Genomic DNA, 51,012 nt, shown 5'->3' on the forward strand with positions numbered 1-51,012 from the left:
GCATGCGTTATAAACCAACGTGGCAATGTCTTTAAAATCTTTATCGGTACATAAAAATTCTTTCATTGTTATACCTTCCCTTGTAAAACTGGCTTGCTGGCATCTTAACTAGCAAGCCAATAGTGGCTAAAACTCTTCCCACTCATCTGCTGAGTCTATAAAGTTTTCGCCTTTGGGCTGGGTATTTTTTAAATAACCGCTGGGTTGACGCGCTGGGGCTTCAGAACGTTCAAAATGTGCATTGGGCAATGTATTCATACCTTGCTGCCCGAGCGAGAAAAAGTGCAGTAATTGGCGCATCTCATTGGCTTGCTCAGCCATGGACTCACCGGCAGCTGAGGCTTCTTCTACAAGTGCCGCATTTTGTTGCGTCATTTCATCCATTTGCGCAACGGCTTTATTAACTTGCTCAATGCCAGCGCTTTGCTCTTCAGAGGCCTCGGTTATATCCGAAATCATTTGCGTAACACGTTGTACGCTTGAAACAATTTCTCTAAGCGTTTCGCCCGACTCATTAACCAGCACAGTACCGTCGGTGACTTTTGCTACGCTGTCTCTAATGAGCTCTTTAATTTCTTTGGCCGCTCCTGCTGAGCGCTGCGCTAAGTTGCGCACCTCGCCAGCAACCACAGCAAAACCTCTGCCTTGCTCACCCGCTCTAGCTGCCTCTACAGCCGCGTTAAGCGCCAGTAAATTAGTTTGAAAGGCAATTTCGTCAATAACACCTATAATGTCAGCAATTTTTTTACTCGATTCGTTAATAGCCGACATACTCGTTACTGCTCTATTAACCACTTCTCCGCCTTGAATTGCTTTGTCGCAGGTTTCTTCGGCCAAATCGTTAGCAACTTTTGCGTTATCTGCATTTTGCCTTACGGTACTGGTCATCTCTTCCATACTCGATGCAGTCTCTTCAAGCGATGAAGCTTGCTCCTCGGTACGCTGACTTAAATCTGCATTACCTTGTGAAATCTCCTCTGCACCACTGGCAACAAGTGTGGCTGAGGAGTTTATGCGATTTATAACATCAGTGAGTTTATCTGCCGTGGTATTAGCATCTTGCTTGAGCTTATCAAACGAGCCTTGGTACTCTTTCTCTATGCGCTTTGACAGATCGCCATTGGCCATTGCATCAAGCATTAGAGCGGTATCGCTAACGGCATCATCCACAATTTCCACTAAGCTATTTAAACCCTGCGCCAAGCGTAAGAAAAAGCCTTCTTTACCTGTTTCATCTACACGCGTATCTAAATCGCCTTTACCAGCATTACTCACTAACTGCGCAATTTCCTTTTCTATGGCGACTTCACTTGTTCTATCTTCCCACTCAACTACCGTCCCTATACGTTCTTGCTCTGGTGTGAAAATAGGGTTTGCCACTAACCCAAAGGTTCGTCCGCCTACTTTTATTTCAGCGCGATATGTTGTTGTAAGCTTAGCTAATAAGTTTTGCTGGTGGGCCGGGTTTTTGTGGAATATATCTATATTTTGCTTAATTAAATTAGTGCTATCGAAGTTTGGCAGCTCTTTTTTCAAATCATCTTCAGCAATACTCATCATCGATTTAACCGCGTTGTTCATATAAACAATCACATTTGAGGCATCGGCTATCATGGTGTTTGTTGCTACGGTATCAAGCGCCTGTTTTACTCTTAAGTTTTCTTGAGCTTCAGCGCGCTCTTGCTCTGCTTTTGCTACGCTATCGGTAATATCTTCCCATTCAACAATGGTGCCTAAGTGTTTACCTTCATGATTTATCCACGGTGTGGCAATCAAACTAAAAATAAGCCCTGCTAAACGTAACTCAGTTTTGTAAGGTTGCTTTAAGTTTTTTAATAGCTCGCGTTGATGAGCTGGGTGCTTATGAAAATCATCTACACAGGTGCCGATTAAATTATCGACAGAAAAACTAGGTAGCACACTTTGCAAGGCCGTTTCACGTGCTTTGAGCATTGACTTAACTTGATCGTTTACAAATACAATATTGAGATCTTTATCGGCAATCATTACATTGGCTTGGCAAACGGTTAACGCACTTGCTAAGTCCGCAGCCTTTTTAGACTCACGCTCTAGCTGTTTTTGCGCGGTGATATCACTTGCGTATTTAATAACTTTATAAGGCTTGCCATTTAAATCGTATATAGGGTTATAAGAGGCTTGAATCCATATTTCTTGCCCTTGTTTACCTATTCGCATGTACTCGCCCGAGTCGTACTCTCCACGCCCAAGCTTTTCCCAAAACTGTTTATACTCGTTTGTTTTAGCGTATTCTGGGTCCACAAATAATTTATGGTGTTGGCCTTTTATCTCGCTAAGTTGATAGCCTAAACCGTTTAAAAAATTGTCATTGGCAGTAATAATTGTGCCATCAAGATTAAACTCTATCACCGCCTGCGATTTACTAATTGCCTCAAGCTGACCTTGTGCTTCAGCGGCCTGTTTTTTTTGCTCGGTAACATCTGTGGCAAATTTAATTACTTTTAGCACTTGCCCTTGGCTATCAATAATCGGGTTATAGGTCGCTTGAATCCATACCTCACGACCTCCATTTGCAAGGCGTTTAAACTCGTCAGAAATGAACTCACCGCCGCGTAAACGTTGCCAAAAATTTTTATACTCGCTGCTTTGTGCTTCGTCTGGTTCAACAAACATAGAGTGGTGCTGGCCTTGCACTTCTTCTAAGCGATATCCCATTGCATTTAAAAAGTTTGAATTGGCGGTAATTATTCTGCCACTCGGTTCAAACTCAATAACTGCTAATGATTTATTTAATGCATTAACGATTAAGTCATTACTTGATTCTGATTGCTTCGGATTACTAAACCATCCCATGCCCATCACCACCTTTATGTTTGTTTTTGTTGCTACATAGCACTGCGGCTATATATCCATTGTTCTTTGTAAGTCAATTAACGAGACCATTTTTTCACCTACGTTTACCAGCCCTGCCACATACTCACAATTACTCGAATCAGACAGGCTAGGGACGGGCTTGGCGTCTTGCTCTGCAATGCTGTAAACATCAGAAACCGCATCTACTGCGATGCCCATTACTTTTGAATCATTTTCAAAAGTAACTTTTACAACAATAACAACCGTTAAAGGCCCATATTCAGTACTTGGCAAACCAAAACGTAAGCGCAAATCTATTATTGGCACTATGGTGCCGCGAAGGTTTATCACTCCTTTAACAAAATCAGGAGCATTGGGCAGTACGGTAATTTCTTCCCAGCTTCTGATTTCTTGCACGGTTAATATATCTACACCGTACTCTTCATCAGCCATAATAAAGGTTAGAAATTGCTTAACGCCTTGCTGTTGCTCTAAATCAATTTTGTTATTTAACTCGCTTTGTGCGCTAATCATGAAGCCTCCAGGGGTGTTTTAGAGTCTATGATTAGCTCTTGGCTACCTGGTTTTTTAAGTCCTGATAGTTTTATTAAGCCACTAATATCAACAATTAACGAGACACGCCCGTCGCCTAAAATAGTTGCTCCAGACACGCCATCCACTTTTTGATAATTCGCCTCTAAACTTTTTATTACTACCTGCTGCTGTGAAAGTAAGTCATCAACCAGCAAGCCCACTTTTTGGTTGTCGGTTTCAACAACCACCAGCAAGGTTTTGTCTAATGACTCTATGGCGTTTTGATGATTAAAAATTTGATACAAGCGTAAAATAGGGATGTATTGGTCACGCAGTCTTAGTACATCTAAGTCTCTACCCACTCGGCTTACTTTAGTGATATCAATCTGTAGCGATTCAACAATTGAAATGAGCGGAATAATATAAGTATGCTGCGCAACCTTAACTAATTGACCATCTAAAATGGCAAGCGTAAGAGGTAGCCTTATTGTAAAAGTAGAGCCAACGCCAGGTGCTGATGAAACCTCAACGGAACCATTTAAAGATTGAATATTGCGCTTAACAACATCCATTCCTACACCACGCCCAGATAAGTCGCTAACCGCATCGGCGGTAGAAAAACCGGGCATAAAAATAAGCTCATTGATTTCGTCATCGGTTAAATTACAGTCAGCGGTAATTAGCTCATTAGCAATGGCTTTTTCTTTTATTTTTTGCGTATTTAAGCCTTGTCCATCGTCCATTATTTCTATTACGATATTACCGCCTTGGTGAAAGGCATTTAAGGTCACGGTGCCCACGGGGTCTTTACCTGCGGCAACCCGCTGTTCAATTGTTTCAAGGCCATGATCGAGCGAATTTCTGACAAGATGCACCATGGGGTCGGATATTTTTTCCATTACCGTTTTATCAAGCTCGGTTTGTTCCCCTAATAATTTCAACTCCACCTGTTTATTTAGTTTTTGGGCAATGTCGCGCACTAGTCGCGGAAACCGGCTAAATACAAAGTTAATCGGTAACATACGAATGCGCATCACATTTTCTTGCAGGTCTCGGGTATTGTGTGCCAGCTGCGCAAGGCCTTCTTGTAACGACGTAATGGTCGATTCGCTAATTTCTTGCTCGCTCAACTGATTTAACATGGCTTGTGTTATCACCAGTTCCCCAACCATGTTTATTAATGAGTCTACTTTGTCTATTCCTACTCTTATGGAGGTAGACTCCGGTGCTGATGTTGGCTTTTTATCGGCTGTGGGTTTGCTTTTAGGCTTATCGGGTGCTTTTTTGGCATCGCTAATAGGCTGTGTTTGAGCTGTGCTGTGGTTGCTCTTTTCGTCCGTGTTTGCGGTGTGAGAAGTGTCTTCATCAAATAACCCGCCACAGAGCTCTATTTTTATATCGGCATCATCCTCTACCCATTCAAATACCTCTTTAATGGCGGCTTCTTTTTCGCTGGTATTTAAAAAAAAGCGCCAGTGCAAGTAGCACTCGTCACTGCTTAAATCTTTAATATCTGGGATATCGTCTAAAAATGCCTGCGTTTCAAGCTCGCCGAGTTCAGCTAATTCGCTGATCATGAATAAAGGCTCATTGCCTGTTTTAAAAAGGTGATGATGCGGTTTAAAATCAATTTGAAAAGTATTTACCTCAGCAGCAGTCTTTACTTCGCTTGCCTCGGTTGGGGGTGATTCGGCTTGCATTTCGAGTACAATTTCAAACTGTTTTTTTAAGGTCGTAGCGTGTGATAAATCAGGCTCTTGCTCAGCTTGCAGCTCACCAAGTAACCCACGCAAGCAATCAACAGCTTTAAGCAATAAATTAACATGTTCGGTGGTTAGCTCGCGCTCGCCTTGGCGTATTTGATCGAGTAAGGTCTCAAGCACATGAGTAAACTCAGCGACAGAGTTAAAGCCAAAGGTGCCACTGCCCCCTTTAATTGAGTGCGCAGCTCTAAAAATAGTATTTATTGTTTCTAAGTCTTCTTCGCCGGGCTCTAAATTTAATAGCTCGGCCTCCATTGTATCTAGGCCTTCAAAACTTTCTTCAAAGAACACTTCAAAAAATTGACTTAAATCTATACTCACGCCGCACTCCTCAGTTAACGAATTACTTTTTTAAGCACCGCTAGTAACTGATCCGGGTTGAATGGCTTTACAATCCAGCCTGTTGCGCCAGCTGCTTTGCCTTCTACTTTTTTATCTAATCCTGACTCGGTAGTTAACATTAGCAGCGGCGTAAATTTGTAATCAGGAAGACCTCTGAGTTCTCTGATAAGCGTAATGCCATCCATAATGGGCATATTTACATCTGAAATGACCGCATCAAAACTTTGCTGCTTGGCAATCGCAAGAGCCTCGCTGCCATCTTTTGCTTCGGTAACATCAAAACCTGCGGTTTTAAGCGTAAAGCTCACCATTTGACGCATTGACGCAGAATCATCAACCGCTAAAATTTTCTTCATATAAACCTCTACCCTTTACTATCAAGTATTAAATATTGACTTAAGCCAAGTTGATTAATGGCGTTTTGAAGTGCATCACTGTTGCCTACCCATACAATTTTGTGATGTATGGTAAGAAGGTGTTTTTGCAAAGCACACAAAAGTTGAATTGACGCGGTATCGGCTGAAATAACCTCACTGACATCTAAACAAATATCGTTGTTGCTATTGAGTTCTTGTAATAAATCTTGGTGAAGAGTCTCTACATGCATAATTGCAAGTTCGCTTGGAAGTTTTAGCATTTTTTCAGGGCTTTCCCTGTCAATTCAATTCATAACAAAAGCTTAGCCTTAGTTATTAAAATTGCCATAAAAGGCTCAAAAAAATTAATAAAACTTTTAAAAGTGGCGCTAAAAAGCAAAAAAGGAGCCTAAGCTCCTTTTAAAATTCGTGAAAAGTGTAAAACTAGTTTTTATAGTAATCCGCTATTTGCTTAAATTCGCTAATAAGTTGAGTGGTATTAATAAGAGGTACATTGCCTTGTTGGAACTCAGGCTTAAATATGGCTCTTACCGCTCCATTTGCATCAACTAAAGCCACCGAAGCACTATGATCGACCGCATACTCTGATTCTTGTGAGTCACTAATGGCATAAATTAGTCCAAGCTCTCTCACCACTGGGAATAAGTTTTTGTGCTCACCTGATACAGCTAAAAAATCAGGGTTAAAATAATCAATATAGGCCTTTCGTTTTACCGCTGTATCGCGCTGGGGGTCTACCGACATAAACCAAATTTGCAGTGGGTATTCGTTATGTAACTTTTTATACACACTATTTAGCTTCGCAAGCGTTAATGGGCAAATATCTGGGCAGCTGGTATAACCTAAAAATACTAAGTTCCACTGCCCCATAAATTGCGCCTTGGTGACTAACTCACCGTTTTGGTCATTAAGCGTAAAATCTGAAAGAGGCTTTGCTTGCTCATACACTAAAGCTTGCACATCGGGTGCACTATTTTGCTCTGAGCAAGCAACAAGTAAAAACGAAAAAATTACAACTAAGCTAATCCGTAACTGCTTCATAAGGGGAGCCATTTATCTATAAATAAGATCACGAAGAGTACCATTAAATGCACAATTGAAAAGCGAAATAAGTCCATGGCATTACTATTATCAGGGGCTAGCTTTAGCTTAACCGCTTTATATAAAAAGAGTGCATTGAGTACACATGCGCCAACCAAATAAATACCGCCCGACATACCAATTAAATACGGTAACACGCATACAAGCGCCAGTAATATGGTATAAGCCACAACACACGTTTTGCAAAAATCGATACCATGAGTCACTGGCAACATAGGAATTTTAGCGCGTTCGTAATCGCTTTTGCGTGCTATTGCCAGTGCCCAAAAATGCGGTGGGGTCCACGTAAATATAATCATTACAAGTAACCATGGTGCGGCTGCCATTTGATTTGTTTCAGAAACCCAACCCAATAAAGGCGGCATTGCGCCAGCTAAACCACCAATCACAATGTTTTGCGGTGTGGCACGCTTTAAAAAAGAGGTGTAAATAAAAGCATATCCCACTAACGCAAACAACGTAAGTACGGCCGTTAGGGTGTTGGCCCAAAGCATTAGCATTATAAAACCGGCAAACCCTATCACACCTGCAAAGCTTAACGCATGGGTTTTACTAAGCCTGCCTTTGGCTACAGGGCGGTGGCGTGTTCGCGCCATTTTTGTATCTATTTCGCTATCAACAACATGGTTTATTACCGCCGCAGCGCCAGAGAGCAACCCAATACCTAATAAACTAATAAACTGTACTGTAATGCCTCGCCCTACATCAGGCGCCAGTGCCAAGCCAACCCAGGCAGTAAGTACCAACATAGCCACTACTTTAAACTTGCTAATAGCTAAGTAATCTTGCAGTAAATTATAAGCACGTTGAATAAAAGGGTGTGCGCTAATAACTTGTAGTTCTTTTTTGTCTAGTGTGAGTGCCATTATTATTCCCCTTTAAGTGCGTGCTTTTAGGTAGTAACACAACCTAACCATAGTCAATAACAAGATAGCTGCCATTAAATTGTGTGCCAGCGCCACTCCTAGCGGAAAATGCCAATGCACCACCGCAAGCCCCAAACTAATTTGGCACAGTAGCGCAACGAGCACGCTGACAGTACAGTGTTTTATTTTTGCAGATTGCGCCTGACTGTATATACGCCACATAATTAGTGCCAACACAACACATGTAACTAGCGCCCAAATTCTGTGTAATAGGTGAATAGACATACGCGCCTGTTGCGATAGCACTCCGTACTCATAGTTACTGTGCTCAAGCGGCAGCTGAAACACACTACTGAGTGAAAATGGCTGCGCATAACTACACAGCGGTAAGCCATTACAGTGCGGCGCTGCATAATTTGCTGCAAGCCAACCACCTAATGCAATTTGTATAACCAATACAGCCAATGCAACTAAGCTCAATGAAAAGTAGCGTTTAGCGCTACTATCTCCGCCCTCTATGGGTTTACTGGTTAAACGCAGGTATAAAAGAGTGATTAGCGATAAAATACTAAACCCTCCCAGTAAATGCCCCATTACAATGAGCGGTTGCAAGTTCATTGTAACGGTCCACATACCCAGCGCTGCCTGAAATATAACTAACAACAATAATGCTAGCGGTAACTTAACCGGCGTGTTTGAGTTATGGCGCTTTACAAAAGCCAACACAAATAGCGCTAAAATAAGTAATCCCAGCGCACCTGCAAAGTAACGGTGGATCATTTCTTTCCACGCTTTGGCGGTTTCAAACATCATATCTGGGTAACTTTGGGTAGCCAGTGCGATATCGGCTTCATGCTTTGGTACAGTTAAAAAGCCATAGCAACCTGGCCAGTCTGGACAACCAAGACCTGCGTCACTCAAACGTGTATAAGCGCCTAGCCCTACCACTAATAACGCAAGCAACCCCGTTGCAAGTACCCAGTGTTTATAATTTTTATACATAGGAATCTCCCATTAACAATGCGCTATTAGTTAGCTTGAACGAGAATAATTAAGTAGTTTTTTTAAATCTTTTAATAACCCTTTTTGTACTAAACGGTTTTCTTGAGGCTGCTCTTTAAACGGATACTCAAGCACCACTAACCCCCTATGATCAATTAAATATAAGCTAGCGGGCTGTAAATTTTGTTGCGCGTTAAAGGTTTTCCAAGGCATGTTCTTAACATTAGGCGCCCCCATTACAGCCATATCAACCTTGCCTTGGTTTTTTCCTAAGGCGATATATAAGTTATCAAGCGCATTGAGCTGCTCATTACACGATGCACTACATTTATTGGAGTAATTAAGTGCAATTGTCCATTGCTTAGGGTTATGTTGCTGCCAGTTTTCAAGCTTTACTTCGTGCTGTAAAAAATCGCCATTATTGGTAATAGCGCTTGGCAACCAGTCTAGTTTTAGCGCACCGTATGCGAGTACGAGTGGTACAGCGCAACATACAACAAATAAAACTAAGGGATTATTTTTCATTGTTAGTCCTCTTTTTACTGGCAAAAATGGCCACCACCACACAAGCTAAGGCTATTAAAAACCATTGCACTGCATACGCTTGGTGCTTTTGCGGACTCATCACCACCGCTGTATAATGCGGTATTGCTAGCGCATCTCCAGTACCTTGACGATAAGCCATAAAGTTAAATAACGATTGATTACTTTGCTTACTTAGCTTTTGTAAATCTATTGATTGAATTCGTTTTTGAAAGTCTTGTTTTGTCGAATTGGTTTGTAAGTTAAAGCTCGCTAAGTTTTGCTCTTTTATTTGCGCTTTAAACGTAAGAGTACTTTTAGGAAGTTGGATGTTCGGTAATTCGCTGCGTGAAATAGGCGCTTTTACCCACCCTAAATTAACGAGTAAAACGCCACTTGCTTGGCTTGGCTTAAATAAAACCAATAAATCGTAACCCACTTGCCCTTGGTAAACTTGGTTATCTAAAAGCCAGTATTGCTGATTTATTATTTTTCCGACAAGCTCAACCTCTACACCTGTTTTATTCCACTTTGAAGGCATGGCCTGTAATTGCTGCCAGCTCATTACGCCTTGGGTTTGCATGTTAGCTATAGCTGTTAACTGTTGCTGCTTTTGCTCAGCCCTTGCTAATTGCCAGTACCCTAAACGTACACATACCAGCACCACAGCTACCACAACGCAAAGTGCGATAAATGAGCTAAGCTTTTGTTTACGCCTTAAAATTAACTGCATAAAGGGTCAACCCAGTGATTATTAAAATTATTATTGTGCTGCTGTTACTATTTATACTTTTCAACTTGTTTAGAGCGCTATTTATTATGGTGACCGATAAATCTGGCAATCGGCCTATGTCGCATTTTTTAGGCCGTCGCGTACTGTTCTCTGTGGTGGTTTTGGTGATGGTGATAGCCGCTGTAAAACTTGGTTTTATAAAGGCTAACCACTCACCACTGACCGTTACAACACATACACAAAAACAAATAAACACAGCCACACCACATCAACAAAATGCCAATACCAAGCCGCTGCTTGAAACGCAAAATGTTTATCTTTCGTAAAATGGCCTTTTAAAATACGCATAAATACAACAAACAAAATAATGGCGCCAAGGGTCACATGCATGCCATGAAAACCTGTCAGCAAAAAGAATGTGTTCCCGTAAATGCCTGCATCTAGTGTTAAGTTTAATTCGTTGTAGGCATAAATATATTCTTCCACCTGCAATGCTAAAAAGCACACACCCAATAAAATGGTTGCCCCCAACATCACTTTTAGCGGTTTACGTTTATTGTTCTCAATGGCTACGTGAGCAAAATGCAAAGTAACCGAAGACGCTAATAAAATAAGCGTATTAATAAGGGGTAAGCCTTGCCACCCCATAGCTTGCGTGGTTTCACCTGCTGGTGTGGTTAGTAGTGGCCATACGGCCTCAAAGGTAGGCCAAAGCACTTCGTTGGTCATCGCATTATTCCCAGCGCCGCCAAGCCAAGGCACCGACAGTATGCGGGCGTAAAATAATGCGCCAAAAAAGGCCATAAAAAACATAACTTCAGAGAATATAAACCAGCTCATTCCTTGTCGAAATGAGCGGTCCATTTGCGCTGAATACAAGCCCTGATCAGACTCGCTAATTACATTTTTAAACCAACTAAAAATCATATACAGCAGCACTGCAGTGCCTGCATATAGCAGGTACACACCGCTGCCCCCTTCACTTTCTAAATTCATAACTGTTAACGCCGCACCCACTGCAATAAAAAATAACGCCACCGCGCCCACTATGGGCCAAGGGCTTTGCTCGGGTACGTAGTAGTTTTCATAATCTTGATTCATGTTACTTGCTCCTAGTTTTACACTAGACATGCAGGCTAGTTATTACTTGCTACTAGCTGCTCACTAATATCAAATACGGTGTACGATAAAGTTAGCTCTTCTACATCGCTCGGCAATGCGGTATCAACATAAAAAAGCAGCTTAAACTCAAGTTCTTCACCCGCTTTTAGAGGTTGTTGATCAAAGCAAAAGCACGCTATTTTATGTAAGTACTTAGCCGCCTTTCCAGGCGACACAGAAGGCACCGCTTGCATTACTTTATCGATATCACTGGTGTTTTTTGCGCTAAACATTACCTCACGCATAGCACCCGGTTTCACATCAACACTGTATTCTTTTGATTTAACAATAAAGGGCGCACCACTTTGCGCATGGGTTGTAAAGCTCACACCTATTTCTCGGTTTTCAGTGATTTGTGTACTTTGCTTAGCTTGCTCAAGCGACGGCTTGCCATTAAGCCCGGTTATGTCGCAAAACACGTCATATAAGGGCACTAAGGCAAATGCAAAAGCAAACATACCTATACAAATAAGAATTAGGCGCTTTAATAGCGGTGCATGTGTCATTATTTAATTTCCGGCGGTGTAGAAAAAGTATGATACGGCGCAGGAGAGTCTACTTCCCACTCTAAACCTTCAGCACCATCCCATACTTTTGCAGGGACTTTATCGCCCCCTCGGGCACATTTAATTACCACAGCCACAAAGAGTAACTGCGATAAACCAAAGGCAAACCCACCTACACTAATAATTGCGTTAAAGTCAGCAAACTGCAGAGCGTAATCGGGAATGCGGCGAGGCATACCTGCCAGCCCAACAAAATGCATAGGGAAAAACAGCACATTAACGCTTACCAGCGATAACCAAAAATGCCACTTAGCCAAGGCAATGTTGTACATATTGCCCGTCCATTTAGGCAGCCAATAATAAGCCCCTGCCATAATAGAAAATATTGCCCCCGTAACTAACACGTAATGAAAGTGCGCCACCACAAAGTAAGTATCGTGATACTGAAAATCAGCTGGTGTTATAGCCAACATCAACCCCGAAAAGCCCCCTAAGGTAAATAGCACAATAAATGCAATACTAAATAACATGGGTACTTCAAAACTTATTGAACCTCGCCACATAGTGGCCACCCAGTTAAAAACTTTTACCCCTGTAGGTACCGATATAAGCATGGTCGCGTACATGAAAAATAGCTCGCCAGCAACGGGCATACCGGTCGTAAACATATGATGCGCCCACACTATAAAGCTCAGTAATGCGATAGAAGAAGTGGCGTATACCATGGAGGCATAACCAAATAGTTTTTTACGAGAGAACGTAGGCACGATGGTCGAAATAATACCAAAGGCGGGTAAAATCATGATGTACACTTCGGGATGGCCAAAAAACCAAAATATGTGCTGAAACATCACCGGATCGCCGCCACCTGCTGCATCAAAAAAGCTGGTTCCAAAGTATTTATCGGTCAGCACCATAGTGACCGCTCCGGCCAATACAGGCATAACAGCAATTAATAAAAATGCGGTTATTAGCCATGTCCAAACAAATAATGGTAGTTTCATCCATGTCATGCCTGGGGCACGTAAGTTAACAATGGTCACAATCACGTTTATTGCGCCCATAATTGAGCTAATCCCCATAATGTGCACTGCAAACACAAACATTGCGGTGTTATCGTTACTGTACGTTGTAGAAAGCGGCGCATAGAACGTCCAGCCAAATGCGGGGCCGCCTCCAGGCATTAATAACGATGCCAATAAAATTAAAAAAGCGAAGGGTAAAATCCAAAAGCTCCAATTGTTCATTCTGGGCAGTGCCATGTCTGGCGCACCAATCATGAGCGGTACCATCCAGTTAGCAAGCCCCGTAAAGGCTGGCATTACAGCACCAAACACCATAATTAAGCCGTGTACTGTGGTCATTTGGTTAAAAAAGTGAGGATCTACCAATTGTAATCCTGGCTGAAATAACTCAGCCCGAATAACCATAGCCATTGCACCACCAATTAAAAACATCGTCAGCGAAAAAATTAAGTACATGCTGCCAATATCTTTATGGTTTGTTGTATATAACCAGCGTTTAAAACCTTTGGCTGGATGGTGGCCGTGGTGAGCGTTATTGGCGTGTGGTTGTTCTACTATGCTACTCATTAGTTCGCCTCCCCATCAGCATCAAGTGCTGCCTGAATTTCACTAGGTTGGATAACATCACCCGTATCGTTACCCCACGCATTGCGTTTGAAGGTAATTACTGCCGCAAGTTGCTTTATAGATAACTGCTTTGCAAATGCCTGCATTGCAGTGCCAGGACGGCCATGAATTACAATATCTATATGATCTTTTATATCACCAAGCACAATGGGGCTACCTTTAAGCGCTGGAAACACACCCGGTAACCCCATACCTGTTGGCTGATGACACGCAGCGCAACTTGCCATATACACTTGCTCGCCTAGCGTCATTAACTCTTCTTTAGGAATCGTTTTCTCAAGTAGGGCTGCATCGGCTAATGCCGCTTTCTGCTTAGCTTGCTTAGCATCTGCAAGCCACGCGTTAAAATCCTCTTGCGACTTAGCTTCAACTACCACGGGCATAAAACCATGATCTTTACCGCATAGTTCGGCGCATTGGCCACGGTAAATACCCTCTTCGTTGATGTTGGTCCACGTTTCATTAATAAACCCTGGGTTGGCATCTTTTTTAACGGCAAAATCAGGTACCCACCAAGAGTGAATAACATCATCAGAGGTCATTAAAAAACGCACCTTTTGATTAATTGGCAGTACTAAAGGTTTATCAACCTCAAGTAAGTAATTGGGGTTTTTATTAGCAAGGTTGGCTATTTCGTCTTGAGGGGTAGACAAAATAGAATAAAACTCCACGTCTTCGCCCATATATTCATAATGCCACTTCCACTGTGACCCAGTGATCTTAATGGTTAAGTCGGCCTTACTGGCATCTTCCATTGCAATCAAGGTTTTAGTGGCAGGGATTGCCATGGCAATTAAAATAACAAACGGAATGGCAGTCCAAAGAATTTCTACTTTGGTACTTTCATGAAATTGGGCAGGAACTGCCCCTTTAGATTTACGGTGATGAATTAGTGCCCAAAACATAATTGCGAACACTATCACCCCAATCACACAACATATTAAAAATATTGTCATGTGTAGCTGATATACATTATTACTTATATCGGTTACGCCCTTGCGCATATTGTATTGGCTATTAGCCAGCACTTGCTGCGGGAACATAATCAATACAAGCCACAAGGCAGAGGTCAGTTTACCCATGTGACGGCTCCTTTGATGCTATTGCGAATGCAAAGCGAAGAGGCATACGGCTTAAACGCCAATTCGTTATTTTTATTATTTAACCAACCTAATTTGTTTTGATTGGTATAGCTGCGCCAACAAAGAATGTGTATTTGTGTGTTCTCAAAACCAAAAAGCTGTGAGTTATTGTTAGCCCAGCACATTAATGATTAGCTAAAAAACGTACAACAAGCAAGTTTCAGTATAAAAAACAAACAAGTTGTATTTTAAAATAAGCTTTAATTACGCCAGCTTAAACACAAGTTAGTTGCTAAATAGCGAGTAAAACTAGGGGGTGCATCATATAAAAGAGGAGTTAAGTGCGAGTGCAAAAAAGTTTACAGGCTAAATAATTTTAGGGCGCTTTGAGGTAGCGGAAGGTCTTTCTTAAAACAAAAATGCACACTTAAAAGTGCGCATTTATAAAAAGTTACTTAAAAATAGTTAAAAATTACATCCAGTCGGCATTTCTTATTACGCCAACAGCTAAACCTTCAATATTAAAAGATTCGTTTTCAAGGTCTACCTCTATAGGCGTAAACTCTTCGTTTTCGGCGTGTAATAATACTTTTCGGCCTGCTTTTTCGAGGCGCTTTACGGTTACGTCTTCATCTACCCGCGCAACCACAACTTGGCCGTTTTCAGCTGTTTGGGTACGGTGTACAGCAAGTAAGTCGCCGTCCATAATGCCTATATCTTTCATACTCATACCGTTAACACGCAGTAAAAAGTCAGCGGCAGGTTTAAACATAAGTGGGTCTATTTTGCAGTGGCTCTCAACATGTTCTTGCGCCAAAATAGGCGAACCCGCTGCAACTCGACCTATTAATGGCAGACCGAGTTGCTCTGGCGCTTCTTCTTCAACCAATTGAATACCACGGCTTGCGCCTGGCTTCATTTTAATAACACCTTTTTTGGCAAGCGCTTTTAAGTGCTCTTCTGCGGCATTGGCACTTTTAAAACCTAGTGTTTGCGCAATTTCGGCACGTGTAGGAGGCATACCAGTGTCTTTAATAAAAACTTTTATTAGTTCGAGTATTTGAGCTTGGCGTTTAGTTAATGGTCGCATACAACTGGTTTTCCATACAGTACATTTAACTGTGAGTATATACAGTTAAATAAAAATCGCAAATTTAAATTGCGCTTTAAAATAGCTAAACACACCGCACTTGGATATATTTTAGGTAATTACAGACGTTCAGTATTTAAAATGCTATAAATTTGCTTTCAGCATAAAGGAGTAATTATGAGTATTTGGCATCAACCCATCACATTAGCGCTTTGCAAACAGTTAGATGAGGGAATAAACGGCCAAGGCACGCTAATGAAAACAATGGGTATAGAAATAACCGAAATAGGCGATGATTACCTAGTAGCTACCATGCCCGCTATTCCTGAGCATCATAACCCTATTGGTATGGTACATGGTGGCGCAAATGTGGTACTTGCCGAAACCGTAGCAAGCTACGCCGCTAACTTTGTAGTGGACTTTACAAAATTTTATTGTGTTGGCCAGGAAATTAGCGCCAGCCATTTAAAGGCCTCTCGAAATGGCACTTTAACCGCTGTTACTCGTGCATTTCATATTGGTAAGCGCAGTTCTGTATGGGAAATAAAAATAACTAATAGCCGCGGCGAACTTTGCTGCGTATCAAAAATGACCGCAGCGGTTGTCGAGCGCAAATAATTAACTATGGCTACTTTTCGATAGGGTAAATTGTTATTTCCATACCCGCGCCAATTGCAGATATACGTAGCAGTGTATCTGCATGTAGAGCTTGGTTAAAACACTTAGGTGACGTGCCCGATTCAAAGCCAATATCAAAGGTTCTGCGCGAACAGCTCAACCATTGTTTGAGCGCATTACGTGAACACGACTCGATTAATTCACATAAGTGGTTAATTGCTTTGTCAGGCGTGGTTATGTCACCCGCGGCTTCAATACGCGCCAATTGACGATATTCGTCTTTGTCATAATGTAAAACCATCGCGTTTTTCTTTAAGTCTGCCACTAGGGCGCTAATATCTTGTTTAGACTCAAGCTCTAGATCTACATTTAAAAATTGAATTTCCGACATTGTCTGCTTTTTACCCTCTTATAGTTTCATCGCAAACTTTAACGCAGTTTTACTTTTATACCAAATCAACTAAGCGGTAAACATGGCTTTATTAATAGAAAAAACCTGTTTAAACGCCATTGGCACCTAATTTGCCTTATTAAACGGGTTAGGCTAGTTAAGCACAAATTTAGCGTTTATGTATGAAAGTTATACACACACTGTGTAATTAAAAGCTGTAGGAGAACAATAATGGTAGATCATGGCCCGCAAATTAAAAATGATGAACAGTACGATGCGCTTCGCGATGAAGGCATGAGCAAACAAAAAGCCGCGCGAATTGCTAATAGTAATACTCATAAAACCGCAGTTAAAGGCGGCAAAGCCTCAAAGTATGAGAAGCGCACTAAAAAACAGTTATACGATAAAGCAAAAGAGGTAGGCATTAGTGGCCGCTCAAAAATGAGCAAACAAGAGCTCATAAATGCCCTGCGTGATCATTAAACGCAGCCTCACTGATTTTTTATCGCTCCTTTTTATTATTTTTATAAAGTTAGAGTAAGCTTATGAATAACTGCGACAAAATGCCGCAGTAAAAGCATGGGCTGCTGTAATACACTAACGCTAAAAATAATAAGAAGCACAAAATGAGAAAGCAACTATTTAAGCGCGCACGAAAACTACATAAGTGGCTAGGCTATTTACTTGCCTTACAAATTTTAGCTTGGCTTTTAGGTGGCTTAGTAATGAGCGCAATACCACTTGAATACGTACATGGTAAGCACCTTGCAAAACGCACACTTACAAACCCATTTACACAAGCAGACTACCCCACATCACTCGATAATATTACGTCACAAGTGGCTAACCCCACTCAAATAATATTTGAGCACTTTTTAACTACCCCGCTTATTACTGTTATTAACAGCACCGAGCAGCAAAGCTTTAATGGCTTAACGGGCCGCCCTTTTAAGCCACCCACTAAAATACAAATCACCGCTAATGCGCAGGCTCATTTGCTCATTGACGCTAAGCCAATTAGCACCACACTTTTAAAACAAGGTACACGAGAGGTCGGATATAAAACAAATGTGTGGCAAGTACAATTTAACGACACCTTTAATACTACGCTGTATTTAAATGCAGTTAACGGCAAAGTTATTACCATTCGCAGCACGCTATGGCGCATCTTCGACTTTTTTTGGATGCTGCATATAATGGATTACGACGAGCGAGAAGATTTTAACAACCCGTTACTTATCAGCTTTGCAGCCACCAGCGTGCTATTTTGTTTGTGCGGTATCATTTTATTAATGCAGAACGTTAGGCTAAAAAAACTTACACGTGTTGGTCAATCAAAATAGGGTTTCCGTCTGGGTCGGTAATAATAAAACTTTTATCACCCACAGACTCAACGCTTATATTAGCGCTTTGAAAATACTCACTAAGCGCATCAACATCTTTAAAGTTTGTAACGGTTTGTGCATGCTGATCCCAACCTGGGTTGAAGGTCAGCATGTTTTTATCAAACATACCCGAGAACAAGCCAATTAAATGCTCACCATTTTTCATCACTAGCCAATTTTGTTCTATCTCACCTGCAAACTCACTAAAACCCAGTTTTTCGTAAAACGCTTTAGAGGCTCCAATATCTTTAACCGTTAAGCTTATTGAAAAAGCACCTAGCATGGTCATCTCCTCGCTATTTTTTATATCAGTATAGAGTGAACTAAACATTGCAGATTAAAATTTGTTCACGCTTTATCTTATAGCAGCAAAACTTTAAACTAGCGCCTCCTGTAGTTCACGTATGTGATGGATATGCTTAAATTTATTTTAGCCTTTGTGGCTTGTTGTATTTGTTTTTCGGCATCGAGTGAAGAATTTACCCGTTTTTCAACGGCTAAAAGGCACTTAATTAAAACCCTACCTAATAACGCCAAAAGCCTCTACTGCGGCTGCGACATCAAAAAACAAGGTAAAAAACTAGTGCCAGATCCAACGGGTTGTGGTTATGTGCCTCGTAATACATTTACCCGCTCAGGCAAAGTAAACCAGCGCGCTTTACGTATTGAATGGGAGCACATAGTGCCCGCATGGGAATTTGGCCACCAGCTACAATGCTGGCAAAACGGCGGACGTAAAAACTGTCGAAAAGTCAGTGCCAAATTTAGAAAAATGGAAGCCGACATAAACAATTTAGCCCCCGCAATTGGCGAAATTAACGCCGATCGCTCTAACTATCGCTTTGGAATGCTGAGCGAAAGCGCCACTCAATATGGCCGCTGCCAGGTAAAGGTTAACTTTAAACAACGCGTAGTAGAGCCGCCATTTTATGCCCGCAAACGCATTGCCGACACCTACGCTTATATGCAAAAAACATATGGCTTAAAAATATCAGCCAAACAACAAAAGCTATTTGATGCATGGAAAAAACAAGCATTTGCAGATAAAAGCAGCGCAAGCAAGCTTTAACACAAGCGAAATGTTATACACTCATTTACATAATTTAGGGTCTAATACGTTGAATAAATGAGCGGTTGTTGTAGTATTTTAAACAACTTATTTACAAAAAGTAGTTCTGTATGTTTAAAAATAACAAAGCATCACTCGCTATTATTGCTGCACTCTCAAGCCTAACACTTGCTGGCTGTGGCGGTGGTAGCAGCATGAATGAAACGCCCGCTCCAATCATCACACCTCCTGCAAGCACAGCCCCCACATGGACGGCAGGTGTATTTGAGCCATCGGATGAGTTAAAAAACTTTTGCGAAAACCCACGCACAGGTAACGATCCGTTTAATAATAATGAGCCTTACCCAGACCAAGCTGGTTCAGCACTTTACGAAAAGCTTTGGCTTCGCTCGTGGAGCAATGAAACCTACCTTTGGTATGATGAAATAGCCGATAACGACCCTGAAAACTTTGCTACAGTGGCCAGTTATTTTGCCCAACTAAAAACCGAAGAACTAACTGACTCAGGTGATAAAAAAGATAACTTTCATTTTTCAGAACCCTCCGAGGACTACTTTCAAGAAGCACAATCAGGTGTAACCTCAGGCTATGGCATAAACTGGGCATTTATAGGCGACCCAGCTGATAGAATTTTGCGTGTTGCCTACCTAGAAGATGACTCACCAGCAAGCCAAATTGGTTTTCAACGTGGCGATACGGTGCTCGAAGTTGATGGCGTAAGCATTAATACTAGCACACAAGCAGGCGTAGATACCCTAAACGAAGGCTTATTTAGCCCTACTAATGGCGACTCGCACACCATCGTTGTGCGCAGTAACGATGGCGCTGAAAAAACCTTTAACGTAACGGCTGGCAACATAGAACAAACGCCTGTACAAAACGTAAAAACCATTACCACCGAAAATGGCACTAGCGTAGGATACATGCAGTTTAATAGTCATATAAGTATTGCTCAAGAAGGCTTAATTGCGGCGGTTAATAAATTTAAAACCGATAACGTAGAAGAACTTGTTATTGATTTTAGATACAACGGGGGCGGTTTATTAGCGCTTTCTTCGCAGCTTGCCTACATGGTAGCCGGCAGTGCTAATATCCAAAACCGTATTTATTACCAAACTCAGCGAAACGACAAGCAACCTGTAGAGTCGCCTTTTCCGTTTATAGATGAAGAAATTGATTACTCAACCTTTTTTAGCACCGGTGATAACCTACCCGACTTAAACTTATCTAAAGTGTATGTGCTTAGCACATCAGGCACCTGTTCAGCATCAGAAGCCTTTATTAATGGTCTAAAAGGCATTGACGCCGAGGTAATACTCATTGGCGACACGACCTGCGGTAAACCATATGGTTTTACTCCAACACATAACTGTGGCACCACGTATTACACCATTCAATTTAGCGGTATCAACAGTAAAGGGTTTGGTGAATATGCAGCAGGGTTTACGCCTACGCCAACACCGCAGTTTGATGCGGATGTGAAAGGTTGTGTAGTGAGTGATGACTTCGACAATCAATTAGGCGATCCAAACGAAGGGATACTCTCTACTGCGCTTTACCATATAGATAATAACGGGACGTGCCCTGTTAGCACCGCCTCTGCGAGTATCAAAACGCAAATTCAAAGCGCGGCTGGCGATAGCAAGCAACTATTACCTCTAAACGCACCTAACGACTTTAACCGTGGCAATATGGACTTAACCTGGCCTACGTTAAATAAGGACAAGTAATGACAAAGCTCGTGGCAATATTAACCTTATTGTTTATTGGAGGCTGTAACAGTATGAGTAATGCCACTGCTAAGCCTGCGCTACTTACCGAGGTAAACCCAGGCGTTATAGCCACACTGCAGCAAGCGATTATAAAAGCGAAGGGCGGCACACTAGTTACACTTGCCGACACCGTTTTTACTAAACGCAGCGAGCTGTTACTAAGCCATGGTACAAATAAAGATCCAAATGGCATGCCCATAATGGGCGCGCATAATATAAAGTCTGAAAAATTTGTTTTACAAATAATCGGCGAGCAGTGCGTGCTTTATTATCCTAAAAAAGATATGGCTATTGAACTTAAAAACGTAAGTTGTAAAGCGCAATAAAATACTATTAAAAAGGCACACAGCATTAATGCTGTGTGTCTTTATCATTTTTCACTTGGTTTATAAGTCTTGATGCGGGCCAAACACTTCGTAATAAATATGCTCGTTTTTAACGCCTAGCGCCAGTAACTGGCTTTTCACAAACGCCATAAACCCAGCCGGGCCACATAAGTAAAAATTGCCATTTGTAAGAGGTAACTGTGCTTTTATGGCTGTTAAGTCCATTAATCCTGTAAAATCAGCCCCTTCAGTACTTTGATTAAACCACGTCATAGTTTGCAAACAGTTATAACCCGTACTTAATTCATTTAAATACTGTGAAAACGAGTGTTGCTGAGTATTTTCGCACGCATGTAAATACATAATGTCTTGATTAGAGTTATCACTTAATAGCGTTTCGAGCATCGCAAGCATTGGCGTTTGCCCAACACCTGCTGAAATAAGTACCGTAGGTTGAGTACTATTTCGTAAAAAGAAATCTCCTGCAGGCGGGTATAGCTCAACTATGTCACCTTGAGCTAGTGAGTGTAAATAATTAGACACCATGCCAGGCTTTGGTTGTAGCTCTTTTTTAACGCTAATACGGTAGTTTGTACCGTTACTTTTTTGCGAAATAGAATACTGGCGAATTTCTTCATATTCAACGCCCTCTGGTTTAACTTTTATGCCTAAATATTGACCAGGTTTATGAGTAATAACCGCTTTGCCATCTACAGGTGTGAGTGTAAAGCTTGTTACTAGCTCAGATTCAATCTGCTTATTGGTTATTTCAAATTGACGAGTACCCGCCCAACCACCCAGAGTGTTTTTACTATGCTCATACAATGCTGCCTCTTCGGTAATACAAATATCGGCAAGCAAAGCGTAAGCTTCACGCCAAGCATATTCTACATCCGGCGTAAACTGCTCTGGTATTAACTCTTTTAAGGTGCCAATTAAATGAGCACCAACAATGGGATAGTGCTCTGGTAAAATATTTAAACTGGTGTGCTTATGATTAATGCGCGCTAATGCCTCTTTTAACACCGCTAAGTTATCAATATTTTGGGCATATGCCGCTAAGGCGTTAAACAAAGCAAATTGCTGACGCCCAGAGCTTTGATTCGCCATATTAAAAATATTTTTAAGCTCTGGGTTATGGCTAAACAAACGCTTATAAAAATGATCGGTAACAACCGTGCCGGCTTGCGCTAATAACGGAACGGTGCTTTTAACAATCTCAATGGTTTTATCAGATAACATAATGTATTCCTATAGGTAAACTAACCACGACGCCCATCAACACGACGCTGTGTTAAGATAGGTGTGCAGTAAATTAAAAATAATAAAAAAGCCACTAACCACAGCAAAGCACTTATCTGCCAAGCAAAGTGTGACCCAATGATTAAGGGAAGTATTGAGCGAGTAATAGCTGCCACCAGCACAAGAGCAAAAGCAACAGATATATACTTAGGGGTGCTAAGCGTACGCCCTGTATGACCAAGCGATACACGGGTCATCATGGCTAAAATCATCATCCCTATTGTGCCAATAGTGATAAAGTGGAGCGCATCTTTGAAGGGTATTACGTTTGTGTAAAAGCTAAATGCAATCATCATTAAGCCAACACCTAACGCAAAATAAGAAAAATGCAAAGACCATAATAAAGGGACTTTTAGCACTTTTGCATTCCACCAAAGCTTTGCTCGAATTAAGTGAAGCGCAGCAACTATTGCAACAATTAATGCAGGACTAATTGAGCTTAAAAATAACTTGCTGATAAAAAACAAAGTAATTGCCAGTATTGATAAATACAGCAGCGCTTTATCAATTTTAGGAGTGCGTACTTGCTCGCTAAGCAATAAACCTTTAGCAGTAAAAAAGGGGAGTACCCTTGCTGCAACAATACCAACCAGTAAGCTAATCACGAGTACCGCGGTGTCAACCACAGCCAAAGCAAGCTTCATGTTGTTATTTAAAACAAGTAGTAAATAAAGTGTATTGAGGGCGCACAACACACTTAAAATAGCTAAAAATTGATAGTTATTTTTACTGCGTGCTTTTAATAGCATATTAGCCAGCGCAGTAATTGCACCTACCCACCATGCTAGCTGCAACACAATAACAGCCAATAAATTAATATTGCCAACATCGGGCAGCACAATAAAAAAAGCTAAACGAGCACTTACCCATATTAAAGTAAGTAGCATAAGTGCTTTGCCACTTATACTCGGTATGCCCGTCCATGTTTGCGCTGCCGTAAGTAAAAAGCCCACGACAACAACCCCCGTAAAGCCAAACAGCATTTCGTGTGCGTGCCAAAGTGTAGCTGGTATTGTTAAATGCCAATTAGCATGGCCTGTTAAAATAAGTAACCAATAACCTATAGATAAAAATGCCAGCAAACCGCCTGCTAAAAAGTAAGGTCTAAATGCAAGCATCCATAACGGCCATTTAGTTACTTGATAAATAGCTATGCGCGCCGGCACTGGCTCTGTTAAGTTTAGTGGGCGCATTAGCGTACTTCCTGCCCTAAACCATGCTGAGCAACACAACGCAGTACATAACTAACTTTCAAAATAGCTGCCACTACAATAGTGCCAATATGCGCTGATATTTGTACCTGCATCGAAAAGTACTCTGCATAGGGGTAGCTAATTAAAATGCTCACAACCATACAAACAGCGCTCAACCCTAGTACGGCATTAGCAGTAAATAAAAGCGATTCAAAAAATGAGCCCAACTCAACATTGTTGTTTACATTTTTTAGCGTAAGTGTATTCATAACCACCTCAGTAACCATTAACGTTACTTAGCTATTACACATACTGTGCCAACAAAATAAAACATTATTATTCAGTAAGTTAAATATAACCACTTTACAAAATGAGTCTTTATGACCTATTCTATTTTAAATCATAAAAACACATATAGGTCATTTTGAAATGAACCAACAATTCAACCTCACCCAAGTAGCTTTAGAGCTTGCCCAAAGCACCCTGCACGAGCACAGCTTTGATCAATTACTGGCAACGGTTGAGCGTGTAATACCTAGTGATGCCAGTGCATTACTTGTCGTGCAGGGCGAGAAACTTAAACCCTTAGCCATTAAAGGTCTGATGCCCGACAGCCTTGGCAGACGCTTTAAAATAACAGAGCACCCTCGCCTTAAGGCTATTTGCAGTGCAAGCCACGCATTACAGTTTGCACACGACTGCCCACTGCCCGACCCATACGACGGCTTACTGCTGGCTAAAACGGGCGATGTACCTGTGCATGCCTGTTTAGGCTTACCCCTTTATGATAAAAATACTCTACTTGGTGTACTCACGTTTGATAGCCTTAACGCAAATGCCTTTAGCAGTATCAGCACAGATACGCTAAGCACCTTACAAACGCTGTGTAGTGCACATTTTAAAACGGCTCTAGAGCTTGCCCATTACAAACACCATGCGCAGCATTCAAGTGCACTTGTGCAAGAGTTAACGCGTGATGCGCTTACTCGCGATGGCGGTGAAATAATTGGCCAAAGCCCAGTAATGCAAACGCTTAAAAACGAAATAAAACTGGTTGCGGCCTCTAACTTTAGTGTGCTGGTGTTAGGAGAAACGGGCGTAGGAAAAGAGCTAGTAGCGCGTAATATTCACTTAAATTCTGCCCGTAAAAATCAGCCACTCATTCATTTAAATTGTGCATCACTTCCCGAAAATCTTGCAGAGAGTGAGTTTTTTGGCCACGCCAAAGGCTCATTTACTGGCGCACAAAATGCCCGCCAAGGTAAGTTTCAGCTAGCTGATGGCGGCACATTATTTTTAGACGAAATTGGCGAGCTGCCATTGGCTATGCAAAGTAAATTACTACGCGTACTGCAAAGTGGTGAAATTCAAACCGTTGGTGAAGACACACCAAAATACGTAGATGTTCGTGTGGTGGCTGCCACTAATCGTGATTTAAAGCATGAGGTAGCACAAGGCCGCTTTAGAGCCGACTTATATCACCGGCTAAGCGTTTATCCTATTACCGTACCACCACTTAATAAACGTGAGCACGACATAACCCTACTCGCGGGTTATTTTATTGAGCAAACAGCCCGTAAATTAGGTATTAAACAATTAAAGCTAAGCACTGAAGCGCAAGCATTGCTCCACCAATACAGTTGGCCTGGTAATGTACGCGAGCTTGAACATGTTATTAGCCGCAGTGCATTAAAAGCTAAGCAAAGCCAATGGCAAAACCCTATAGTTACAATTACCAGCAAGCACTGCGATTTAACCCCACAGTTAAGTAATACAGAGCAAGTTAGCACGCAAAGCACCGTTAACTCTGCCTTCAATCAGCCATTAAAGCAGGCCGTTGAATCTTTACAGTTTAAAATTATAACCGAACAACTAAAGCTGCATAATTATAACTGGGCAGCCACTGCACGCATGCTTGAGCTCGACAGAGCTAACCTAGTACGCCTTGCTAAACGTTTAGGTATTAAGGTTAAAAAAACTATTTAAGGGTTTGAGGCTTATTAAAGTGCGCTTTTAATAAGCTTGCAAATGCTTGTACTTTTGCAGTGCGATGCACTAAATGATGTGTTACAAGCCATACATCAGTTTGCCAACTCAGTTCACTATGTAAAATAGGTACTAAATCAGTATATTGGGCTGCTACCCCATGCTGTAAACCGCCTATACCTAAGCCTTTAATTATAGCCCGTGTTGCTTCGGAGGTTTCTGAAACCCGTAGCTTTATTTGCTGCGCCGGAATGTGCTTATCAGCCCACTCAAAATAAGGAACACGTGCATTAAAACCCGCCACACCCGATACAAAGTTATGATGCTGTAAGTCATTTAATGTTTTAGGCATACCATACTTGTTTATATAGCGTTTGTTGGCGTAAAGGCTCGATGTAAGCTTAGTTAAATGCTGAGCGATATAATCCCCCTCATCTGGCCTTGGCCCTGCGCGCACTGCAATATGTGCTTGGCCATGATCTAGCCTTAACCGCTTTTGTTCTAAAATAACTTCAAGCTGCACCTGAGGGTGTAAAGCCTGAAACTTTTCGCACACATCGCCCAGCACATCCATAAACCCACTTACCGTAGTAAGTAATAAACCTCCGCGTAACGTACTGTCGGCAGCGGCAATATCGTTATGTAATTGCTCAAGTGACGAATCTATAGTTTGCGCTGTAGTAAATAATTTAGCGCCAATTTCAGTTACCTTATAACCCCGAGCATGGCGATGAAATAAACGCGTATCTAAGTTTTTTTCAAGGCTATTAATACGCCTAAGTACTGTACTGTGGTGCACATTTAATGCATCTGCAGCAGCTGTAAGCGTACCAAGCTTTGCTACCTCAAAGGCAACTTTTATGTCTTGCCAATCATCAAATTTAATTGCCATGCTACCCGCCTTCTACTTATGTGCATATACGCACACAAGTGTTGCGTTTATTCGGGTTTTCTACAAGTGAAAGTTTGCTACATTAGAGTCACTTCCAGCAAATAAAAGGTCTCAATTATGTCAGCACCAAAAATTATCGCGCTCGCGGGTAGTCTGCGCAAAGATAGCTTTAACCAAAAACTCATTAACGAAGCAGCACGTTTTGCTCTGCAAACAGGTGCTGAAGTAGAAGTAATTAAACTCGCCGATTTAAATTTGCCGTTATTTAGCGAAGACATTGAAGGGCAAGGCACCCCAGCCGATGCACAACATTTAAAAGACAAGTTACGCGCTGCTGATGGTATTTTACTGGCAAGCCCAGAGTATAACGGCTCCATTACTGCTGCACTTAAAAATGCAATTGATTGGGCGTCACGTACTGAGCAAGGCGCTCTGCCTGCATTTCGCAACAAAGTAGTGGCATTATTTGCTACATCACCTGGTGGGCTTGGTGGCTTGCGCGGCCTAAACCATGTACGCGATATTTTAAGTGGTATTGGCTCATTAGTACTTGCCGATCAGCTTGCTGTGCCTTCGGCATTTACTGTATTTGGCGAAGATGGAAAAATCACTGATCCAGCCACTGCTGAAAAAGTTAGCGTATTAACGCAGCAGCTCGTTTCTGTTGCTAGTAAATTAAGTTAATTTTTACGATTGTGTCGCTGCTAATTTAGCAGCGATAAAATCAGTGTGCGCTACATATAAAAGCCCAGCCACTTTGCGTATAACATACTCTTCTTGGGGATCTATCTCCCCATCGGCATACGCCAATCGCCATAATAGTTCAATAATTTCAATGCGCTGCGCCGCACTGCAGTGATCGTTAATCTGCTTAGAAAATTGAAAGTAATCAATTGCCCCATCTAAGCTGCCTGCGGCATTGGTCGTGAGCTCTTCAACTTCTGAATCTGTTAAATTAAAGTATTTTTTTAAGGTTACAGTCAGGGTGTGTTGTTCATTATGGTCAAGCTTAGAATCAGCACGCATTACTTCAATAAGCAGCGCAGCAACCGCTGTTTTTAGATCATGCTGCTCTATGCTTGGCTGTTGCTCGTCAAAAGCGGCAAACAGTTGTTTTATTTGTTTGAACATCACATATTCTCTTTTTGGGTGTTAGACTTAACTTAAATACATCGTGCTTAATGTTTTATTAATGGGTATTAAGTTCGCAAATTAAAGGATACATTTTTATGAAAGGCTTATACACACCGCATTTAATTGCTGGCGCTGCATTGCTAGCCTTTTCTGGTATAGGGAGCGCCTTTGCAGAAGTGGGCGAAAAAGAAAAGTCATACGACTTTGATAACAAAGTGCATTACTACCAAACCAAAATTGACAACAGCAATTATAAAATAGAAATACAATCAGACGATTACAAACACTTTGCTAATCAAAGTATGTTTTTACTGCGCCATGCAGACAGGTTATGCCGTGGTAACACTTTTATGTTAAAAGTGCTTGAAGGCGTGCAAGAGTACGAACGTTTTCCTACTAAACCACGCGCTTATCAACCACCTTTAACGGTTTTATTGCAATGCGAGGAGCCTGAATAATACGCTTACTCTTCGTATCCCCATGGTGCAGCGGGTGGCGTAATAGGTTTAGTTAAATCAAAGTCCACCTTAAACTCGCGCCCTTGGCGAATTAGCCTATAAGTAAACACCTCAGGATAAATATACATTTGCCATGTATTACCTGCCGACTGTGCAATACCTTGTGCTACAAATAATTCTTTAGAGTATTGATCGGCCGGGAAAGACTGCATTTGTGCAAAACCGGCATCAAGTGTGTGACCGCCATACATAGTTGAAGCATCGTCGCTACCATCTTTATGGCGATGATCGTGCTTTAAGCTCAAACCACTACCCGTTTTAGTAATGATCCACGTACGTGATGCATCATCTCCCACATGAAATGGTACTTGCAGCTCGCTATCTGTACATTTACGTACATGCATAACTAGTTTTTTATTTTCAAATGAGCTCGGGCCTTTTGCGTTATCTACGCTTACTTTGCCCTCAAACGCTTTACCACAATGCGCTGCAATATTATTAAAAAACGCATCATGTGTTGGTATAGATACCAAAGGCGCTGGGCGCGCAAAAGCTGCTGATGAGGCAAGTAATAAGGTTGCTGCCGTTAATAATTTCATAAAGTACTCTTATAATAGTTTTTTAATACCATAGCGGTTTAAGCTAATAATGGGAAATAGCTGCGGTGAGTGGCTTTTCTGCTCTGTTTTTCATTAATGTTAAAAGTGAATGATGGAAGTCTTGAAAAATTACCTCACCCCATATTCGCGAATAAACACCAAAATTTGTATTATCTTGCACGGTTGTTTTTAAAGTTAAAATGGTATGGCCGCTTTTATCTTCACTTAACGCATACCCACCGTAAAGAGGTGAAAAGTATTCGCCGCCTAGCTTTACGTGTTTATCGAGTGCGTCATCGGGAATGGCATCAGGGTCTATCTCAAATCTATAAAGCATCTGTTTATTTGGCTGCCAATCCGTAATCACTTCCTTAAATATAACCCCTTTTTGCCATTTACTGATTCTAACAGCCCCAACACCCGTTGCATTCATATTTGCCTCTAAAGGTTTAGGTACACCTATTAATTGAGTGAGTGAAAATGGTAATTCTTGTGGCTCTATCTTGCTTACATTTGCAAGCTGCTGCCATACACGATTTATAGGCGCTTCAATAACTATAGCGTTGGTGACTTCATATGTTTTTGATAAGTGTAAATAATTCACCTCAATAGGTGAGAGCAATACAGGAAGCAAAGCAATTGAAAGTAAAGAGCGGTTAGCATTTTTTGTTTTACGGTGTTTAATAAAGCCTGCCAGTAAACCGCCCATACTTGCAAAGAGCATAAAGGCAGGTAATGCCATTGCCACGCAAATGCTACCTTCAAGTAACGTAATAACACTTACAAGTAAAAAAACAAAAATTGGTTGCCAAGCAATTGTCACCATTTGCCTTTTAGTTAATGTTTTTGAGCTTTTAAATTCAAAATGAATACGAATATAGCCAATTGCAACGGGCACTAAAAACATAAAGGAAATAGACACAAGGCTGCTTAAATTGTATGTATCAAGTAGATCTACAAACAGCCGCATAAATATGCCGTAAAGCGTACCGAGTAAAATACCAATTGATTTAGGGGATTGAATTTGCATTATATTTCTTGTTATTTGAGTAACCATTGAACTTAGCAGATGCGCTATATCAGTTCAATTAAAATACACAGACCACTACTTAGACTAAAGGATAACAGCCCTACTTTTATAATGCTTCATCTAATTAGAACAAGCAGAAAAAATATAAGCACATGATTTAAAATAAAATAAAGTTAAGTTTATTTTCTAGCTGAGAAATTCAACTCGCAGGTTTAGCGTTAAATAAAGCCATACACGACCTTTTGCCTATACATTCCTGAGTAAAAGCTGATCTACCCTGCTCCTTCACTATTCATTTGCTTTAACAAAAGCCGTATTAATAAATAAGCAACGAGTAACAGGAGGGACTATGTCAGTAACCCCAAAGGGTAACGAACCAGAAAAAACAAGCGCACCGCACGTAGATGATGCCAACAGCTATCAAAATAAGCATAAACCCAGCTCAGAGTTTAATACCCGCGACGAATACCTAGAACACGAGCTGCAAATTATGCAGCCTAAGCGCTGGCGGCCTAATTTACCATTTAAAGACTACCGCTTTGAATTTGAAGACACCATTCCAGCTATGGCGGGCACCATTGGTAAAGTCGTTATGGTGGGGGCTATTGCCGCTACTTTTGCAGCGCCACTGGGTTTAAGCGATGCGTTTGTGTTAGAAAACGTACGCTATGAATTACTCATTGTTTCTATTTTTATTATTTTGTTTTCGGGCTTTATTTTACCCACGGCTAACTTAGCCGGTACTCACGGCCCACTTATTCCGTTAATCCCCATCGTTGTTGCCGCTGGCGGCCATCCTATGGCATTTGGCTTACTCATTGGTGCCTTTGGCTTTATTTTAGCCATAACCAAAGGAGGAAGTTTGCTCGCACGCTTAACCAGTAAAGGGGTGTGCGGAGGCTTACTCATATACTTAGGCTTTATTGGTACTATTTCGCAAGTTAAAAAGCTGTTTGCATGGGCTGAGGCCATTGATATGGCACACATCGCATTTATTGTTATTTTGGCGACCATTTTATTGTATGCGTTACTTGAGCATTTTAAAAAGCGCTGGCTAGCTGTGCCGCTTAGCTGCCTTATTGGCGGTGGAGTTGCCTTTGCACTCGGTGCGCCGTTTGAATTTAATACCGCGCCGGGCTTACCTAATATGAACCCAGCTTATTGGTGGGGCGAAAACACGGGTTGGATGCTTGGCCTACCAACACTTGAAAGCTTTGTGGTTGTGCTGCCGTTTGCGGTACTGGCTGTCGCTATGTGGTCGCCGGATTTTTTAGGACATCAAGTTTTTCAAAAAATTAGTTACCCACAACGTACTGAAAAAGTACAAATGAACATAGACGACACCATGCTAAGCGCATCGGTTAGGCAAACCTTTGGCTCGCTGGCCGGTGGTGCTAACTTTACCTCATCGTGGGGAACCTACATTGTCCCTGCCGCTATTGCTAAACGCCCTATTCCAGCAGGCGCCATTTTAACAGCCGTATTTTGTATTATTGCGGGTTTATGGGGCTACCCGATGGATTTAGCCATTTGGCAACCTGTGCTGTGTGTTGCGCTTATTGTTGGTGTGTTTATTCCGCTGCTTGAGGCGGGTATGGAAATGACACGCGAAGGTAAAACAACGCAATCGGCCGCTATTGTTGTGTTTGCGTCAAGCTTGGTTAACCCTGCGTTTGGTTGGTCACTAACTATGTTGCTTGATAACTTAGGCTTAATTGGTTGTAAAGAGCGCAGTGCTAATTTAACTAAAATGAGCCGCTGGGTTATTCCGCTCATTATGTTTGTGGTTTTAACTACCGTTATGGCTATTGTTGGTATGCTGCCAGGTATACCTGCGCTAATGGCTGATTTTAGACATTAATATTAGGATATAAAAAAGCGCGGCTGATATACTCAGCCGCGCTTTGTTTTCATATGTAATTAATTGCTTTTCGTTACTGCCAAGGGCGCTCAGCAGCTAGTTGTTTTTCAAACGCATCAATTTGTGGGTTTAGCGTTTCGGTCACACCAATAAAGTCTAAGCCACTTAATAAACGCTCTTTTACGTCTTTACGAATATCAAAACTAATTGGCGCAAACTTATCGCTTGTGAGTGTTTGGTTTTCAAGATCGATTTGAATGTTTATATCGTCGTACTGCTCACTAAGTACAAACAATTGCTCAAGCGTGTCAGCTGGTAGCGCAATGGCTAGCATTTGGTTGTTGCCACAGTTATTAAAGAAAATATCAGCAAAGCTTTCCGCTAAAATTACTTCAAAACCATATTGCTTAAGTGCCCACGGCGCATGCTCGCGTGATGAGCCACACCCAAAGTTGTCGCGCGTTAATAATATTTGCGCGCCTTGGTAGCATGGGCGGTTTAAAATAAAATCAGGGTTTGGCTCGCCGTTTTCTAGGTAACGCCAATCGTAAAACAGCGCTGCATCAAAGCCATCACGGCTAGTTGATGTTAAAAACTGCTTTGGAATAATTTGGTCAGTATCTACATTGTTTTTATCAAGTGGGGCCATTAAGCCACTAAAAAATACGCTCATTAGGCTTCTCCTCTAATATCAACAAAGTGACCATGTACTGCAGCAGCGGCAGCCATTGCTGGGCTTACTAAGTGCGTACGCCCGCCACGGCCTTGGCGGCCTTCAAAGTTACGGTTAGACGTAGATGCACAGCGCTTACCTGCTTCTAAGCGGTCGTCGTTCATTGCTAAACACATTGAACAGCCCGGCTCGCGCCACTCAAAACCTGCCGCTTTAAAAATATCGGCCAAGCCTTCGTCTTCAGCTTGCTTTTTAACAAGGCCAGAACCCGGTACGATTAACGCTTCTATGCCAGCCGCTACCTGTTTGCCTTCAACAATTTTTGCCGCTGCACGTAAATCTTCAATACGGCTATTAGTACACGAACCAATAAATACTGTATCAACTTTAGCGCTTGATAATTTATCGCCCGCTTTTAAGTCCATGTATTTAAGAGCACTGCGTATAGCATCAGCTTTAATTAAATCAGGTTCTTGATCAGGGTCGGGTATGCATTCATCAACGCCAATTACTTGCTCTGGGCTGGTGCCCCATGTAATTTGTGGCTGAATGTCGTCGGCTTCAAGCTCAACACTTAAGTCAAACTCAGCGCCTTCATCTGTTTTTAAAGTTTCCCAATATTCAACTGCGGCATCAAAGTCAGCACCTTTTGGCGCAAATGGGCGGCCTTTTAAGTAATCATAGGTAATTTGATCTGGTGCTATTAAACCTGCTTTTGCGCCCATTTCAATACTCATGTTACATAGCGTCATACGGGCTTCCATTGAAAGCGCTTCAATGCCTTCACCACAAAATTCAGCAACATAGCCTGTACCACCAGCAGTACCTAATTTACCAATAACCGCCATAATTAAGTCTTTAGAGGTGACAGTTGGGCGAAGCACCCCGTTAATTTGAATTTTTAACGACTTTGCCTTTTTTTGCTGTAGCGTTTGCGTTGCTAATACGTGCTCCACCTCAGACGTACCAATACCATGTGCTAATGCGCCAAACGCGCCATGCGTAGAGGTATGGCTATCGCCACATACAATGGTAGTGCCAGGCAAGGTAATACCTTGTTCAGGCCCCATTACATGCACAATACCTTGGTTAATTGAGTTTAAATCGTAAAGTACAATGCCAAACTCTTTACAGTTAGCATCAAGTGCCATTAACTGGTTTTTAGAGACTTCACTTGCGGCATCAAGCGATCGGCTTTTAGTCGATACATTATGATCCATCGTTGCAAAAGTTTTTTCAGGGCAACGCACCGTACGGTTTTTTTCACGTAGGCCTGCAAAAGCCTGCGGTGATGTCACCTCGTGTACTAAATGACGGTCAATATAAAGTAAATCAGTTTGCTCGTTTATGCTGGCAACGGTGTGTGCTTGCCAAATTTTGTCGTATAACGTTTGGGCCACTTGCTAATTCCCTACTTTGTTAAGTCGCAGCATAACGGTGCTGCGCCTTTAATAATTAAATACGTGAAACGATGGCGGCTGCCACATCGCTTGTGCTGTATCCACCCTCTGGGTAGATATCTGGCGTGCCAACGCCTGCTTCAACGGCTTCGGCTACGGCTTTTTCAATGGTGCGTGCTGCTTCGTCTTGCCCTAATGAGTAACGTAGCATAAGTGCGGCACTTAAAATTTGCGCAATCGGGTTTGCAACGCCTTTACCAGCAATATCTGGCGCTGAGCCACCAGCAGGCTCGTACAAACCAAAGCCCGATTGATTTAAGCTGGCCGAAGGTAATAAGCCCATTGAGCCTGTGATCATTGCACACTCATCTGACAAAATATCACCAAATAAGTTATCGCAAAGTAACACGTCAAACTGGCTAGGCTGTTTAACTAGCTGCATAGCTGCGTTATCTACGTATATGTAATCTAGGCTGACTTCTGGGTAGTCTTTGCTTACTTCGGTAACGACTTCACGCCATAATACGCTTGATGCAAGCACGTTTGCTTTATCAACCGAGGTTACGTGGTTACTACGTAATTTTGCCGCTTCAAAGGCAAAGCGGGCGATGCGTTCAATTTCTTTACGCGAGTAAGTTTGTGTATCAAATGCGGCTTCTTCAGCGCCCTCTCCACTTCGGCCTTTTTCACCAAAGTAAATGCCGCCAGTAAGTTCGCGCACACATAAAATATCAAAGCCTTTTTCGCTAATATCTGCACGCAATGGCGATGCTGCACTAAGCGCTGGTAAAAGTTGTGCTGGGCGTAAGTTACAAAATAAACCAAAGTGCTTACGAAGCGGTAAAAGCGATGCACGCTCAGGTTGCTCGTTAGGGGGTAGGTTTTCCCATTTTGGGCCACCTACTGAGCCAAATAAAATGGCATCGGCGTTTTCACACGCGCTTAGCGTTTTTGGTGGTAATGCTTCACCAAATTCGTCAATGGCTGCGCCACCAATAGCATGATGCTGACGGTTCAGGGTAAAACCAAACTTATTGCTTACAGCATCAAGTACTTGGTCTGCTGCTGCCATTACTTCTGGGCCAATACCGTCGCCTGCTAATACGGCAACGCTGTAGTTTGTTTTACTCATCCTGCTTTCCTTTGTTGTTTTAAATCAGACACTTTTTGTGCACGATAAATTAAGTTGTAAACACGGATCATGGCGCGTACCGACGCCTCCACCACATCCGCAGCAATACCCGCACCGTGATAAGGGCGGCCATCGTATTTAGCAATAATGTTTACTTGACCAAGCGAGCTTGCGCCTTGGCCAGTGGCTTCTAAGTTGTATTCAATCATTTCAACGCTCATACCTGTTAAGCGCTCAATAGCTGCAAACGACGCTTCAACAGGGCCATTACCTGTGGCTGCTTCTTGTTTTGCTTCGCCATCAATTAACATTCCAATAGTAGAGCTGGCTACCGACTGTGAGTTAGACGCTGAGTTAACAAACTCTAATTGGTATTTTTCGTCTTTGTCGTTAATTTGATTAAAGTAAATCATGGCTTCAAGGTCGTAATCGTATACGGTACCTTTTTGATCAGCTAACGCTAAAAAGCTCTCGTATAAGCTGTCCATGTCGTAATCAGCTTTTTGGTAACCTAACTCTTCTAAGCGGTGCTCAATAACATGACGACCCGAACGCGAAGTCATATTTAATTGGTTATTTGGCACACCGACGCTTTCTGGCGACATAATCTCATAAGTATTTTGCGCTTTTAATACGCCATCTTGGTGAATGCCCGAGCTATGTGCAAAGGCGTTTTCGCCCACAATGGCTTTATTTGGCTGTACCGGCATATTACAAATTTTTGCCACTTGGCGAGATGCGCGATAAATTTCTTCGCTTTTAATATCGGTGTGTACATTTAAGTGGTCTTTGCGCATTTTCATGATCATTGCCACTTCTTCTAACGAACAGTTACCCGCACGCTCACCAATACCATTTATTGTACATTCAATTTGTCGAGCACCCGCTTGTACCGCAGCTACCGAGTTAGCCACAGCTAAACCTAAATCGTTGTGGCAATGTACACTTAAACGCGCTTTATCAATATTTGGCACGTTATTCATTAAATGATGGATCATTGCGGCGTATTCGTCTGGCGTTACAAAGCCAACGGTATCGGGTAAATTAATAGTTGAAGCACCCGCATTAATTGCCTGCTCAACAATTTTACATAAATCCCAATGTGGCGTGCGCCCTGCATCTTCACACGAAAACTCAACATCATCAGTGTAGTTACGCGCTAATTTAATTGATTTAACCGCCATGGCCGTTGCATCGTCTAGACTCATACGTAATTTATGTTCAAGGTGTAAAGGGCTTGTAGCAATAAAAGTATGAATACGGCTTTGTTGTGCTGTGCGAAGCGCCTCACCACAGGCTTCAATATCTTTTGCTACTGAACGTGCTAAACCACAAATAATAGGGCCTTTAACCTCGGTTGCAATACGTTGCACCGAGCGAAAATCAGCGGGGCTCGAAACTGGAAAACCCACTTCCATCACATCCACGTTCAAGCGGCTAATAGTATGCGCTAGCTGAATTTTATCGTCTTCAGTAAGGCTTGCTTTAAGTGCCTGCTCGCCATCACGTAAGGTGGTATCAAAAATCCATACTTTATCTTTGTCTTGCATAACTGCCCCTCATTCCTCGATTACCCAAATTTCAATTTATCCCAGCCGCGAGATAATAAAAAACCCCGCAATTGCGGGGTTTTTAGTGTTTAACTCGATGCAAACACACTAATCCCCGCTCACTGACCATAGCAGTAAGAGGTTAAGTTTTAGTGTAATTAAACGAATATTTTGCATCTTGTTTCTTGTGTGTGTGTTCAGTGAGGCCTATTTTTATCATTACAGCGCAGTGGGTGCAAGCATAAATATTCCAAATCAAGGAATGGAAACCCTACATTAAAGAAATTTATATACCTAAAAATAGAAAATTAAGGTTTTATAAATCACACAGCTGCACTTTTTAGCTTAAATTAATGTGTTGAGTAAACTTGCGTGCTTAGATTAACTTATTGCTAATTTTTTAAGCTAAACCTGATTATTTGTTTCACGAATATAATGCCCTGCACCGCGGGTGATATAACGCAGCTGCCAAATAACACGCTCAATTAATTCATCACGTTGCTGACCTTCAATGTCGAGTGCTTCAGCACCGGCATTAAATACCAGCGTTACCATGGCTTCGGCCTGAATATAAGCATGAATTGAATCGCACTTGGTTTCGCTTTCTAAATAATGCGCAAGCTCTAAAATAAAGTGTTTTACCTCACGTGCAACAGCAGCTCTAAAGGCTTTTGAGGTGCCAGAACGCTCGCGCAGCAGTAATCTAAATTGGTTGCTTGAGTTATCAATAAACTCCATAAAGGTAACAACCGAGGTATTTATTACGCTACCACCACTGGCTATACGTCTGCGAGCTTGGCGCATAAGCTGACGAAGCGTTAAACCGGCTTCGTCGACCATGGTTAAACCTAGCTCGTTCATGTCTTTAAAGTGGCGATAAAAAGAGGTGGGGGCAATACCTGCTTCGCGGGCAACTTCGCGTAAGCTTAAATTAGAAAAACTATGATCAGCACTTAGCTGATTAAATGCCGCCTCAATTAAGGCTTGTCGTGTTTTTTGTTTCTGTTGTGCTCTAACACCCGACATCCACAGCTCCCTGAGTAATTTTATATGAAGTTTTAATGATAATTAGCCGAATTGTCTAGTCTAATACTTGACGCCAAGAGATTGAAACACTATTTTAGCTTACAGTTGTACGCTGAGAGTAAAAACGATGAATAAACCACCGATTATTTGGACAAACGTCCTATTTTTTAGCCTAACCTTTTTGGCGGCTGTCACCCTTGTACCTTGGTACGGCATTAGTTACGGATTTACCAGCGCGCATTGGATTGCATTTGTAGGCTGTATGTTTTACGCAGGCCTATCTATCACTGCCGGATACCACCGATTATGGGCGCATAAAGCCTATAACGTTCACCCTGGAATAGAATTTATTTTTGCACTTGGTGGCGCATTTGCTTTGCAAAACAGTGCGTTGCACTGGAGTAGCGATCATCGTATACACCACGGTCAAGTAGATGACCCAGTAAAAGACCCTTACGCCGCAACTAACGGTTTTTGGTACAGCCACATTGGCTGGATGCTACGTGATTACCAAGGCGATAGTTATAACGATTACAGTAATTGCCGTGATTTACAGCGCAACAAAATTGTTATGTGGCAACACAAGCACTACCTAAAGTTAGTTATTGCGATGAATGTTGGCCTACCGCTTGTACTTGGTTTATTGGTAGGTGATGTGTGGGGCATGCTACTCCTTGCCGGTTTACTGCGTTTAGTATTGAGCCAGCACTTTACCTTTTTTATTAATTCATTGGCTCATATTTGGGGTTCACGCCCATACACTGAAAAAAATACCGCGCGCGATAATGGCTTTTTAGCATTATTTACTTATGGCGAGGGTTACCATAACTTTCATCATATTTTTGCAAGCGACTACCGTAACGGCATTAAGTGGTTTCATTACGATCCAACTAAATGGATGATTCGCTCTTTAGCAGCGCTCGGTTTAGCCAGTAAATTAAAGCGCACCCCGGTTGAGCGCATAGAAAAAGCCAAAGCCGAAACGCTCATGAGTAAAACGCAAACGCGCCTTTCAAAATTGCCTTTAGCGCAAGATAAGCTTACATTATTACAACAAGAGTACGATTTACTGCTGAAAAAGCTGCAAAATTACTGTTCACTACAAAAACAAGTGTTAGAAGCTAAAAAAAATAACATGGCAAAGCAGTGTGAACAATCAGCATTAATGACACAATACCATGAGCTGGAAGCCGCCTGGGAAAATCAAAAACAGGCATGGCTAGCACTTAATGCGAGGTTATTAAAAGCCTCTTTTAATTAATTTAGGAGTGGCTGTGGCCAAACAACCAGAACAAAAAAAAGCACCCGTAGTTTACCAATATGACGCAATAATTATTGGTACGGGCCCTGGCGGTGAAGGCACCGCCATGAACCTATCTAAAAACGATAAAAAAGTAGCGGTAATTGAGCGCCAACAAGCTGTTGGCGGTGGCTGTGTACATTGGGGGACAATTCCTTCAAAAGCATTACGCCACTCGGTTAGCCGCTATATTGAATACAAAGCTAACCCATTATTTAATGTTGGCGAGCGCCCTAGTCGCTTAACATTTCCTGATATTTTAAGCCATGCAAGTTCTGTTATTTCTAAGCAGTCAAACTTACGTAGCAGCTTTTACGACCGTAATCGTATTCATATGTACCAAGGCGATGCGAGCTTTGTAGATAAACACACGGTTGAAATTAAGCGCCTTGATGGCTCAGCAGAGCGTATTACCGCTAAAACCATTGTAATTGCTACCGGCTCGCGCCCATACCGCCCACCTGAGGTCGACTTTAGCCATTCACGTATTTACGACAGCGATACTATTTTAGGCCTAGAGCACGACCCACAACGCGTACTTATATACGGTGCGGGTGTTATTGGCTGTGAATACGCTTCAATCTTTAAAGGCTTAGGCGCTAAGGTAGATTTAGTAAACACGCGCGATCGCTTATTGGCCTTTATGGATGCAGAAATCTCTGACGCGCTTAGCTACCACTTTTGGAACAGCGGTATTGTTATTCGCCATAACGAAGAGTTTGACCGTGTAGAAACACGGGACGATTGTGTTGTTATGCATTTAAAATCGGGCAAGCGTGTAAAAGCCGACTGTATTTTATTTGCTAACGGCCGTACAGGTAATACCGATACGCTAAATCTTGAAGCTATTGGCTTAAAAGCCGATGGTCGAGGCCAGCTTAAAGTCAACGAAATGTACCAAACTGAGGTAGACAACGTTTACGCAGTAGGTGATGTTATTGGCTATCCGAGCTTAGCTAGTGCAGCGTTTGATCAGGGCCGTATAGCTGCCGATGCGATTGCCTGCGGTAATTGCGAAGATAAGCTGATTATAGATATTCCAGCAGGTATTTATACCATTCCTGAAATGAGCTCAGTAGGTAAAACAGAGCAACAGCTAACCGCTGCAAAGGTACCGTATGAAGTGGGCCGTGCACAGTTTAAGCACTTGGCTCGTGCGCAAATTGCGGGCACAGAAGTTGGTAGTTTAAAAATATTGTTTCACAGTGAAACCAAAGAGGTACTTGGCGTGCATTGCTTTGGCGAACGTGCCTCGGAAATTGTTCACATTGGCCAAGCCATTATGGAGCAAAAAGGCGCTGGCAATACAGTTGATTACTTTGTAAATACCACATTTAACTACCCAACTATGGCAGAAGCCTACCGAGTTGCGGCGTTAAATGGATTAAATAGGTTATTTACTTAATCCGATTATTACACAGCAAAAAGCCCGCTAATTAGCGGGCTTTTTAATAGCTATTAATACCACTGCTGTTATTTGTGGTATTGCGCGCTTAGCTCATGTACTGCGTTGATAAATACACCGGCGTTTTCTGGGTCTACATCTGGTGTAATACCGTGGCCTAGGTTAAATACGTGGCCATTTCCTGTGCCAAAATCTTCTAAAATAGTGCCTACTTCTTGGCGGATACGATCAGGCGTACCGTGAAGCATTGACGGGTCCATATTACCTTGCAATGCAACTTTATCGCCTACACGACGCTTAGCGTCGCCAATATTAATAGTCCAATCAAGACCTACTGCATCACAGCCTGTGGCTGCAATTGCTTCAATCCACTGGCCACCATTTTTGGTAAATAGCGTTACCGGCACTTTACGACCGTCGTATTCGCGAATTAAACCATCAACAATTTTATGCATGTATTGCAGTGAGAACTCGTTGTAATCGCGCGGGCTTAATACGCCGCCCCATGAGTCAAATACCATTAGTGATTGCGCACCGGCTTTTACTTGCGCGTTTAAATAATCAATAACCGAATCAGCGAGTTTATCGAGTAATAAATGCAGTGTTTGCGGCTCTGCAAACGCCATTTTTTTAATTTTACCAAATACTTTACTGCTGCCACCTTCAACCATGTAAGTTGCTAGTGTCCATGGTGAACCCGAAAAACCAATAAGCGGTACTTCGCCCTTTAACTCACGGCGAATTGTGCTTACTGCGTTCATTACATAGCCAAGCTCGTCAGTTGGGTCTAGCTTTGGAATTTTTTTAACATCAGCAAGTGACGAGATAGGGTTTTCGAACTTAGGGCCTTCACCGGTTTCAAAGTACAAACCTAAACCCATTGCATCGGGAATCGTTAAAATGTCACTAAATAAAATAGCGGCATCTAATGGGTAGCGACGAAGTGGTTGTAGTGTTACTTCACACGCTAGCTCAGCATTACGGCACAGGCTCATAAAATCGCCCGCTTGTGCACGTGTAGCACGGTACTCTGGTAAATAGCGTCCTGCTTGGCGCATCATCCATACCGGTGTTACATCAACGGGTTGTTTTGCAAGTGCACGTAAATAACGGTCATTTTTTAATTCGCTCATAGCTTAATAATCCTGAGGCTTATAGAAATTGTTCAAGATTGTACCACCATATTCTTCGGCTCTCTATCGCTATGCTTGTAAAACATGTGTTATAGCTAACCGTCCCTACTTTGTTGCTTATTTAGTCACGTTTGCGCACTAAACAATCAAAAAGAACTAACAATAAAAACTTTTTGTTAATATGTTTGCAACATTACAAAAACCTTGGTATTGTTTGTCCCGCGTTAACAAGAACAATAATAAAAATCTTAAACAACAATAACAAAAATATTTATAATAAAAATAACAAAAATCTTCTATAACAATAAGAAAGCTTGTATTAACAGGCCAAAACAAGAAATTAAGCCACCTTAACCGGTGGTTTTTTCTTGCCTGCAATAAAATAATAAATTACCTACAATAAATACACGTATACCCCAGCTCATACCTTTTACTTGTTGATATACACTTAAATAAAATATATCTTGATGTATAAGAAGATTTAAATTTAACCATAAAAGTGACCCAGCTTAGGAGAACAGTAATGCTGACGCGCGTAGAGAAAGCTCAACAAAAATGGGGTGGTAGCCATACTGTCATTGATAAATGGTTAAACGAGCGCCAAGAATTAATCGTACTTTATTGTAAAATGGCTGGGTTTTCGCCATACGATAAAAAAGATCACGCCTTACCAGAGCCAGAGCAGATTCAATCATTTTGCCAAATTTTAATGGATTACTTATCTGCCGGCCATTTTGAAGTGTACGATGACATTGCTAAAGCCTGTGAGAGCAAGGGCCTTGAAAGCCAACAGCTGGCAAATACAATTTACCCGCGCATTTCAAGCACAACAGATATTGCTTTAGATTTTAACGATAAATACGCAGAAGTAGATAAAGAGGACTTGTTAGCAGAGTTTGATAATGATTTGTCGGTACTTGGCGAAACGTTAGAAGCGCGTTTTGAACTAGAAGATGAGCTAATAGATAATTTGTTTTCTAACCACACAGATTAATAAAATAGCCTACAAAAAAGGGACCGTTATGGTCCCTTTTTGCGTTATAAGCTACTGCTTATTGCGCTGGTGCTTCGTCATCTTGTATTTCAAGTAGTTCTACTTCAAAAACAAGCGTTGAGTTAGCTGGAATTTTACCTAGGTCACGATCGCCGTAAGCAAGTTCAGAAGGAATAGTAAACTTATACTTAGACCCTACAGACATAAGCTGTAAACCTTCAGTCCAACCCGCAATTACACGGTTAAGAGGGAACGTAGTTGGCTCGTTACGCGCATAAGAGCTATCAAACTCAGTGCCATCTAATAAAGTACCTTTGTAATGTACTTTAACTACGTCTGTTGCTTCAGGCTTTTCGCCTTCCCCTTCGCTAAGTACTTCGTACTGTAAGCCTGACTCAGTGACTGTTACGCCTTCTTTTTTAGCATTTTCTTCTAGGTATTTTTTACCTGCTTCTTTGCTTTTTTCAGACTCAACTTTAGCTTTAGCTTCTTGCTTTGCACGCACTGAAGTATCTAATTCAGTAAGTACTTCACGGATTTTTTCTTCATCGATTTTTGCATTACCAGCAAGCGCGTCTTCAAAACCACGAATTAACAGTGCTTGGTCAAGCTCGATACCAATCTCTGATTTATCAGCTAGGTCTTTATTTAAAAAGTTACCTACTGATGCACCAATACCGTATGCTTGTTGCTGCTCTACAGTGTCTAATTTAACTTCAGCTTTTTCTTGTTTTGCTTCTTGATTACAAGCTGTAAGCGCTAAAACCGACGCTGCAATCAATGACAATCTAATCGTCTTTTTCATTTTAAATCTCCGACACACTTTGCAGTTGTCATTTATTGTATTATTACTAGTTAAAGATTAACGGCCTACATGATAGGCTGCTTGTTTAATAACTAACTAAATTAAAACCTAACCTATTATAGTGATTAGACAAACACCCTAGGCCTTCAACGTGACCTAGTCTAACCTCTCAGTCACTAAGAGTTAAGAGGAAATACCTGTAATATGTCGATATTTCGTACTTTTTTAATCGCTTTTAGCTGTTTATTAGCCCTAGCTTGTAGCGATCAAAAACAGCAAGCTGCACAACGCTTTGAACACGCAGCACAGGGTGCGTTTTCTGCGGCAGTATCTAACGATGGTAAATACAGCTTAGTCTCCTCCATTCACCATGGGGTCGCCCTGTGGGATAATCAACAGCAGGTGCTAAAATATCAATGGTTTCAACAACAATCACAAGAAAGTCTAGTGTATGCTGTGGCTATTGCCTTTGATAATAGCGTGGCCGTTACCGCAGAAAAAACCACCTTTGCCGTGTGGGATATTAACAGCGGCGAAAACCGCGGCTATTATAAAATTCAACAAGCCACTATTCGCGATATTGCGATAAGCAACCAAGGCCGCAGTGTTTTATACGGCAGAAGCGACGGCGTAGTGGTATTTTTAAACCTAGAAACCGGACGCCGCATTGAATTTTTAGGCCACCAAGACAAAGTAAACACCGTTGATTTATCGCCTAACGGGCGCTATGCCCTAAGCGGTTCGAACGATTACGTTGCCTATTTTTGGGATACACGCACAGGACAAGTAATTCATCGCTTTAATCACCCTACGCGAGTTACCCAAGTAACTCTAGACCCACAGGGTCGCTACGCATTTACCGCAGATAGTATGAAGCAAGCACATGTATGGAAGCTGACTACAGGTGATCTTGTGAGTAAACTGGCGTATATTGCGCGTCAGAAAATTTTTACTGCGGTACGCTTTAACGAACAAGGCACATTGCTGGCAACGGGCTCGCCCAATAAGCGCGTTGATTTATGGCAGTTGCCCAGCGGCGAGAAAATTCAAACTTGGCAAGTCACACCACGTAAAGGCAGTAAGCCTAAATCGGCTGTGGTGCTAGATGTAGCGTTTATAGATAACGGCAAGTCGTTATTAACCGAGAGCTCGAGCGGAATTGCAGAGCACTTTACAATACGAGAAGCAAATGAACACAATTGAACATCGTTTAATGGAGCTTGAGGCAAAAGTTGCTTTTCAAGACGAAACAATAGAAATATTAAATGACGAGCTAAAAGCACACCAACAGCAGCTTGCAAAAATGAAGCGCCAAACTGAGCTACTAGCAGAAAAGCTCAAAGAAGCACAGCAGCCGTCGCTAATGTCACAAATGCAAGAGCCACCTCCACCACATTACTAAAATAAAAACCGGGTTAATCGCCCGGTTTAAATACACCAATAACTTGTTCAAATTGGCGAGTAGATGCCTGAACTGCGTTATCTGGCTGCGCCATTTTGTGGCCGCACTCTACGCACTCTACTTTTTCAACATCATGTTCTCTGTATAGCATCATGGTATCCATGGCTTTACATTCAGGGCACGATGCACCAGCAATAAATCGCTTCTTTTGTCTCACAACATTTTTCCTGTGGTTTGAACTGCACATATTTTATCGTATAACTTCCTAGGTTGATACGCTTGATAAGAGCAATACGTTCTATGGTATGATAGCGCCAACTTAACAAGGGCACAGCAAAGTAACGTATTCATGATCCAAATCTCAGAAATAGAACTACTTCGTGGCGGAAAAGCCTTATTAAAAAATGCTTCGGCTACATTATTTCCACAACACAAAGTAGGTCTTGTAGGCGCTAATGGCTGTGGTAAATCTACGTTATTTAGTTTATTAAAGTCTGAGCTACAGTTAGATGCCGGTGATTGCAGTATTCCTAAAGATTGGTCTATTGCCTCTGTAAAACAAGAAACTCCCGCCCTTGAAATAAGCGCCATTGATTATGTACTGCAAGGCCACCCAGAATACTACGCACTGCGTATTGCACTGCGTGAAGCTGAGCAAACCAACGATGGTGACACCCAAGCCAAAGTACATATTCAGCTTGAGAGTATTAAAGGCTACAGCATAGAGTCAAAAGCGGGCGAATTGCTGCACGGCCTAGGCTTTGCTAATCACCAAATAGAAAACCCAGTAAGCGCCTTTTCGGGTGGTTGGCGTATGCGTTTAAACCTTGCACAAGCACTTATTCGCGATGCCGACTTACTATTACTCGATGAGCCAACCAACCACCTTGATTTAGATGCCGTTTACTGGCTTGAGCGCTTTTTACGCGCCTATACAGGCACACTAGTGCTTATATCGCATGACCGTGAGTTTTTAGACGCCGTGGTTGATCAAATTTGGCATGTAGATAAACAGCTTATTAATGTGTACAAAGGTAACTACTCACAGTTTGAGCGCCAAAAAGCAGAGCGTTTGTTGCAACAACAAGCTATGTTTGAAAAACAACAAGAGCAAATTGCCCACCTTGAGCAGTTTATAACTCGCTTTAAAGCCAAAGCCAGTAAGGCCAAACAGGCACAAAGCCGTGTTAAAGCACTCGAACGTATGGAAAAACTGGCTCCTGCACATGCCGACTCACCATTTGACTTTGAATTTGCCGAGCCAACAGCCCTGCCTAACCCGCTAATGACCCTAGATAAAGCAAAAGCAGGTTATGGCGATGTCACTATTTTAAATAATATCGCGCTAAACCTAGTTCCTGGCAGCCGTATTGCGTTACTCGGTCGTAACGGCGCGGGTAAATCAACGCTTATAAAGCTATTAGCGGGCGAGCTTGAGCCGCAAGCAGGTAAAGTGGTTCAACACCATGGCTTAAATATTGGTTACTTTGCACAGCATCAATTAGAGTCGCTTGATTTAAAAGCCAGTGCAGTGACTCATATTCAACGCTTAAACCCTCAGGCCACTGAGCAATCATTGCGTGACTTTTTAGGCGGCTTTGCCTTTATTGGCGATAAAGCACTTGAACCCGTGGCACCGTTTTCGGGCGGTGAAAAAGCCCGCTTAGTGCTAGCCATGTTGGTGTATCAAAAGCCCAATTTACTACTACTTGATGAGCCAACAAACCACCTTGATTTAGAAATGCGCCACGCGCTAGTGATGGCACTGCAAGGCTTTGAAGGCGCCATGGTTACCGTATCGCACGATCGCCATATGCTCAAAAACACCGCCGATGAATTTTATTTAGTCGATGATGGCAAAGTGACTCAGTTTGGTTACGATTTAGATGCGTATTACCAATGGTTACTCAATGCCAATAAAGAAGCCGCTAAAAGCCAGCAACCTGACGAGCCAAAAGCGAATTCTGGCATTAACCGTAAAGAGCAAAAACGTTTAGAGGCCGAGTTTAGAAAAACCATTCAACCGCTTAAAAAGCAAATTGAAAAGCTTGAAAAGCAACTAGACAAATACTCTGCAGAGCTTAGCGAGGTCGAAGTCGCCCTTGGCGATAACGAACTCTACAACGACAATAATAAAGCCCAGCTAAAAGAGTTAATTGCTAAGCAAGCCACGCTTACCCCTAAAGTAAACGACACCGAAGAAGCGCTCCTAATGGCGCTTGAAGAAATGGAAGAAAAAGAACAGGCCTTTGCTGATGAACTTGCTCAATAGCAATGATTTTTGGCAATTTGCGTGCACCTTGTACGCAAAGCCTGGGCAACAACAAGCCTTGCTGACTCTTCAAAACCAGCAAGGTAAAAACGTAAATCTGTGCTTATTTTTATTGTACTTAGATTCACTTAAGCTAAGCATTAACACCGAGCAACTCAGTGCGTTAATAGAATCAATTGACGAATTTGATACACAAGCACTTAAGCCTCTGCGCTCTGTCCGTCGCTATTTAAAAGCAAATCAGGAGACGATTGCTGACTACACAAAAATACGTGAAGAGTTACTAAGCACAGAGCTAAAGCTTGAAAAGCAGCAACAGCAAATACTTGTTGATACAGCGAATAAACTTAGCTTTTTAGAAGCTGTAAAGCCAAACAATATTGAGCTGTATGTGAAAGCCACTTAGGCTGTCAGTTTTCATACCCTCTTCTAATGCCCATTCTATTTTCTTTGTACAAAAAAATCTTTAAGTAGTTTATTCACAAAGAGGATAAGAGACGCTGCGCTTTTAGAGGAAAATAAAAGCCAAGTTATTATCGCTAGAAATATAAGTCTAGCCTCTGCTGGCTCGTGGCTACCTTTCTCATTTACTTCTCATTCTCTTCTCTTAGTGCAAAAAAACCTTTAAGTAATTTACTCACAAAGAGAACTAGAGACGCTGCGCTTTTAGAAAAAATAAAGGCCAAGCTAATATCGCTAAAAATATGAGTCTAGCCTCTACTGGCTCGTGGCTACCTTTCTCATTTACTCCTCATTCTCTTCTCTTTGTGCAAAAAAACCTTTAAGTAATTTACTCACAAAGAGAACTAGAGACGCTGCGCTTTTAGAAAAAAATAAAAAACAAGTTATTATCGCTAGCAATATAAGTCTAGCCTCTGCTAGCTCGTGGCTACCTTTCTCATTTACTTCTCATTCTCTTCTCTTAGTGCAAAAAAACCTTTAAGTAATTTACTCACAAAGAGGGTTAGAGACGCTGCGCTTTTAGAGGAAAATAAAAACCAAGCTAATATCGCTAAAAATATAAGTCTAGCCTCTGCTGGCTCGTGGCTACCTTTCTCATTTACTTCTCATTCTCTTCTCTTAGTGCAAAAGATCTTTAAGCAAATTGATTATTCAAAGCCTATAAGTGCTGCAGTAACTAGCTAGCCTCTAAAACATGATCTACATCAACTTTACTTGGTTACTTTTTCTACTTAAGAAAATTGTTTGATCTCGATCACGTTACGCCTTGCAAACTCGCTCTATGATTAACCCATCAACTGAACGAGGAGATTAATCATGAACGTGTTCTTTAGAGACTTTTTTAGCGACCCTGTTTTATTTATGTCTTTTGGGATTTTAGGCGTAGTGATTTCTCTTTGCCTATTTTACGCTTTTTACTTTATTAAAAAAATTAGCGAGGCTGAAGTTCCCGAGCATCATTAAGCACGACGCACAAAGCGCCTACTCAGGTTACTGATTAGGCGCTTTTTATTTTATAAAGCGAAAAATTTGGTACACTAACGTTTCGTTTTTTTCATAGTGCGTAGTACAAACATGATCAATAAGTTTAAACCAGCATGGTGGATGACCAATCGTCACGTTCAAACCATAATGCCGCGTTTTTTCCGTCCATTTCACAATACGTCCTACGAACTTGAGCAACTTGATACGCCCGACGGCGATTTCATTGAACTTGCATGGTCGCTGCCTCATAACGAAAACGCTCCCCTTGCAGTGGTTTTACATGGCCTTGAAGGCAACATAAATAGCTTTTATGCCAAAGGCATGATGAAAGCCTTAAAAAAACAAGGTTATGCCGTAGTACTTATGCACTTTAGAAACTGCTCAAGTGAAGTTAATCGCTTACCGCGTGCTTATCATAGTGGTGATACCGCCGACTTAGCTTTTTTTATAAATCATTTAAGGGCGCAATTCCCAAGCCGCCCTATTATGGCTGTTGGTTTTTCGTTAGGGGGTAATGTACTGGCTAAATACCTAGGCGAAGAGCGCGAAAACTGCCCGTTAAGCGCCGCTGCAGTGGTTTCGGCTCCTTATGATTTATCATCATCAAGCGATGTTATTCGCAAAAGCTTAGGTAAAATTTATCAAAAGTATTTGCTCGATAGAATGAAAAAATCAATGCAGCGTAAATTGCCACAAATTAAGCAGCAAATACCTATTACCTCTGAGCAGTTAATGAAAATTGACGATTTACTAGAGTTTGATAATCAACTAACCGCACCACTGCATGGCTTTGAAAACGCGTACGATTACTATCGCCAAGCCAGCGCCATGCCTTACTTAAAGCATATTGCGATTCCTACGTTAATCATTCATGCCAAAGACGACCCAATGTTGTCGATTAAAGCCGTGCCAAGTAGGCAAGATGTGAGTGAGCATGTTACCCTGAGCGTCTCTGAAAAAGGCGGCCACGTAGGGTTTATTAGCGGTAATAACCCGTTTAGGCCGGTATTTTGGCTTGAGCAAGCCGTTCCTTATTATTTTGGCCAGCACGTTCCCACTAAAGCGAGCAGTAAGCAGTTATGATTATCCCTTTTGAACAACTTGATAAAGACACCCTCTATAACCTAATTGAAAGCTACGTGCTTCGTGAAGGCACTGATTACGGTGAGCAAGAAGTGAGTATTCAAAGTAAAGTAGCGCAGGTTAATCAGCAACTTAAAAATGGTGAAGCCATGGTGTTTTTTTCTGAGCTACATGAATCAGTCACTATTATTTCAAAAAATGAATTTAAAGCTCTACAAAGCGAGGAGCATGAATCACAGTCGTTTGATTAGCGCCTAACACTTGTAACTTTTGAGCTGAACGTACACAATGGCTTTTTACCCAAAGAGCCAAAACATGATAAAACTCAGCACTCTAGTGGTAGCCATATCACTAGCTTTAACACCACAAGCCTTTGCAGAGCAAGTAAAAAGCCCGTCAGACAAAGCAGTAAAACTAGCAAAAGACACTATTTTAATCGACACCCATATTGATGTACCTTATCGTATCCACGAAAAATGGGTTGATGTCACTAAAGCTACCGATGGCGGCGACTTTGACTACCCTCGCGCAGTAAAGGGCGGTTTAAACGCGCCATTTATGTCTATTTATATTCCTGCTCACTTAGAATTTGAAGGCAAAGGTAAAAGTTATCAGCTAGCCAATCAAATGATTGATAGCATGGAAGCCATTGCACAGCGCGCCTCAGAAAAATTTGCCATTGCCAGCTCTACTGCAGATATAGAAGCGCAGTTTGAGCAAGGTAAACTGTCAATTGCGATGGGTATGGAAAATGGCTCGCCAATTGAAGGAAAAATGGAAAACCTACAGCACTTTTTTGACCGCGGTGTACGCTACATCACGCTTGCGCACTCACAAAGTAACCATATTTCTGACTCATCATACGATATTCGCCGTAAATGGAAAGGCTTAAGCCCATTTGGTAAAAAGCTGATAACTGAAATGAACAACGTCGGTATGCTCATTGACGTATCGCATATATCAGATGATGCGTTTTATCAGGTAATGGAGCTATCTAAAACACCGGTTATTGCCTCACACTCTTCATTACGCAAATACACACCGGGCTTTGAGCGTAATATGAATGATGACATGTTGCTAGCGCTGAAAAAGAATGGCGGAGTTATCCAAATTAACTTTGGCTCAAGCTTTGTAACCTCCCAAGCAGGTTCATGGTACAAAGACCTGAAAAGTACAAAGGAGGCCGTTAAAAAAGAAGGCACTAAGCCAGGCAAAGACTTTGACGCAGCGTACCGTGCTAAAAACCCATTCCCGTTCGCAAGTCTTGAGCAAGTCCTTGATCACATTGACCATGTAGTTGAATTAATTGGTATTGATTACGTAGGTATTGGCTCTGACTACGACGGTGTAGGGGATTCATTACCGATTGGCCTAAAAGATGTAGCGAGCTACCCTAACCTAGTGCAAGGGTTAATGGACAGAGGCTATAGCGATGCCGACATTAAAAAGATTTTAAGCGAAAATACGCTAAGAGTGTGGAAGCAAGCTGAGGCGTATGCGAAAAAACACTAGCGTGTAAGCTGTAAGCTGTAAGCTGTAAGCTGTCAGTTGTCAGTTGTCAGTTGTCAGTTGTCAGTTGTCAGTTGTCAAAAAGTTTAATTAATAGCACGGTTTAAAGTCGTGCTTTTTTATGTGTTAAGTATAATTTAACACCAAGCTACTAATAGCTAATAGCTAAATGATCTGACTCCATAAAAGTAGACACCTATTTAGGAGTCAGTTGTCATGAAAGTAAAAGCGTTTCGTAAACATACAGAGGAATTTAAAAGAAAAGTGGTGCAGGAGTCGCTAGACTCACACGGTACCGTTAAA

The 51,012-nt window shown here is 41.8% G+C and carries 55 protein-coding genes (1 of these 55 cut by a window edge); 22 read left to right on the top strand and 33 right to left on the bottom strand.

Going from position 1 to position 51,012, the window contains the following annotated elements; genetic code table 11:
• From AN391_RS11115 to AN391_RS11165, 11 genes are all read right to left on the bottom strand, one after another.
• Positions 1-66: the start of a protein-glutamate O-methyltransferase CheR gene (locus AN391_RS11115; RefSeq protein ID WP_055015455.1), read on the bottom strand. 765 nt of this gene lie to the left of the window's left edge; the window shows 66 of its 831 coding nt (coding positions 1-66); it begins with the start codon at positions 64-66; its stop codon lies off the left edge, out of view.
• A 60-nt stretch (positions 67-126) separates the two neighbouring features.
• Positions 127-2,832, bottom strand: a complete 2,706-nt coding sequence (locus tag AN391_RS11120; RefSeq protein ID WP_055015509.1) for a methyl-accepting chemotaxis protein — start codon at positions 2,830-2,832, stop codon at positions 127-129.
• A gap of 48 nt (positions 2,833-2,880) precedes the next feature.
• On the bottom strand, positions 2,881-3,366 hold the full coding sequence (locus AN391_RS11125) for a chemotaxis protein CheW (RefSeq protein WP_055015456.1): 486 nt from the start codon (positions 3,364-3,366) through the stop codon (positions 2,881-2,883).
• Entirely contained in the window at positions 3,363-5,450 is a 2,088-nt protein-coding gene (locus tag AN391_RS11130; protein ID WP_055015457.1) for a chemotaxis protein CheA, read from the bottom strand. The genes AN391_RS11125 and AN391_RS11130 overlap by 4 nt, the downstream gene beginning before the upstream one ends.
• Before the next feature lie 14 nt (positions 5,451-5,464).
• The gene (locus AN391_RS11135; protein WP_029773320.1) at positions 5,465-5,827 is read right to left on the bottom strand and encodes a response regulator; all 363 of its coding nucleotides are present in this window, start codon (positions 5,825-5,827) and stop codon (positions 5,465-5,467) included.
• 8 nt (positions 5,828-5,835) lie between these two features.
• Positions 5,836-6,108: an STAS domain-containing protein gene (locus AN391_RS11140; RefSeq protein WP_055015458.1), complete on the bottom strand. Its 273-nt coding sequence runs from the start codon at positions 6,106-6,108 to the stop codon at positions 5,836-5,838.
• A gap of 163 nt (positions 6,109-6,271) precedes the next feature.
• Positions 6,272-6,889, bottom strand: coding sequence for an SCO family protein (locus AN391_RS11145; protein WP_055015459.1), 618 nt, complete (start codon positions 6,887-6,889; stop codon positions 6,272-6,274).
• Positions 6,886-7,815: a heme o synthase gene (gene cyoE / locus AN391_RS11150; protein ID WP_055015460.1), complete on the bottom strand. Its 930-nt coding sequence runs from the start codon at positions 7,813-7,815 to the stop codon at positions 6,886-6,888. The genes AN391_RS11145 and cyoE overlap by 4 nt, the downstream gene beginning before the upstream one ends.
• 12 nt (positions 7,816-7,827) lie before the next feature.
• Positions 7,828-8,817 (bottom strand): heme A synthase, encoded by a 990-nt coding sequence (locus AN391_RS11155; protein ID WP_055015461.1) that lies wholly within the window; start codon positions 8,815-8,817, stop codon positions 7,828-7,830.
• Positions 8,818-8,847: 30 nt separating this feature from the next.
• Positions 8,848-9,342, bottom strand: coding sequence for a hypothetical protein (locus tag AN391_RS11160; protein ID WP_055015462.1), 495 nt, complete (start codon positions 9,340-9,342; stop codon positions 8,848-8,850).
• Positions 9,332-10,072, bottom strand: a complete 741-nt coding sequence (locus tag AN391_RS11165; RefSeq protein WP_055015463.1) for an SURF1 family protein — start codon at positions 10,070-10,072, stop codon at positions 9,332-9,334. Before AN391_RS11165 ends, AN391_RS11160 begins: the two co-directional genes overlap by 11 nt.
• 14 nt (positions 10,073-10,086) lie before the next feature.
• Here AN391_RS11165 and AN391_RS20920 point away from each other — a divergent pair, with 14 nt between their 5' ends.
• The gene (locus tag AN391_RS20920) at positions 10,087-10,398 is read left to right on the top strand and encodes a DUF2909 domain-containing protein (protein WP_082429327.1); all 312 of its coding nucleotides are present in this window, start codon (positions 10,087-10,089) and stop codon (positions 10,396-10,398) included.
• Here AN391_RS20920 and AN391_RS11170 read toward each other — a convergent pair.
• The 5 genes from AN391_RS11170 to lexA all read right to left on the bottom strand — a co-directional run bounded on the left by AN391_RS11170 (position 10,298) and on the right by lexA (position 15,563).
• Positions 10,298-11,173: a cytochrome c oxidase subunit 3 gene (locus AN391_RS11170; protein ID WP_055015464.1), complete on the bottom strand. Its 876-nt coding sequence runs from the start codon at positions 11,171-11,173 to the stop codon at positions 10,298-10,300. The two genes, AN391_RS20920 and AN391_RS11170, sit on opposite strands and share 101 nt — an antisense overlap.
• Before the next feature lie 35 nt (positions 11,174-11,208).
• Positions 11,209-11,739, bottom strand: a complete 531-nt coding sequence (locus AN391_RS11175; RefSeq protein WP_055015465.1) for a cytochrome c oxidase assembly protein — start codon at positions 11,737-11,739, stop codon at positions 11,209-11,211.
• Positions 11,739-13,331 carry a cytochrome c oxidase subunit I gene (gene ctaD / locus AN391_RS11180; RefSeq protein WP_055015466.1) on the bottom strand — a complete coding sequence of 531 codons (1,593 nt, stop codon included), beginning with the start codon at positions 13,329-13,331 and terminating at the stop codon, positions 11,739-11,741. The genes AN391_RS11175 and ctaD overlap by 1 nt, the downstream gene beginning before the upstream one ends.
• The gene (coxB, locus tag AN391_RS11185) at positions 13,331-14,473 is read right to left on the bottom strand and encodes a cytochrome c oxidase subunit II (RefSeq protein WP_055015467.1); all 1,143 of its coding nucleotides are present in this window, start codon (positions 14,471-14,473) and stop codon (positions 13,331-13,333) included. Before coxB ends, ctaD begins: the two co-directional genes overlap by 1 nt.
• A gap of 472 nt (positions 14,474-14,945) precedes the next feature.
• A complete protein-coding gene (lexA, locus tag AN391_RS11195) occupies positions 14,946-15,563 on the bottom strand; it encodes a transcriptional repressor LexA (protein WP_055015469.1) in 618 nt (205 codons plus the stop codon).
• A gap of 177 nt (positions 15,564-15,740) precedes the next feature.
• Here lexA and AN391_RS11200 point away from each other — a divergent pair, with 177 nt between their 5' ends.
• Positions 15,741-16,181 carry a PaaI family thioesterase gene (locus tag AN391_RS11200; protein WP_055015470.1) on the top strand — a complete coding sequence of 147 codons (441 nt, stop codon included), beginning with the start codon at positions 15,741-15,743 and terminating at the stop codon, positions 16,179-16,181.
• A gap of 10 nt (positions 16,182-16,191) precedes the next feature.
• On the opposite strand, the gene AN391_RS11205 is transcribed toward AN391_RS11200, so the two are convergent.
• A complete protein-coding gene (locus tag AN391_RS11205; protein WP_055015471.1) occupies positions 16,192-16,572 on the bottom strand; it encodes a hypothetical protein in 381 nt (126 codons plus the stop codon).
• 231 nt (positions 16,573-16,803) lie between these two features.
• On the opposite strand from AN391_RS11205, the gene AN391_RS11210 reads away from it, so the two are divergent.
• Both AN391_RS11210 and AN391_RS11215 read left to right on the top strand, forming a co-directional pair.
• Positions 16,804-17,055 carry a Rho termination factor N-terminal domain-containing protein gene (locus AN391_RS11210; protein ID WP_055015472.1) on the top strand — a complete coding sequence of 84 codons (252 nt, stop codon included), beginning with the start codon at positions 16,804-16,806 and terminating at the stop codon, positions 17,053-17,055.
• Positions 17,056-17,198: 143 nt separating this feature from the next.
• Positions 17,199-17,915 (top strand): hypothetical protein, encoded by a 717-nt coding sequence (locus AN391_RS11215; protein ID WP_055015473.1) that lies wholly within the window; start codon positions 17,199-17,201, stop codon positions 17,913-17,915.
• Here AN391_RS11215 and AN391_RS11220 read toward each other — a convergent pair.
• Positions 17,890-18,240: a VOC family protein gene (locus tag AN391_RS11220; protein ID WP_055015474.1), complete on the bottom strand. Its 351-nt coding sequence runs from the start codon at positions 18,238-18,240 to the stop codon at positions 17,890-17,892. The genes AN391_RS11215 and AN391_RS11220 overlap by 26 nt on opposite strands.
• Before the next feature lie 126 nt (positions 18,241-18,366).
• On the opposite strand from AN391_RS11220, the gene AN391_RS11225 reads away from it, so the two are divergent.
• The 3 genes from AN391_RS11225 to AN391_RS11235 all read left to right on the top strand — a co-directional run bounded on the left by AN391_RS11225 (position 18,367) and on the right by AN391_RS11235 (position 21,124).
• Entirely contained in the window at positions 18,367-19,026 is a 660-nt protein-coding gene (locus AN391_RS11225; RefSeq protein ID WP_055015475.1) for an endonuclease, read from the top strand.
• A gap of 110 nt (positions 19,027-19,136) precedes the next feature.
• Complete coding sequence (locus tag AN391_RS11230) at positions 19,137-20,756, top strand: S41 family peptidase (protein ID WP_055015476.1); 1,620 nt, start codon at positions 19,137-19,139, stop codon at positions 20,754-20,756.
• Positions 20,756-21,124, top strand: a complete 369-nt coding sequence (locus AN391_RS11235; RefSeq protein WP_055015477.1) for a hypothetical protein — start codon at positions 20,756-20,758, stop codon at positions 21,122-21,124. Before AN391_RS11230 ends, AN391_RS11235 begins: the two co-directional genes overlap by 1 nt.
• Before the next feature lie 60 nt (positions 21,125-21,184).
• On the opposite strand, the gene hmpA is transcribed toward AN391_RS11235, so the two are convergent.
• Genes hmpA through AN391_RS11250 form a run of 3 tightly spaced genes read right to left on the bottom strand, consistent with a single transcriptional unit; the run spans position 21,185 to position 23,888 of the window.
• Entirely contained in the window at positions 21,185-22,366 is a 1,182-nt protein-coding gene (hmpA, locus tag AN391_RS11240; protein ID WP_055015478.1) for an NO-inducible flavohemoprotein, read from the bottom strand.
• A gap of 20 nt (positions 22,367-22,386) precedes the next feature.
• On the bottom strand, positions 22,387-23,619 hold the full coding sequence (locus AN391_RS11245) for an NnrS family protein (protein ID WP_055015479.1): 1,233 nt from the start codon (positions 23,617-23,619) through the stop codon (positions 22,387-22,389).
• On the bottom strand, positions 23,619-23,888 hold the full coding sequence (locus tag AN391_RS11250) for a hypothetical protein (RefSeq protein ID WP_055015480.1): 270 nt from the start codon (positions 23,886-23,888) through the stop codon (positions 23,619-23,621). The genes AN391_RS11245 and AN391_RS11250 overlap by 1 nt, the downstream gene beginning before the upstream one ends.
• Positions 23,889-24,048: 160 nt before the next feature.
• On the opposite strand from AN391_RS11250, the gene norR reads away from it, so the two are divergent.
• A complete protein-coding gene (gene norR, locus AN391_RS11255; protein WP_055015481.1) occupies positions 24,049-25,605 on the top strand; it encodes a nitric oxide reductase transcriptional regulator NorR in 1,557 nt (518 codons plus the stop codon).
• Here the strand turns inward: norR and AN391_RS11260 are convergent.
• Complete coding sequence (locus tag AN391_RS11260; protein ID WP_055015482.1) at positions 25,598-26,497, bottom strand: LysR family transcriptional regulator; 900 nt, start codon at positions 26,495-26,497, stop codon at positions 25,598-25,600. The two genes, norR and AN391_RS11260, sit on opposite strands and share 8 nt — an antisense overlap.
• A gap of 117 nt (positions 26,498-26,614) precedes the next feature.
• Here AN391_RS11260 and AN391_RS11265 point away from each other — a divergent pair, with 117 nt between their 5' ends.
• Positions 26,615-27,181 (top strand): NADPH-dependent FMN reductase, encoded by a 567-nt coding sequence (locus AN391_RS11265; protein WP_055015483.1) that lies wholly within the window; start codon positions 26,615-26,617, stop codon positions 27,179-27,181.
• A 3-nt stretch (positions 27,182-27,184) separates the two neighbouring features.
• On the opposite strand, the gene AN391_RS11270 is transcribed toward AN391_RS11265, so the two are convergent.
• Positions 27,185-27,628 carry a TerB family tellurite resistance protein gene (locus AN391_RS11270; protein ID WP_055015484.1) on the bottom strand — a complete coding sequence of 148 codons (444 nt, stop codon included), beginning with the start codon at positions 27,626-27,628 and terminating at the stop codon, positions 27,185-27,187.
• A 98-nt stretch (positions 27,629-27,726) separates the two neighbouring features.
• On the opposite strand from AN391_RS11270, the gene AN391_RS11275 reads away from it, so the two are divergent.
• On the top strand, positions 27,727-28,089 hold the full coding sequence (locus AN391_RS11275) for a hypothetical protein (RefSeq protein WP_055015485.1): 363 nt from the start codon (positions 27,727-27,729) through the stop codon (positions 28,087-28,089).
• Between the two features lie 5 nt (positions 28,090-28,094).
• Here AN391_RS11275 and AN391_RS11280 read toward each other — a convergent pair whose 3' ends face one another.
• Complete coding sequence (locus AN391_RS11280; RefSeq protein ID WP_055015486.1) at positions 28,095-28,688, bottom strand: hypothetical protein; 594 nt, start codon at positions 28,686-28,688, stop codon at positions 28,095-28,097.
• 43 nt (positions 28,689-28,731) lie between these two features.
• A complete protein-coding gene (locus AN391_RS11285; protein ID WP_055015487.1) occupies positions 28,732-29,718 on the bottom strand; it encodes a hypothetical protein in 987 nt (328 codons plus the stop codon).
• Positions 29,719-30,067: 349 nt separating this feature from the next.
• Here AN391_RS11285 and AN391_RS11290 point away from each other — a divergent pair, with 349 nt between their 5' ends.
• The gene (locus tag AN391_RS11290; RefSeq protein ID WP_055015488.1) at positions 30,068-31,579 is read left to right on the top strand and encodes a DUF3360 family protein; all 1,512 of its coding nucleotides are present in this window, start codon (positions 30,068-30,070) and stop codon (positions 31,577-31,579) included.
• A 73-nt stretch (positions 31,580-31,652) separates the two neighbouring features.
• Here the strand turns inward: AN391_RS11290 and leuD are convergent, their stop codons facing one another.
• From leuD to fabR, 5 genes are all read right to left on the bottom strand, one after another.
• A complete protein-coding gene (leuD, locus tag AN391_RS11295; RefSeq protein ID WP_055015489.1) occupies positions 31,653-32,252 on the bottom strand; it encodes a 3-isopropylmalate dehydratase small subunit in 600 nt (199 codons plus the stop codon).
• Complete coding sequence (gene leuC, locus AN391_RS11300) at positions 32,252-33,652, bottom strand: 3-isopropylmalate dehydratase large subunit (protein WP_055015490.1); 1,401 nt, start codon at positions 33,650-33,652, stop codon at positions 32,252-32,254. The genes leuD and leuC overlap by 1 nt, the downstream gene beginning before the upstream one ends.
• Before the next feature lie 55 nt (positions 33,653-33,707).
• Entirely contained in the window at positions 33,708-34,784 is a 1,077-nt protein-coding gene (gene leuB, locus AN391_RS11305; RefSeq protein ID WP_055015491.1) for a 3-isopropylmalate dehydrogenase, read from the bottom strand.
• A complete protein-coding gene (gene leuA, locus AN391_RS11310) occupies positions 34,781-36,334 on the bottom strand; it encodes a 2-isopropylmalate synthase (RefSeq protein WP_055015492.1) in 1,554 nt (517 codons plus the stop codon). The genes leuB and leuA overlap by 4 nt, the downstream gene beginning before the upstream one ends.
• 405 nt (positions 36,335-36,739) lie before the next feature.
• Complete coding sequence (gene fabR, locus AN391_RS11315; RefSeq protein ID WP_055015493.1) at positions 36,740-37,360, bottom strand: HTH-type transcriptional repressor FabR; 621 nt, start codon at positions 37,358-37,360, stop codon at positions 36,740-36,742.
• 127 nt (positions 37,361-37,487) lie between these two features.
• On the opposite strand from fabR, the gene AN391_RS11320 reads away from it, so the two are divergent.
• Both AN391_RS11320 and sthA read left to right on the top strand, forming a co-directional pair.
• Entirely contained in the window at positions 37,488-38,621 is a 1,134-nt protein-coding gene (locus AN391_RS11320) for a fatty acid desaturase (protein WP_055015494.1), read from the top strand.
• Between the two features lie 13 nt (positions 38,622-38,634).
• A complete protein-coding gene (sthA, locus tag AN391_RS11325; RefSeq protein ID WP_055015495.1) occupies positions 38,635-40,065 on the top strand; it encodes a Si-specific NAD(P)(+) transhydrogenase in 1,431 nt (476 codons plus the stop codon).
• 68 nt (positions 40,066-40,133) lie between these two features.
• Here the strand turns inward: sthA and hemE are convergent, their stop codons facing one another.
• Entirely contained in the window at positions 40,134-41,198 is a 1,065-nt protein-coding gene (gene hemE, locus AN391_RS11330; RefSeq protein ID WP_055015496.1) for a uroporphyrinogen decarboxylase, read from the bottom strand.
• A 523-nt stretch (positions 41,199-41,721) separates the two neighbouring features.
• Between hemE and AN391_RS11335 the strand changes: the two genes are divergently transcribed.
• Positions 41,722-42,192, top strand: coding sequence for an Rsd/AlgQ family anti-sigma factor (locus AN391_RS11335; protein ID WP_055015497.1), 471 nt, complete (start codon positions 41,722-41,724; stop codon positions 42,190-42,192).
• 58 nt (positions 42,193-42,250) lie between these two features.
• On the opposite strand, the gene fkpA is transcribed toward AN391_RS11335, so the two are convergent.
• Positions 42,251-42,997, bottom strand: a complete 747-nt coding sequence (gene fkpA / locus AN391_RS11340) for an FKBP-type peptidyl-prolyl cis-trans isomerase (RefSeq protein ID WP_055015498.1) — start codon at positions 42,995-42,997, stop codon at positions 42,251-42,253.
• A gap of 204 nt (positions 42,998-43,201) precedes the next feature.
• On the opposite strand from fkpA, the gene AN391_RS11345 reads away from it, so the two are divergent.
• The gene (locus AN391_RS11345) at positions 43,202-44,200 is read left to right on the top strand and encodes a WD40 repeat domain-containing protein (protein ID WP_055015499.1); all 999 of its coding nucleotides are present in this window, start codon (positions 43,202-43,204) and stop codon (positions 44,198-44,200) included.
• A complete protein-coding gene (locus tag AN391_RS11350) occupies positions 44,187-44,399 on the top strand; it encodes a SlyX family protein (protein ID WP_055015500.1) in 213 nt (70 codons plus the stop codon). The genes AN391_RS11345 and AN391_RS11350 overlap by 14 nt, the downstream gene beginning before the upstream one ends.
• A gap of 13 nt (positions 44,400-44,412) precedes the next feature.
• Here the strand turns inward: AN391_RS11350 and AN391_RS11355 are convergent, their stop codons facing one another.
• Entirely contained in the window at positions 44,413-44,616 is a 204-nt protein-coding gene (locus tag AN391_RS11355; protein WP_004589620.1) for a YheV family putative zinc ribbon protein, read from the bottom strand.
• Positions 44,617-44,748: 132 nt separating this feature from the next.
• Here AN391_RS11355 and AN391_RS11360 point away from each other — a divergent pair, with 132 nt between their 5' ends.
• The 6 genes from AN391_RS11360 (at position 44,749) to AN391_RS11385 (ending at position 50,712) form a co-directional block, all read left to right on the top strand.
• A complete protein-coding gene (locus AN391_RS11360) occupies positions 44,749-46,671 on the top strand; it encodes an ATP-binding cassette domain-containing protein (protein ID WP_055015501.1) in 1,923 nt (640 codons plus the stop codon).
• Positions 46,655-47,077, top strand: a complete 423-nt coding sequence (locus AN391_RS11365) for a TIGR02444 family protein (protein WP_055015502.1) — start codon at positions 46,655-46,657, stop codon at positions 47,075-47,077. The genes AN391_RS11360 and AN391_RS11365 overlap by 17 nt, the downstream gene beginning before the upstream one ends.
• An 872-nt stretch (positions 47,078-47,949) precedes the next feature.
• A complete protein-coding gene (locus AN391_RS20685) occupies positions 47,950-48,096 on the top strand; it encodes a hypothetical protein (protein WP_004589623.1) in 147 nt (48 codons plus the stop codon).
• 111 nt (positions 48,097-48,207) lie between these two features.
• Positions 48,208-49,200, top strand: a complete 993-nt coding sequence (locus tag AN391_RS11375; RefSeq protein WP_055015504.1) for a hydrolase — start codon at positions 48,208-48,210, stop codon at positions 49,198-49,200.
• Positions 49,197-49,451 (top strand): YheU family protein, encoded by a 255-nt coding sequence (locus AN391_RS11380; protein WP_055015505.1) that lies wholly within the window; start codon positions 49,197-49,199, stop codon positions 49,449-49,451. Before AN391_RS11375 ends, AN391_RS11380 begins: the two co-directional genes overlap by 4 nt.
• 64 nt (positions 49,452-49,515) lie before the next feature.
• A complete protein-coding gene (locus AN391_RS11385; RefSeq protein ID WP_055015510.1) occupies positions 49,516-50,712 on the top strand; it encodes a dipeptidase in 1,197 nt (398 codons plus the stop codon).
• Positions 50,713-51,012: the final 300 nt, after the last annotated feature.

Origin of the sequence: Pseudoalteromonas sp. P1-13-1a, from assembly GCF_001401875.1 — a bacterium.
Lineage (GTDB): Bacteria > Pseudomonadota > Gammaproteobacteria > Enterobacterales > Alteromonadaceae > Pseudoalteromonas.

Excerpts from the sequence above, each read along its gene's own strand:
- cyoE (WP_055015460.1), bottom strand. The coding sequence starts at position 7,815 with ATGGCACTCACACTAGACAAAAAAGAACTACAAGTTATTAGCGCACAC.
- AN391_RS11385 (WP_055015510.1), top strand. The coding sequence starts at position 49,516 with ATGATAAAACTCAGCACTCTAGTGGTAGCCATATCACTAGCTTTAACA.
- AN391_RS11145 (WP_055015459.1), bottom strand. The coding sequence starts at position 6,889 with ATGAAGCAGTTACGGATTAGCTTAGTTGTAATTTTTTCGTTTTTACTT.
- lexA (WP_055015469.1), bottom strand. The coding sequence starts at position 15,563 with ATGCGACCATTAACTAAACGCCAAGCTCAAATACTCGAACTAATAAAA.
- AN391_RS11270 (WP_055015484.1), bottom strand. The coding sequence starts at position 27,628 with ATGTTCAAACAAATAAAACAACTGTTTGCCGCTTTTGACGAGCAACAG.
- AN391_RS11125 (WP_055015456.1), bottom strand. The coding sequence starts at position 3,366 with ATGATTAGCGCACAAAGCGAGTTAAATAACAAAATTGATTTAGAGCAA.
- AN391_RS11170 (WP_055015464.1), bottom strand. The coding sequence starts at position 11,173 with ATGAATCAAGATTATGAAAACTACTACGTACCCGAGCAAAGCCCTTGG.
- leuA (WP_055015492.1), bottom strand. The coding sequence starts at position 36,334 with ATGCAAGACAAAGATAAAGTATGGATTTTTGATACCACCTTACGTGAT.
- fabR (WP_055015493.1), bottom strand. The coding sequence starts at position 37,360 with ATGTCGGGTGTTAGAGCACAACAGAAACAAAAAACACGACAAGCCTTA.
- AN391_RS11165 (WP_055015463.1), bottom strand. The coding sequence starts at position 10,072 with ATGCAGTTAATTTTAAGGCGTAAACAAAAGCTTAGCTCATTTATCGCA.
- AN391_RS11155 (WP_055015461.1), bottom strand. The coding sequence starts at position 8,817 with ATGTATAAAAATTATAAACACTGGGTACTTGCAACGGGGTTGCTTGCG.
- AN391_RS20685 (WP_004589623.1), top strand. The coding sequence starts at position 47,950 with ATGAACGTGTTCTTTAGAGACTTTTTTAGCGACCCTGTTTTATTTATG.
- leuD (WP_055015489.1), bottom strand. The coding sequence starts at position 32,252 with ATGAGCGTATTTTTTAGTGGCTTAATGGCCCCACTTGATAAAAACAAT.
- fkpA (WP_055015498.1), bottom strand. The coding sequence starts at position 42,997 with ATGAAAAAGACGATTAGATTGTCATTGATTGCAGCGTCGGTTTTAGCG.
- norR (WP_055015481.1), top strand. The coding sequence starts at position 24,049 with ATGAACCAACAATTCAACCTCACCCAAGTAGCTTTAGAGCTTGCCCAA.
- AN391_RS11250 (WP_055015480.1), bottom strand. The coding sequence starts at position 23,888 with ATGAATACACTTACGCTAAAAAATGTAAACAACAATGTTGAGTTGGGC.
- AN391_RS11265 (WP_055015483.1), top strand. The coding sequence starts at position 26,615 with ATGTCAGCACCAAAAATTATCGCGCTCGCGGGTAGTCTGCGCAAAGAT.
- AN391_RS11235 (WP_055015477.1), top strand. The coding sequence starts at position 20,756 with ATGACAAAGCTCGTGGCAATATTAACCTTATTGTTTATTGGAGGCTGT.
- AN391_RS11120 (WP_055015509.1), bottom strand. The coding sequence starts at position 2,832 with ATGGGATGGTTTAGTAATCCGAAGCAATCAGAATCAAGTAATGACTTA.
- AN391_RS11290 (WP_055015488.1), top strand. The coding sequence starts at position 30,068 with ATGTCAGTAACCCCAAAGGGTAACGAACCAGAAAAAACAAGCGCACCG.
- AN391_RS11200 (WP_055015470.1), top strand. The coding sequence starts at position 15,741 with ATGAGTATTTGGCATCAACCCATCACATTAGCGCTTTGCAAACAGTTA.
- AN391_RS11260 (WP_055015482.1), bottom strand. The coding sequence starts at position 26,497 with ATGGCAATTAAATTTGATGATTGGCAAGACATAAAAGTTGCCTTTGAG.
- AN391_RS11135 (WP_029773320.1), bottom strand. The coding sequence starts at position 5,827 with ATGAAGAAAATTTTAGCGGTTGATGATTCTGCGTCAATGCGTCAAATG.
- AN391_RS11335 (WP_055015497.1), top strand. The coding sequence starts at position 41,722 with ATGCTGACGCGCGTAGAGAAAGCTCAACAAAAATGGGGTGGTAGCCAT.
- AN391_RS11360 (WP_055015501.1), top strand. The coding sequence starts at position 44,749 with ATGATCCAAATCTCAGAAATAGAACTACTTCGTGGCGGAAAAGCCTTA.
- AN391_RS11225 (WP_055015475.1), top strand. The coding sequence starts at position 18,367 with ATGGATATGCTTAAATTTATTTTAGCCTTTGTGGCTTGTTGTATTTGT.
- AN391_RS11175 (WP_055015465.1), bottom strand. The coding sequence starts at position 11,739 with ATGACACATGCACCGCTATTAAAGCGCCTAATTCTTATTTGTATAGGT.
- hmpA (WP_055015478.1), bottom strand. The coding sequence starts at position 22,366 with ATGTTATCTGATAAAACCATTGAGATTGTTAAAAGCACCGTTCCGTTA.
- coxB (WP_055015467.1), bottom strand. The coding sequence starts at position 14,473 with ATGGGTAAACTGACCTCTGCCTTGTGGCTTGTATTGATTATGTTCCCG.
- AN391_RS11275 (WP_055015485.1), top strand. The coding sequence starts at position 27,727 with ATGAAAGGCTTATACACACCGCATTTAATTGCTGGCGCTGCATTGCTA.
- AN391_RS11380 (WP_055015505.1), top strand. The coding sequence starts at position 49,197 with ATGATTATCCCTTTTGAACAACTTGATAAAGACACCCTCTATAACCTA.
- AN391_RS11215 (WP_055015473.1), top strand. The coding sequence starts at position 17,199 with ATGAGAAAGCAACTATTTAAGCGCGCACGAAAACTACATAAGTGGCTA.
- AN391_RS11365 (WP_055015502.1), top strand. The coding sequence starts at position 46,655 with ATGAACTTGCTCAATAGCAATGATTTTTGGCAATTTGCGTGCACCTTG.
- AN391_RS11350 (WP_055015500.1), top strand. The coding sequence starts at position 44,187 with ATGAACACAATTGAACATCGTTTAATGGAGCTTGAGGCAAAAGTTGCT.
- AN391_RS11345 (WP_055015499.1), top strand. The coding sequence starts at position 43,202 with ATGTCGATATTTCGTACTTTTTTAATCGCTTTTAGCTGTTTATTAGCC.
- AN391_RS11245 (WP_055015479.1), bottom strand. The coding sequence starts at position 23,619 with ATGCGCCCACTAAACTTAACAGAGCCAGTGCCGGCGCGCATAGCTATT.
- ctaD (WP_055015466.1), bottom strand. The coding sequence starts at position 13,331 with ATGAGTAGCATAGTAGAACAACCACACGCCAATAACGCTCACCACGGC.
- AN391_RS11140 (WP_055015458.1), bottom strand. The coding sequence starts at position 6,108 with ATGCTAAAACTTCCAAGCGAACTTGCAATTATGCATGTAGAGACTCTT.
- hemE (WP_055015496.1), bottom strand. The coding sequence starts at position 41,198 with ATGAGCGAATTAAAAAATGACCGTTATTTACGTGCACTTGCAAAACAA.
- AN391_RS11220 (WP_055015474.1), bottom strand. The coding sequence starts at position 18,240 with ATGCTAGGTGCTTTTTCAATAAGCTTAACGGTTAAAGATATTGGAGCC.
- AN391_RS11375 (WP_055015504.1), top strand. The coding sequence starts at position 48,208 with ATGATCAATAAGTTTAAACCAGCATGGTGGATGACCAATCGTCACGTT.
- AN391_RS11205 (WP_055015471.1), bottom strand. The coding sequence starts at position 16,572 with ATGTCGGAAATTCAATTTTTAAATGTAGATCTAGAGCTTGAGTCTAAA.
- AN391_RS11210 (WP_055015472.1), top strand. The coding sequence starts at position 16,804 with ATGGTAGATCATGGCCCGCAAATTAAAAATGATGAACAGTACGATGCG.
- AN391_RS11280 (WP_055015486.1), bottom strand. The coding sequence starts at position 28,688 with ATGAAATTATTAACGGCAGCAACCTTATTACTTGCCTCATCAGCAGCT.
- AN391_RS11285 (WP_055015487.1), bottom strand. The coding sequence starts at position 29,718 with ATGCAAATTCAATCCCCTAAATCAATTGGTATTTTACTCGGTACGCTT.
- AN391_RS11320 (WP_055015494.1), top strand. The coding sequence starts at position 37,488 with ATGAATAAACCACCGATTATTTGGACAAACGTCCTATTTTTTAGCCTA.
- leuB (WP_055015491.1), bottom strand. The coding sequence starts at position 34,784 with ATGAGTAAAACAAACTACAGCGTTGCCGTATTAGCAGGCGACGGTATT.
- AN391_RS11230 (WP_055015476.1), top strand. The coding sequence starts at position 19,137 with ATGTTTAAAAATAACAAAGCATCACTCGCTATTATTGCTGCACTCTCA.
- AN391_RS11160 (WP_055015462.1), bottom strand. The coding sequence starts at position 9,342 with ATGAAAAATAATCCCTTAGTTTTATTTGTTGTATGTTGCGCTGTACCA.